Raw genomic sequence first — 57,671 nt, forward strand, 5'->3', positions numbered from 1 at the left:
GTTGCATCAACTAAGTGGGGAACTAAAAAGTATGTTGACATGGAGAAATTAAAAGAGTTAAAAACTTTAAAGCTCATGGCTTGATCGTGTGAGGAGAGCTCTTCTCAAGTTCTCATTTGTGCGAAACTTTAAGGACACTATCTAACAATGAGCCCATACACAAAACGGTTCCGCAGTGTTTTAGAACGGACTGAACTCATTCAAAAAAGCTCTTAACAAAAAAAATAAATCCGGAAAACTCAACCGACAAACAAATTTTTTAGGATAAATAAAGACAAAATTCTTCAAAGTTTCCTACAAAAAAGAACCAAAAAAAGAATTTCGATCTAAAACATCACGGATAGCTCGTAAAGATAGAATTCGAACTGTATTCAAAAAATGATATATTCAGAACGAAACACTCAAAAAAGACTCTTACGATTTTTTCTAAAACGTAAAATTTATTCTTTTAAATTGAGCTCTTCGACGATTTCCAAAAGAATTTTTGTTTTTTCCATGGGATCGGGATCGACCAAAATTTCTTGTTTTTTGGAAAATTCGAAGTTGAGAATGGAAGCGATGAAATCGATGGGAAAAGGATGAGTCATGAGTTCGTTCATTCTCAAAATAAGATCCTCTCCCGCGCCTTCCGAAAGAAGAATCCTTTTGGTCATAAAAAGAAGTCTTTCGAATGTTTTTCTAAAATCTTCGTCTTTTAAATATTCAAAATCAGGTTCTATCTTTTCGATTCGAGCGACTCGGAAGGGTTCTACCGTTTCATAGTCTATTAGCTTTGCGATTCCTTTGCCTTCGAGAAGAATATTGGATCTTCCGTCCGGAAGGGGATCTCTTCGGATGATCTTTCCCCAACCGAAAACGGTTTCAATTTCCGGATGTTTGGAAGGAGTTCTTGATTTGGCTGGAAGAATGGGGGCTACAGCCAATTCTTCACCGGACTCCATACAATAATCCAACATCAACCTGTACCGAGGCTCAAAAATATGCAATGGTAAGTAAGTCCCAGGGAATAGAATGATTTCCGGCAAAGGAAAGATAGGGACAGTAGTTGTTGACACGGGAAGGATACTATAGCGGCTTAGAGAGAAACCGTAAATCAAAATCCAAAGGCTTGGTAGAATTTGTATTATTTGGACCGAAATCGTCTTCAAACTTCCACAGAAAAACTAAAAGACTTAAGAATCATCGTAATCGGTGATTTTATTTTGGATGAGTATCTCATCGGAGAAGTAAATCGAATTTCTCCGGAAGCTCCCGTTCCCGTCGTCTGGGTAAGGAAAGAAAAGATTACTCTAGGAGGGGCCGGAAACGTAGTCAAAAATTTATCGAGCTTAGGAGTGAAATCCATCGTCCTCGGAAGAGCCGGAAAAGACGAAAAAGCCAAGAGTCTCCTCGAACTTCTTTCCAGCGAAAACACCGATTGGGAAAAAAACTTTCTTCTTCAATCGGAAGAAGTTCCGACTATTCTCAAGACTAGAGTTATAGCCGGACATCAACAAGTTTGTAGGATCGACAAAGAAGAATTAAAACCGATCACAAAAAAAGAAGAAGACCTCCTCATCCAGGCGTTCTTAGAAAGAATCGATTCTTCCGACGCGGTAATTTTATCCGATTACGATAAGGGAACTCTTACCCCGAGACTGATCCAAGAAATTTCCAAAATCTGCGTGGATAAAAAAAAGATCGTTACCGTCGACCCTCAAGTAAGTCATTTTTTTCTCTACAAAGGAGTGAGCATTCTTACTCCCAATCACCATGAAGCTGGAAAGGCGATCGGAAGAAAACTGGAGACGGATTCCGAAATTCTCCAAGCTGCAAAAGAAATCACGGAAAAACTTTCCTGTCCTTCTCTCATGATTACAAGAGGAGAAAAAGGGATGAGTTTGTATCTGAGTTCTCAAAAAGAAATCTTTCATATTCCTACGGTAGCAAGAGAAGTTTTTGACGTAACCGGAGCGGGGGACACTGTGATCAGCGCTTACACAGCTTATCACGCGGCGGGACTCAATCAGTTGGACGCAAGCGTCGTTTCCAACGCCGCCGCGGGAGTCGTCGTAGGAAAACTCGGAGCCGAAACCGTAACCCCGGAAGAATTGAATTCTTCCCTTCAATCCATGGGAACTCTTTCGGGATAGAATATGGATCTGAAAAATCATATCATTCCCTGGGAAAAAGCTGCCTCCTTTTCCGATCAGATTCGAAATTCTAAAAGAATCGTTTTTACAAACGGTTGTTTTGACCTAGTCCACAGGGGACATATCACTTATCTTTCTCAAGCGAAGGAACTCGGGGACTTTCTCTGGATCGGACTCAACGGCGATCTTTCGGTAAAAAGGCTCAAAGGGGATCACAGACCGGTCGTCACCGAAGAGGATCGTGCGATTCTTCTGGGAAACCTTCGATTTGTGGACGCGGTGACGATCTTCACGCAAGATACTCCGTTGGAGCTATTACGCCTGGTTCGACCTGCGATTCACGTCAAAGGCGGAGATTATAAAGTGGAAGATTTACCGGAAACCCCTTTGGTCCGAGAATTCGGAGGAGAAGTCAAGATCTTGCCTTTTGTGCCCGGAAAATCCACTTCACTTTTGATAGAGAAAATCCTGAAACTCTAAAACGTCTTCTTCTCATTTTTTTAGAGACAGAATTCCGAGAAATTCCTGTTTGAATTTCTGGAAACTCCCAAAACTCTGTTCTGAAAGGCGGGAATGGAAGTTGTCGAAGACTAAGTTTATCTTTGTAACCGGAGGGGTGAGTTCTTCACTCGGAAAAGGGGTCACCGTAGCGGCTCTGGGATGTCTTTTGGAAAGCAGGGGATATACCGTCTCTCTCCAAAAAATGGATCCTTACATCAACATCGATCCGGGAACTATGAGTCCGTATCAACACGGGGAAGTCTACGTCACCGCGGACGGAGCCGAGACGGATTTGGACCTTGGTTATTACGAACGATTTACTCATTCCAAACTCACGCGTAAGAATTCGGTTTCCACCGGACAAATTTATAATACCGTTATTCAAAGAGAAAGAAAAGGGGACTACCTCGGTCGAACAGTTCAGGTGGTTCCGCATATCACGAACGAAATCAGAAATCGGATGTATATCGTCGCCCGAGAAGAAAACCCGGATTTTATCATCGTCGAAATCGGAGGAACGGTCGGCGACATCGAATCCATTCCATTCTTAGAAGCGATCCGTCAGATGCGTTACGAACACGGAAGTTCCAACGTTCTCTTTGTACATCTCACGTTAGTTCCGACGATCACCGCCGCCGGAGAAGCAAAGACAAAACCAACGCAACATTCCGTAAAAGAATTGCTGGGCTTAGGAATCCAACCGGACATTCTCGTTTGCCGCGTATCTCAACCGATGACAAAGGAAATGAAAAATAAACTTTCCCTTTTTTGCAACGTAAAGGAAGAGAACGTCATTTCCGCGAGTGATATCTCCACTTCTATATACGAAATTCCTAAAATGTATAAGGAAGAAAAACTCGACGAGGTCGTTTTGAAAACGATGGGCCTCGAACTCAGAACTTCCAAGTTCGACGAATGGGATTCGATGGTGAAAGGACTTCTCGCCACAAAACAAACCGTTCAAGTCGCGGTGGTGGGAAAATACATTTCTTTGCAGGACGCCTATCGTTCCATCTACGAAAGTCTTTCTCACGGAGGAATCGCTCACGAAACGAAAGTCGAATTCGTAAAAATCGATCCCGAAAATCTAGATAAGGAAAACGTAATAGAAGCTCTCAAAAACGTACACGGTATTCTGGTTCCCGGCGGCTTTGGGGATCGTGGAATCGAAGGTAAAATTCTCGCGATCCAATACGCAAGAACGCAAGGAATTCCTTTTTTCGGAATCTGTCTCGGAATGCAGTGTGCGGTCGTGGAATACGGAAGAAACGTTCTCGGTCTCAAAGACGCAAACTCCACAGAAATCAGACCGGACACCGAAAACCCTGTGATTTCTCTTTTAGAAGAACAAAACGATATCGAACAGATGGGTGGAACGATGAGACTCGGTTCTTATCCCTGTAAAATCAAAAAGGGGACGCTTGCCTTTTCGGAATACAAATCGGAACTCATACACGAACGTCACAGACATCGGTTTGAATTTACAAATCGATACAAACAACAATATGAGGAAAACGGAATGGTCCTTTCCGGTTCCTCTCCGGACGACAATCTTGTAGAGATCGTCGAAATTCCAAAACACAAATGGTTTATCGGGGTTCAGTTCCATCCGGAATTCCAGTCCAAACCGACGGCGCCTCATCCTTTATTCGCTGGATTTATCGGCGCCGCCGTGAAATACTCAAAGAAAGGATAATCATGAAAGACAATACCTGCACGCAAAGAGAATTCCTAAACGGAGCCAAGATCGGAGGAGATCAGCCTTTCTTTTTGATCTCGGGCCCTTGTGTGATGGAAAACCGCGATCTTCTCGATCGGGTCTGCGCAGAGATGATAGAAATCTGCGGCGAATTAAAAATTCCTTATATTTTCAAAAGCAGCTTTGACAAAGCCAACCGTTCTTCCGTAAATTCTTACAGGGGTCCCGGACTTGCGGAAGGCATTAAGAATTTAGAATATATCAAAAACAAATACAACGTCCCGGTTCTTACGGATATCCACGAGACCCATCAAATCGGACCTTTGAAAGACGTATTGGACATCTATCAGATCCCCGCGTTTCTGTGCAGACAAACCGATCTAATCGCCGAATCAGCGAAAACCGGAAAATGGGTGAACGTCAAAAAAGGACAATTCTTAGCTCCCGCCGACACCCGTCATATCGCCGTGAAAATGAAAGAATCCGGAAACGACAAAGTTCTCGTAACAGAAAGAGGAACGAGCTTTGGTTATGGAAATCTCGTTTTCGACGGAAGGGCCGTACCGATCATTCATGGATTCGATATTCCCGTGATTTTCGACGCGACACATTCCGCACAACTTCCGGGTGCGGCCGGAAACAGCACCGGCGGACAAAGGGAATTCATCCCGAGCATTCTTCGTTCCGCTGTTTCCTTAGGAATCGAAGGCATCTTTATGGAAGTGCATCCGGATCCGGACAAGGCGCTTTCCGACGCTACGACTCAATATCCTCTTTCTCAGATCAAAAACCTCTTAAAGGAAATGATCGCGCTGGATCGTTACGTTAAAAAAGAAATCCTATCCTCCGCAAATCATTCGTAATCGGATTTTTCATGGAACACAAAGCGGAAAGTCGAAATCGGGTTTTATTCTTTCTGATTTCATTCGGGCTTTTCGCCGGTCAGTTTGCGGACTGTAAAAAAACGAATTATGAAAGAGTGGAGAAGGAAAGAGAAACCGGAGCTTCGATTTCCATTCGTAACTTCAAACGAGAAGCCTACGACCAAGACGGAAAACTCCAATGGGAACTCAGGGCGCAGGAATCTTACGTCTATGTGAATGAAAACAAAACGATCTTTTACAATATCGATTTTGATCAGTTCGAAAACGGAAAATTCAAATCCAAACTCCTCGGCGAAAAAGGGGAGATCAACCATAAGACAAGACTTATGAAACTCGAGGGGAAAATTTTTCTTCGAACGGACGATAACAAAATCCTCACCGCAAAACAGATCGAATACAATATGGACACGAAGAAGTTGGAATCCAATTCCGAGGTGACCGTAAGCGCCGACGGAACCACGATTCACGGTGTCGGATTACGCGCCGATAAGGATCTGAACAAGTTTACGATTCTAAAACCTTCCGCGATCACACAAGGCGGAACGAACCCGCTCAAAGCGGCCGGCTCGAAATGATTCGAAAGGTTCCGCTTTTGATTCTATTTTGTTTTGCGTTTTCCCAAAATCATGGAAACGTAAAACCTCCTCTTTTGGTGGGAAGCGAAACGGCGGATCGGAAGTTCGTAAGTATTCCCGAAAACGTGGAAAAGAAAAATAACGCGCCGAGTTTTCCCACGCTCTGGGGCGGCTCCGCTCTGACGCAAGAAGACAAGACCGTTTCCGGTCTCAAGATCACCGCCTTCATCTTGGAAGGCGGGGCCTGGATCCAACACAAAAAAGTCAAACTCTCTGCGAATCAGATCGAAATCTACGGAAAGGACGCCTTTAAAGGATTTTTAAAAGGAGGAGTTTTTATCCAAGATGGAGACAACGGTGTCACGTTACGCGCCGGTTCGGGAGAATACGATAAGCTCGAAGAAAAGATTTACATCAAGGATCGTCCCAGACTCTTTCATACCGATAAGAGCGGAACCAAGACGGTGATTTCCGCGACCTTTATCGAAAGAAACCTTGCGAAGAAAACCACACTCCTTAAAGAAAACGTAATCATCGCTCATCCTCAAATCACGATTCTTTGTAAAGAAGCGGTCTTTGAAGAGGACGAAGACAAGATCACAACGGATCCGAATCCGATTCTCATCGCGAAGGACCGATATCTCACCGGAGATCAACTTACGTTTTATACGAATGAAAACCGCGTCGAACTTACCGGTGAAAGCATCCTCTTTCAGAATTATACGGACACCGAAAAGGTAGAGAAACAGAATTCGAAAGAAAAACAACAGCCGACCGAAGAAAACGCAAAAAAGGAAGTTAGACGAATCGCGATTCTCAAAGGCGATCGTTTAATCAGCGATAAAGACGAAACCGGAGAGAACAGAGTCGGTCTTTACGGAAACGCCACCATCTATCGACATACCATGAAAATGAACGCTGAAAAAATGATCAGCTATGGCAAAAATTCCACGAAAGTGGAAGCCAGAAATCAGATCACGATGTTTGATCGAGAAAACCGATTGATCCTCTCCGGGAATGTCCTTGACTACTTCAAAAACGAACAGTACATTCATTTGACCGATTCCGGAAAAATCGATTTTCTCGATAAAAAAACGGACGCGATCACGAGCACGATGACCGCAATCGAGTTTGAACGATTTATGGATAAGAATGAAACCGTAATTCGAGGAAATGTTCTAATAGAAGGTAAGGATTCTTCCGCAACGGGAGAATACGCCACATATTTTGAAAAAGAGGAAAAAGTGTATCTTGAGGGAAATCCAACGTTGAAAAAAAACGGCAGAGATATTCATGCAGGAAGAATCATATTCTTTCCTAGAGAAGGCCGAGCCCTTTTGACAGATGGAATCGTTCCCGGAAAGTAAATTACGATTATGAGTAAAACCTTCCGAATGGAAAACCTGGTCAAGGTCTACAACAAAAGAAAGGTTGTGGATGGAGCCAGCTTCGATATCAAAAAAGGAGAAGTGGTAGGATTGCTCGGTCCCAACGGAGCCGGCAAAACCACTTCTTTCTATATGTCCGTGGGATTTGTCAGACCGGACTCGGGTAAAGTTTATATCGACGGACAAGACGTAACCGATTCTCCCATGCATATTCGCGCGAGATCCGGGGTGGGTTATCTCGCGCAAGAAGCGTCCATCTTTCGCAAACTCACCGTCGCCGAAAACTTGGAAGCCATCCTCGAAACGATGAACCTTTCCCGCGCCGAAATCGTCCGAAGAAGGGACGAACTTCTCATCGAATTACAGATCATGCGCGTCGCCAATCAGAAAGGTTATACTCTTTCCGGAGGAGAAAGAAGGCGTTGTGAAATCGCAAGAGCCCTCGTAACCAATCCCGACTTTATCCTGTTAGACGAGCCCTTCGCAGGTGTGGATCCGATCGCGGTAAAGGACATTCAAACGGTGATTCAATCCTTAAAAGACAGAGGTCTCGGAATTCTGATCACAGATCACAACGTGAGAGAAACCTTGAAGATCACGGACCGCGCCTATATCATGTACAGCGGAAGAATTTTGATCTCCGGTTCCACGCACGATCTTGTCAACGATCCGGAAACGAGAAGAATTTATCTGGGTGAGGATTTTACGCTGTGAATCTCAGTCACTCACTAGTTCAGAAACAAACCCAGAAACTGGTGATGACCCAGGACCTAAGACAGTCCATAGAACTTTTACCCTTATCCACGCTCGAACTTTCCGATCGTATCAGCTCCGAACTCGTGGAAAATCCCATGCTCGAGGAAGAATACGCTTCTGAAAGAAATCGAACTCCCGATCTTTACAGCAGAGACGATCTCAAGCGTAAGGAAAAAAATGATTTCCTAAAGAATTCGGATATCACCTGGCAGGATAATTTTTCCATCGATCGCGCGGGTTCCGGCGGAACGGATGCGAGCGACCGAAATCAAAAATACATAGAATCTTCCCCCGAAAAAAGTTCCCTTTCCGAACACCTTCTCTGGCAGTTGCGACTTTCCAATTTAAAACCGGACGAGATCTCCATCGGAGAAATTCTGATCTCGATGCTCGACGATCACGGATTTATCTCCGTTCCCATCAAGGACCTTTGTGCGGATATGAAGCTGAACGAAAAAAAAGTGCGAAAGATTCTTGGACAGATTCACAGACTGGACCCGATCGGAATCGGCGCAAAGGACGTTCAGGAAACTCTTCTGATCCAGGCAAAAATCCTCAAACCCGAAGATACAAAACTTCACACTCTGATCGCAGATCATATCAAGGATTTGGAAAAACTCGATTACAAGACGATTTCCAAAAAGATGGAACTATCCCTAGAAGCGGTGGAAAGCCTCGCTTCCGAGATCAAAAAGCTGGAACCGTATCCGGCCACGTTATACACCCCGAACAAACCGGATTATGTGATTCCTGACGTCGTAGTCCGGGAAGTCGACGGAGAATTCGATATTTATATCAACGACGAATGGATCCCACGACTTAAAATCAATAAAGAATATAAGAATATTCTAAAAAACGCAAAAGACTCCGACAAGGAATACATAACTACGAAACTCGGCTCCGCGGAATGGCTGATTCGATCCGTCAACCAGAGAAGACAAACGTTATTCAAGGTCACATCGGCGATCATAGAAATGCAGACCGAATTCTTCCGTAAAGGAATTCAATTCATCAAACCTTTAACTCTAAAAGACATCGCAGAAAGACTGGACATGCACGAATCCACGGTTTCGAGAATCACCTCCAACAAATACGTGCAGACTTCCCGAGGAATCTTAGAGTTGAAATGGTTTTTCTCCTCCGGGGTTCGTTCCGCCGAAGGCGGAATCGAATCTTCCAAGAAGATCCACGATCTCATTCGAAATCTGGTAAAAGAAGAACAACCCGAAAATCCTTTGTCCGATCAGGAAATTGTGGAAGAAATTCAGAAACAGGGAATCGAGATCGCGAGAAGAACGGTCGCCAAATACAGAAAGATCCTCAAAATTCTTCCTTCGAGTCAGAGAAAAAAAGTAAAGTCCTTGGAGTCCAGATAATTCTATGTCCATGCCGGGAATCAACGTTTCCAACATTCTCAACGAACACGAAGAATTGGGGCTTCGTCTTTTGGCGGGAGAAAAGGGTCTCACCAATCGGATCAACATGTCCGAGATCAATCGTCCCGGTCTTTCCCTCACCGGTTTTTACGAAAGTTTCGCGCACGATCGGATTCAAATTTTCGGAAAAGGAGAATGGGCTTACATCACTTCCCGATCCCCGGAAGACTTAAAACAAATCGCCGCGGATTTTTTCAGCTTTCATCTCAACTGTATCATCTTTACTCATGGAAATCCTCCACCTCCGATCTTTCAGGAAAACTGCGAAAGACTCGGAATTCCTCTTATGATCTCGGACGTTTCGACTCATAAATTCATCACACTCATTTCCGGAATCTTAGATCGAAGCCTCGCGCCAAGAACGATGAGACACGGTGTTTTGATTGAAGTGTTCGGAATCGGAATTCTTCTTTCCGGAAAAAGTGGAGTCGGCAAAAGCGAAACCGCCCTCGAACTCATCGAAAGGGGACATCGTCTGGTCGCGGACGATATGGTCGAAATCAGAAGGCTTTCCGAAAGTTATCTGATCGGAACCTGTTCCGATCTTTTGCGTCATCACATGGAAATCCGCGGATTAGGAATTTTGAATATTAAAGATATCTTCGGAATCGGATCCGTAAGAGATCACAAACTCATCGAACTCATCATTCATCTGGAAGAATGGACCGAGGACAAGGACTTTGATAGAACCGGTCTGGAAAATCCGACCGAAGAATTGCTCGGAGTACAGATCCCGCTCATCCGGGTTCCGGTTCGTCCGGGAAGAAACATTCCGATCATCGTCGAAACCGCGGCGATGAACCAACGTCTGCGTAAATTGGGCAAAAACGCCGCGCAAGAATTCAATCAAAAATTAAGTCAATATTTACAGCAGGGTAAAGTTGAAAGAAATTCTCCTCAAAATCAATGAGAACGGAACCGGTATGCACGCAAGACCGGCGTCCGTGTTTGTAAACTGTGCTTCCAAATTTCCTTGTGAAATCACGGTTGTCAAAGACGACGTGGAAGTAAACGGAAAGAGCATCATGGGACTGATGATGCTCGCTCTCGCGCCGGGAAACGAATTTACGATTCAGGTGCGGGGCGATAAAGAAGACGAAGCCCTGGAGGCTTTGACGAATATCGTAAAAAACGATTTTGCCTGATCCTTTTCTCTTTTCGCAATGAACGACGAAACCAGATATTATCTAAGAGATTTACTCATCTTAGGTCTGATCATTCTTCTTTCCGTAATTCTTGCCGAAGCCATTCAATTTTCCGGCAGCGGTGTCCGAAACGACGATATCGGATTTTTAGATCGAATCGTAGTTTATATTTTCTTTTTTATTCCTCTCTTTTCTCTTTCGCTTCTCGTTTCTTACTTTTATAGAAACAAAAGAAATTTGGAAACAGGGAGACTCAAAAGTTCGATCCGTTACAGACTGACCCTTTCCTTTATTTTCGTCGCCTTACTTCCTTCCGTGCCGATCCTCTTTCTTTCCTCGAACATCACCGGAAAAATCTACGAAAGATTCTATGGAATCGATATCGAAGAGGCCCTTTCTTCCGGCGAATCCCTTATCCGAAACGAAGAAGAGGCGAAAAAGAAAATTCTAATAGAAAAAACGAGACTTTTGGAAAGTTTTTTAAGAATCCATCCGCTCAACCTCGAAACGTTAGTCGCCGGCGCCTCCAAACTCAACCTGATTCAGAGCGACGAATTCTACGTGGGTATCTACGAAAACGAAAAATCTATATTAGAAAATCGCGGTTTAAAATATAAACCCTACGAAAAAGATTTTAAATCTTTCTCCAAATCCTCGCTTTGGACGGAATTTACGAGTTATCGAAACGATTATTGTATGTATTATCTGAGGGTTCCCTTTCCGATCGGAAAACGGATTCTTCAGACCGGAATTCGGATCCACAAAGGTGAGGAGAAAATCGTCTATTCACTCATTTCCACCCGCAGAAATTACGATCGCGCGGATTTGGCGAAAGAAAAACTTCCGTATCGAATTCGTTTGATATTCAGCATTATCACCGTTTCGATTTTTTTACTCGCGATCTATTTTTCTCTTCTTTTCGCGAGAAGAATTTCAAGACCCATCATAGAACTCGCAAACGCCACTCAAAAAATTTCGATGGGCGACACGGACATCAGCTTGGACATCCGCGAAACCGGTGAGATCGGCGCTTTGATCGATTCTTTCAATCAGATGGTTCAGGATCTCAAATCCAAAAACGCGGAACTCATGCAAAGCCAAAGAATCGCCGCGTGGAAGGAAGTCGCGCAAAGAATGGCGCACGAAATCAAAAATCCTCTGACTCCGATTCAACTTTCAGCGGAAAGGATTCGTAGAAAGATGAAATCCGAAAATTGGGAGCAGTTTCACGAGGTCGTGGAAAACGGAACGGATACGATCATCAAACAGGTTCGGGTTTTGGAACATCTCGTAAACGAATTCTCCGACTTCGCCCGTATGCCCGCGCCGAAACTCATCAACCAAAATTTGGAACCGATCATCTTAGAAGCGGTGAAACTTTTCGAACACACTCCTCAACTCAAAATCGAAACAAGAATGGCAAAATCTTTTCCGCAACTTTTTTTGGATCAAAAGATCATCCTTCGAGTTTTGACTAATCTGATTAAAAATTCCATAGAAGCGATCGAAAGAAAAAGAGACAAGGAAGAACTTCCGGATTACCCAGGTTCCATTCTAATTTCCGTTTCGATCAGCAGAAAGATTATGCGAAGGGTGGCGATCATTTCAATCGAAGACAACGGTATTGGAATTTCATCAGAACTGAAACAAAAAGTATTCGAACCTTATTATTCCACAAAAAACAACAACACATCGGGAATCGGTCTTGCGATCGTTCAAAAAAGTGTGATTGACCATAACGGGCATATCTCGATAGATTCTTCCAGTATGGGCGGTTGTCGTTTCCAAATCGAACTTCCGGTTTCCTAAAACGCAATGAAAATATTTATCGCCGACGACGAACCTGAAATCAGAAAATCACTGAAGGAAATTTTGGAAGACGAAGGCTTCGAAGTCGAAACGTTTTCCACGGGAAAAGCGCTGCTCAAACAGCTCAAAGGCGACCGACCTTCGCTTATCCTTCTCGACGTTTGGCTCGGAAAAGAAGACGGAATCGTAGTCTTGGACGAATGCAAAAAACTCTATCCGACTCTACCAATCCTTATGATCTCCGGTCATGGAACGATTGAAATCGCCGTCGCTGCCACTAAAAAAGGAGCTGTGGATTTTTTGGAAAAACCTCTTTCCATCGAAAAAGTTCTTCAGGCGATCGAGAACGTCGTTCAACCGGAGGAAAAAAATCAAAACGTTGAAATCAAATTAGAATATGATGAAATACTAGGAAACTCTCCCGCGATTCAAAAAGTGAAATTTGCGATCGCACAGGCGGCTTCCACGAACGCCCGCGTTTTTATCTACGGAGAAAACGGAACCGGGAAGGAGCTAGTAGCCAAAACTATATTCAAAAATTCTAAACGAAAGGATCAACCCTTCGTGGAGATGAACTGCGCCGCCATTCCGGAAGAATTGATCGAATCGGAACTGTTCGGTTTCACAAAAGGAGCCTTTACTGGAGCGACCGATTCCAGGATAGGAAAGTTCGAAGCCGCGAACGGGGGCACTTTATTCTTAGATGAGATCTGCGACATGTCTCTTTCGACCCAGGCAAAAGTATTAAGAATTCTGCAAGAACAACGTTTCGAAAAATTAGGAAGCACCGAAACGATCACCGTTGACGTTCGAATCATCGCAGCCACCAATATCCCGGTGGAAGAGGCGATCCGAGACGGTAAATTCAGGGAAGACCTTTATTATCGTTTGAACGTGATCCCGATCACGATTCCCCCTTTACGGGAAAGAACTTCGGACATTCCTTTGTTAGTCGATTATTACATCTCAAAAACTTTGGAAGAGAACAACCTTCCTCCTAAAAAAATCGAATCGGAAGCGGTGTCGATCCTTCAAAATCACTTTTGGCCCGGGAACATACGGGAACTCAAAAACATCATGGAACGACTTTGTATTATGACCGTAGGAGCGACAATCACCGCAAGCGACGCAAGGGACGCACTCAAAGGTTTTAAAACCGCAAACGAAATGGTGGAACTCGGCGATTTCAGAAAGGCTAAAGAAGAATTCGAAAGACAGTATATTATAAAAACATTACAGACCAACGAGGGGAACGTTACTAGAACCTCGCGAGTTTTAGGAATCGAACGTTCCCATTTATACAGAAAGATGAAGTCGCTTAACATTTCTTCGGATCAGTACACCGATGGATAAACAAATTCTTACAAGCCTGGGAAGAATTTTAGGCGATCTGCGCTTTTTGATCCAAAAAAAACAGGTTCCAATCCTTCAGTTCGCCGGTGAAAAACCGCCGGAAACAACCGAACTGGTTTGGAAAGAGGACTGGAATCCCGGAGAAGTCCAAAACGATCTCCGACTGGAAGCCGAAGGAATTCAAGTAAGACGACCGGCTCGGGCCGCGGAAAGAAACTTCACTTGCAAACTCTGCACGGACCGAATCAGCGCGGTGCGGAATTTCCTCGTAAAAGGAAGAAAACCCGTATTAGTACTTCATTATACTGGAGAAATCGCGCCCGGAAGACCTTCCTTTTCCAAAACTTCGCCGGATCAGATTTTTAGAACCAAGGACGCGGAAGAATTATTCGGAAGAATGATCCTAAAACAATTCGGTTTTAGTCATCGGGAATTCTATTATCAGGAATACCCCGCTTGTATCTTTGCTCATTCCAAATCGAACGCACAGTACTGGAAACTCAGAACCGAAAAATGCGAAACTCAAGTTAAGGAAACGATCGAATCCGAAAAAATCAAAGGAATCATACTTTTAGGAACTAGCGCGATCGCGGTTTATGGAAAGGAAAAAGCCCTCGAGATGATGGGAAGAACGTTAGACTTCATTCCGGGAATCCCGATGGTAGTATTACGTTCTCCGGAAGCGATTTCCGCGATTGAAACCAAACGTAAGAATTTTTCCGGTTCAAAGGAATCTTTTGAGTTTGAGACGATCAAAAAAGAAGAAATTTCCATCAAAGAAAGTATTCTTTCCCAACTCGCGCTCTTTCAGAGCAAACTCAAGGACGTACTTTGATCTATTACGCGGAGGTCGCGTTTGATCTTCCGATCGAGGAAGACACATTTACTTACGAGGTTCCTCCCGGAACAAAAGTCGGAGTTCGTGTTCACGCAAAACTGCGTAGCCGGGAAGAAGAAGGTATCATAGTTTCCGTCCATCAAAACGAACCGGACTATAAGGTTCTACCGGTGGACAAAATCATCGATAAAACTCCGATCCTACTCCAAGAGCAGATCGACTTAGCATATTGGATGAAGGATCAATACATCGCTTCCTTGGGAGAATGTATCTATAAGATGATTCCCGCGGGAAGAAGACAGGTCAAACTCGAAAGTTTCCCTTCGGACGCGGAAGGAAAACCGGTAAAACTGAACGAAGAACAAGATGTCGCTTATCAAAATATCGTCTCGACTTTCGATCAAACCGCCGTTCATCTTCTCTTCGGAATAACCGGTTCCGGAAAAACGGAAGTTTACATTCATCTGATACGAAAGATTTTGGAAAGTTCGGATCGATCCGTGATCCTTCTCGTTCCGGAGATCAGCTTAACCTTTCATATCATTCGAAAATTAGAAATTATCTTTCCCGGCCAACTCGCGGTCTTACATTCCGCCCTCAAGGTTTCCGAAAAATTCAAGGCCTACAACGAACTTTTGACCGGCAAAAAAAGAATCGCGGTGGGCACGAGGAGCGCGGTCTTTGCTCCTGTTTCCAACGTGGGCCTCATCATCATAGACGAGGATCACGATTCTTCCTTTAAGGAACATTCCAGTCCGAGATACCACGCAAGACAAGTGGCGATGCAGAGGTGCAAAACGAACAACGCAGTTCTCGTATTGGGGACCGCAACGCCTTCCCTGGAGATTTATCATCTCGCAAAGGAGGGAAAAATCCATCTGCATACTCTCACCAAACGCCCCGAAGGTGTGGTGCCTCCGACCGTTCGTATCGTGGAAAATCAAAAAGAATCCAACGTCCTGAGTTCGGAACTTTCCTTCGCGATCAAACAGAGATTGGATAAAAAAGAGCAGGTCATTCTTCTTTTGAATCGAAGAGGTTACAGCCCTCTGATCTATTCTCCGGCGACTTCTTCGTATGTCCCTTGCCCGAACTGTACTACCAATCTTTGCTATCACAAAAAAGGAACCGCAATCTGTCATCTTTGCGGTCATACGGAAACGTTAGATTCTCTTGAAAAAAGAATGGGGGAAACCTTAACTCTCAAAGGAACGGGAACCCAAAAGTTGGAAGAGAATCTTCTCGAAGCGTTTCCTCAAACCCGAGTGGAGCGGCTCGATCAGGATTCGATTCAGGATCGAAGTTTGTTAAACGAAGTCATATCCCGCCTTCTAGGAGGAGAAATAGACATTCTAACCGGAACACAGATGATCGCAAAGGGTCTGGATGCGTCCCAAGTCACGTTAGTCGGCGTTTTAAACGCTGGGATCGGCCTCGGCCTTCCGGATTTCAGGGCGAATGAAAGAGTCTTTTCTCTTTTGACACAAGTCGCAGGAAGGGCGGGGAGATCGAAACTCAAAGGCGAGGTCCTCATTGAAACCAACGCTCCCGACCATCCGGTCATTCAGATGGCGATGACCCAAGACTATATTCAATTTTATGAATGGGAAATTCCTGTCCGAAAAGAGTTGTTCTATCCGCCATTCTCAAGATTGATTCGAATCGTTTCGAGATCCAAAGAGGAAGCCGTTTCTCTGGAAACGATCGAACTCGTTTTTAACGCGCTCAAAAAATTCTTCCCTTCCAAGGACACCGTAATGCTCGGTCCCGCTCCTTGTCCTTTTTACAGAATCGATTCCAATTTTCGAAACCATATCATCCTCAAAACGTCTTCGATTCAATATTGGAGAGAAATCATAAAAAAAGAAGTTCGTCCTCTCAAACTCTCCAAAAAAGTTTATCTTGAAATCGACTTCGATCCCTTAGATTTGGTGTAATATGAAAATCGGATACTTTGGAACCCCGGAACATTCCGCAAAACTTCTGAAAGCGCTCGTCGATTCAAAGCTCGTAGAAGTCCTTTTTGTAGTCACCAATCCCGATCGACCGAAAGGAAGAAGCAGAACTCCGGAACACGGTCCTGTCAAAAAGATCGCCCTCGGACACGGACTTCCGGTGTTTCAATATGAATCCATCAAAAAAGAAAAAGACAAAGCCCTTTCCGATTTCGGTTCTTTTCCAGCCGATCTCTATATCGTATTTGCTTACGGATCGATTCTTCCTTCCGAGGTTTTTAGACATCCGCCTCTCCGATCGATCAACTTGCACGGCTCCCTTCTTCCGGATCTTCGAGGAGCGTCTCCGTTGCAGACCGCACTTTGGAAGGGTTATACAAAATCCGGAATCACGATCCAATACATCACGGAGAAGATGGACGAAGGGGATATTATCGCTTCGCAAGAGGTGGAAGTGACTCCCGAAGACGATACCGGAACTTTGATGGATAAGATTACGCAAGCAGGAATCGCGACAATCCTTGACTTACTTCGGAAATTCGACGGCAAATCTTTTTCCGCGACACCGCAGGATTCTTCCAAAGCGACTTACTGCGGAAAGATCAAAGCCGAAGATAGAATTCTGGATTGGTCTTTGAATGCGGAAGATCTTCACAACCGAATCCGAGCGCTCTTTCCGGACGCGGTGGCGACGACTCAGTTCCGAGAGAAACGGATGAATATTCTGAAGTCCAAGCTCAGCGAACTTACGCCGGAACTTCCCGCTTCGCCTGGCAAATTGAAACGATTGGACAAAAAAGGCCTTCTTACGCAGTGTGGTGATGGTAGATTTTTGGAAATTCTGGAATTGCAACCGGAAAACAAGAACAGGATGTCCTCATCCGATTTTCTCAACGGTTTCAGAATCCAAGAAGGGGAAACATTCGGGTGAATCAGGAACAAATCAAAGAGAAATACCTTCCGATCGGAGGATATATCTTATTCTTAGCGGCGGGTCTTCTATTATTTTTCAGCGCCGCATTCTTAGTCGTCTTCGTAAGAACCAAAAGTACAGCAAAGGTAATCGTTCCCGATCTGGTCGGAAAATCTTATCCTGAAGTTCACAACGAACTCAATCGTCTTCAGTTGAAGGTGCGTCTGGAAAACAAACGTTATCCGGACAAGACTGACGGAATCATTCTGTATCAATCCATTCGTCCGGGAAGGGAGATCGAAGCCGGAAGTAAGATCGTTCTTGCGGTCAACACTGGCGTGGATCGACTTCTGGTTCCCGATGTTCGCGGACAATCCATCGATTCCGCAAGAGCCAATCTTCAAAAAGTTCTCGCGGGAGAAACTTACGTAGAATTACAAATCGGCGGGATTACTTATATCGAACCGCAAGCCGATCAGCTACCAAACACCGTGATTGATCAAATCCCGGAGCCAGGGAAGAATACGACTTCTCGGGAAAAAGTATTCTTACTCGTGACCAAGGCGCCTTCTAAAACCAAAGAAGAATTTTCACCGACTTCCTTTCAAGGTGCGTCCTTTCCGCTCGTTCAGAAAAGCTTAACCCGTTCCGGAATCAAGAGTAGGGTGGAAGAAATCATCAATACAAGAGTTCGCACCGAAAACGGGCTCATTCAATCCGCAAGAATGGAAGGAGACGAGATTCGTTTCAAAGTATTCTACTTTGAACCCGAGCTCGCGGTGGAAAGCGGATACGAACTTTTTTCCTACGAAGTAGATGACAACGGAGACTACAAAGCCGTTCTCAAACCGGAGAATCAGGACGTAGCCGACGTTCTCACACTTCCCGTGGCTCTCAAAGACGGAGAAAAGTTTCAGACCGTATTTTATAGAAAGGGAAGCGTGAAGTTGACCCTTCTGGACGCAACCGATTCCAAAGTAAAATCCAAATCCTACGAGAGTGAACTTTGAAAATTTCCGCATCCATCTTAGCGACCAAACTTACCGAACTCGGCAAAACCGTTCCCGATTACGATCCTTCCGCTATCGATTTGATGCACATGGATGTGATGGACGGGAACTTTGTTCCTCAGATCAGCTTCGGAGAAGCTCTGAGCAAAGAAGTGAAGGCTCTGACTTCCATTCCTTTGGACGTTCACTTGATGGTTTCCAAACCGGAGAACCACGTTTCCAAATATTACGAACTCAATCCTTATTGTATCACCTTCCATATCGAGACGACGGATTTTCCGGTACGACTCGCTCAGGAAATCAAATCCCATGGAACCAAGGTGGGAGTTTCCCTCAATCCGGGAACTCCGGTTTCTTCTCTGGAAAACGTTCTTCCGTATATCGATCTGATTCTTTTGATGACCGTGGAACCCGGATTTTACGGACAAAAGTTTATCGTAAACGGAATGGAGAAAATCCGCAAAGCAAAAGAACTCATCGGATCCAGACAGATCGAACTGGAAGTAGACGGCGGGGTCAACGACACGAACATACAAGAGTTAAAGAAGAATGGGGTCGATATCGTGGTCGTGGGTGCGGGACTTTATAAGACCGGAAACCCGGTGGATAACGCAAAACATCTCAAATCCTTAGCGAAACCTTGAACCTGCTTTTTGTCGGATCATTTCTTGACAGAGGGACATATTGTCCAATATTGGTAAAAATCATGCATTCTTTTTTTGTACATTCTTTTGTACGGAAAAAATGATAAAAGGAAAACGATCCCTTGGTAAAGCTTAGATTACAAAGAACTGGAACCAAACACGACCCTCATTATAGAATTGTTGCCGCTGACAGCAGAGCGCCTAGAGACGGAAAATTCGTAGACATCGTTGGTCACTACCATCCAGCACAAATCAAAGAACAGACTACCTTCCATAAGGAAAAAATTCTTACCTGGCTGAAAAACGGAGCTCAACCTACAGGAACCGTTTTGAACCTGTTTAAAAACGCAGGTATTTGGGCTGAATACAAAACCACCCTGAAGAAGTAATGGAAGAATTGCTGAAGTACATCGTTGCTTCTCTCGTTGAATTTCCCGAAGAAATCGTAATTCGGGAAATCGAAGGAGAAGAACAAAACATCATCGAACTTCGAGTTTCCCCGAAAGACGTGGGAAAAGTAATCGGTAAGAACGGTCGTATTGCAAAATCCCTGCGCGCGATTCTTACTGCGGCTTCCGTAAAAGCAGGAAAAAACTTCTCGCTCGAAATCATTGACTGAAGGCTGGATTTCACTCGGCCAACTCGGAAAACCCTTTGGAATCAAAGGGTTTCTTCGTTTTAACGTGAGAGAAACCGTTCTCACCGAATTCAAACTTCCAATCCAACTAAAACTTCGAAAACCGGATCCGAACTTTCCGGAAAAAGAGATTACCGTACTTGAGTTGCAACCGCATACCGGCAAATTCATCGTACGGATCGAAGGAATCGATTCTCCCGAAGCGGCGGAAAGACTGACGGGAGGAATTCTTCTTTTACCCGCTCATTTACTTCCCAAGATCCAAACCAAGGACGAATTTTACATCTCCGATTTGATAGGATTAGAAGCCGTGGACCAATCCGGAAATAAATTGAATTGGACCCTTCGAGAAGTTTTGGAAAACCCGGCGCATCCGATTCTTGCATTTACACAAAAGGAAGGACCGGAAATCCTAATTCCCTTTATCCATATCTATGTCGGAGAAGTTGACTTAGAAAAAAAAACCGTCGCTCTGATTCATCCGGAGGTATGGAATGAAGTTTAATTTCATCACACTTTTTCCGGATAAAATCCGTTCTTATTTTTCAGAAGGGCTTCAGCAAAAAGCGATCGAAGCCGGAGTATTTTCAGTTAACTTAGTACAACTCCGGGATTTCGCCGGAAACAAACACAACCGTGTGGACGATACGATCTACGGAGGCGGTCCGGGGATGCTCCTTCGAGTTAAGCCGATTCACAAGGCTTTGGAATCTCTTGGAGAAGACAAAGGCACGGTGATTCTTACATCTCCTTCCGGGATTCCATTCCATCAGGGCATTGCTACCAAGTTAAAGGAAGCCGGAAAACCTCTGACCTTCATTTCCGGATACTACGAAGGCGTGGATCATCGTGTTGCAGAACATCTGGTTGACATGGAAATGTCCCTTGGAAATTATGTATTATCTGCCGGGGATTTGGCCAGCATTTGTATAGCGGATGCGGTGTCCAGACTTCTGCCGGGTTTTTTAGGAGCAGGGGAAAGCCTGTTGGATGAGTCTCACAACCATCCCGATATTTTAGAATATCCGCAATTTACAAAACCCTCGGAATACAATGGATGGAAAGTTCCTGACGTCCTGCTCAGCGGCAACCACGCTTCCATTTTAGCGTGGAGGGAACAAAATAGAAAGAAGATCGACCCCGATCAAGAGAGGAAATTATGAATCAACTTTTAAGAGAAGTATTAACTCCGGACGCTGAAAGAAAACAAAACTTCGCAGTAGGCGATACCGTTAAAGTACATTATAAAATTGTTGAGTCCGGAAAAGAAAGAGTTCAGGTTTACGAAGGCGTCGTAATTTCCATAGCGAACGAAGCGAACGGAAAAACTTTCACCGTCCGTAGAGTTTCTTACGATATCGGCGTAGAAAGAATTTTCCCTCTTTTTTCCCCAAGAATCGCAAAGATCGAACTGATCCGCAAAGGTAAAGTGAGAAGAGCGAAACTTTACTACCTCAGAAACCTCGCTGGAAAAGCGGCTCGTATCAAAGAACTCAAGGGTGGTAAAACTCTCGTGAGTGAAGATAGAAAAAGACAAATTCAAGAAGATTCTGCTGCCGCTGCCAAAGCTGCGGCTCCTGCTGCAGAATAATCCCTGTTTGCTGGAAACTAAAACCAAGTTTGAACCGGAAGAACTCCGGTTCTATTCAGAGTCCATTCCCTGTGGAATCGACGAAGCAGGAAGAGGTCCTTATGCAGGGCCTCTTTCTGTTGCTTTAGCCTCTTTTTCAAAAAACACGTTGGAACAAATTCTGGAAGGTAAAATTCTCCAGGGACTGACGGATTCTAAAAAACTATCCGAGAAAAAACGGGAGGCCTTGTATCCCGAAATTCTCAAACACGCTCAAATTTCCTACCGAACATTCTTAAGTCCTCAGTACATCGATCGGGCAGGAATCAATCGAGCCGTTTTAGAGGGGATTCGAAAATGCGCCAAATTGGCGATTCGAGTTTCCAATTCCACTCATCCGCTTCAACTTTTGATCGACGGCAACTATAACTTCAATCGATATCCGGAATGGAGCTTTTTAAAGAACCGATCGGTTTTTTATACGAAAGGGGACCTAAGAATCGTAAGCATAGCAGCGGCTTCGATCCTCGCAAAAGTAAGCCGAGATCGATATATGGTCTCCATTTCCAAAAAATACCCTCGTTACCAATTTGAACAACACAAAGGATACGGAACAAAACTTCATGAGGAACTGATTGTTCGCCACGGTCTTTCCGATATTCATAGAAGAAGTTTCACCGGAAAATTCTTAGAATCTTAAAAATTGTTTCTTTATTTTGAAATTATTTTTTGACAAAGGATAGAAAACCCGGCGGGAACCTCGTACCAGGTCCGTATAATGGTTAGCTCCTTTCACGTTCCAGAAGAGGACGGATTCTTATGAAACTTTCCGCGGATGTTTCCGCTGGGAATCTGCGTCTCGATTTGGGAAGAAATTCGGAACTCGGTAAATCCGAATTTCAGAACTTGTCTTTGAATCCCAGGGTCAAAGCCTTGGTTTTGGAGATTTTTCCGGGAGGGGCTTGGATTTCTTTAGCGGGGAAAAGAATCAAAACAAGTTCCGATTCAACCCCCATGTTTGTGGGAGAAATTCTTACGTTAGCCGCTAAGTCGGGGAAAAGGGGCGTCGAACTGAAAATCATCGAAAGAGAATTGTCCACCATCGATAGTCCGCTCTCAAAACTCCAAGGAATCGGAATGAGCGTTCGGGATTTATCTGAGAAAATGTACTTACAAAATCCGTCCGATAACTCAGTGGAAACTTCGCTCCTCCGAGTTTTAAAATCATACTATCCATTTATAGAATGGACTCCGGAATTACCGCATTTCCGTTGGGAGTTTCCCGAAGGAAATGCCGAAGGAACCTTGGACGTAAGACAAGAGATGAAAAAATTTCTGTTCCGCATTCAAACCGAAAAGACGGGAAAGACACTCGTTTTATTCCTTTGGAAAGAAAGAGCTGGTGAAGACCTACAAATCAACGCTACTTTTGATAATTTTAAAATGTACTTGCACGCTTGCCAAAACAAAGAAAAATTTAAGCGAATTTTGAATGAGTCTTCTGTGAGCTTTCAAGGATACAATATTGCTTATAAAGCTTCGCTCACTCGGAAGGAATGGAATGCGTAAATGATCAGCGTGGCACTTAAATTCATACCTAAAAAGGACGACGCTCCCGTAATCATCGCGTCGGCTTCCGGCCTTCTCGGTGATGCCATTCATAAGATCGCGAAAAGAAATTTGGTTCCGATCGTGGAAAATCCGATTCTCGCCGAAACACTTTCCGAACTTCCCGTCGGTCAGGAAATTCCGGAAAATTTATACAGAGCGGTGGGCGCAATTTTTTCTATGATCTTAGAATTGGATTCTAGTTCGGGAAAAAGGAAAATTTAAAATGAAAAAGTTTGCCGTCTCTGAACTCAAACCCGGGATGAGGTTTACAAAACCTGTTTATCTCGATAAGGAAAATCTATTCATTACCTCCAACACTCCGGTTACCGATAGCGATCTCGATCGTTTGAATAAGTTCGGAATTCAGGAAGTGATGACCGCGGGAGAATTGCTTCAAATCGGCAATTCTATGGATTCGGATCTTTTGGAAACGAGCATCGACGATATCATCGTAAATACGATCGTGGACGACGATCTGCAACCTCTCAAAGCCATCTACGATAACCTCAACCGAATCAAAGTTTCGTTTAGCAATCTTTACAGGGAGACTACGCAAATTCTTCAGGATGTTTTTAAAAAAACGTTAGAAGAAAAACCTCTGGAAGTCACTCCCGTAAGAGAAATTGCGGAAAAACTGACCGACTTTGTTCGCTCCAATCAAAATATTTCTTACTTAATTCTTTCAAACAATCCGAGCGGATATTATCTCTACAATCAGATCGCGAACGCGACTTTCTATTCTCTCATCATGGGAAAATTGCTCGAATATTCCAGACCGAAGATGATCGATCTCGGAATCTCCTGTTTGCTCGCAGATATCGGTATGTGCAAGGTTCCCGCGACCGTTTCGGAAAAAAACGAACAGCTTACCGACGAAGAATTCAAAACGATCATGAAACACACAATTTTGGGTTACCAGATTCTTTCACAAAGAATGAAACTCAAAAACAACCTCGCCATCGTCGCCCTTCAGCACCACGAGAGATACGACGGAAACGGCTACCCTCAAAAATTGGCTTCCACTGCGATCGAAGAGCAGGCGAGAATTTACGCGATTGCGGATAACTTTTCGGCTTTGGTCACCAATCGTCCTCATCGAAAAAAGATTCTCCCTCACGAGGCGATCAAATCGATGATCAGCATGGATGTCGGCAAGTTCGATCTAAAACTCGTTCGTTCCCTTCTCAATCATCTTTCCCTTTATCCAGTGGGTTCCTGCGTGGAACTTTCGGACAAACGAATCGGAGTGGTCTTGGGCCCAAATCCCGACAAACCGATCCGACCTTGTATTCGTATTATAAAAGATGAATATGGTGAGATGGTTCGAAATCTCATCCTCGTGGACCTTCTTCGCGACACGAATCTTTTTATTTCCAGGCCCTTGGACTTGCAGGAAATCACAGCCTGATTTTTTTCTTTGCAAGACTTCCGAAAACAAAAAGGAATCGAAGGTGAAAATCTTGCCTGTGATTTCCTGATTTCGATCGGACACGAAATTCTCAGGCGAAATTTTCGATTTTCGCGCGCAGAAATCGACATAATCTCCCGCAAAGGAGAAGAGCTTCATTTTATCGAAGTCAAAAACTGGAAAGGATTCGAGATTTTCGATCCTCGCATCTCCTTAAACCAAGGAAAACAAAATAGAATGAGAAGAGCTGCGGAAGGTTTTATGGCAGCAAATCTTCCCTTTCAAAACCATTTTGTCTCATTCGATCTTGTCTTCATAAACTCAAAAAAGGGATGTGAATATTATCCTGGACTCTTTTGAAATAGTTCGTTAAGGTACTTCCAACAACCACCGAATTCTTAAATTGTCTGCGGGTTCTCAAGGAAGAGAGCCTTAAATCGTTACAAGGAAGTAACTATGAAGAGCATCCCGATTTTAGGAAATCTGGCCGAATCAGATGATTTCGGACCGGATCCGGTCATTCTCCGCAAAAGGGGAATGCCGGTAAAAAAGCGAAAATTTGAAGATTACAAAAAGAAACTGGAGGATCCGAGCTATATCGATTTTGCAATCGATAAGATCGCGATGGAAATCTCCCATTTTCTTTCCAAATGAACCATGAACTTCTCGCTTAACGGGAATTAAGCGACGGCCCTGTTTTCTCCGTAATTTCCGGCGTTCTGGAAATTCAGGGCCTCTAGAAGGTGCCTTTCCTCCACGGTATCACTTGCTTCCAAATCCGCGATCGTCCTTGCAACTTTTCTGATTTGATTGAACTTCCGAATGCTGAGTCTTCGCAATCGAATTTGATTTTCGAGTATGTCCTCACAGGCTTCATTGAATCTAAGAATCTGATTCACCGATTCTCCGCGAAGTTGTCCGTTGAAATAAATCCCTTTCTCTTGGTACCTTCGATTTTGGATTTCCGCCGCTTCGTAGATTCGGTCCCTCGTTTCCTGGAGATCGATTTGAATCCTCTTTCTGTCCTTTTCTTTGGATGGGAAGATTTGCACTTCCAGATCCACTCGATCACGAAACGGTCCGGAATAGGGGGATTGGTATTTTTTAATCCTCTGCGCATTACACCCACAGGAACCTTTTTCCACTCCGTAGAATCCGCAGGGACAGGGATTGGTTGCGGCCACGAGCAAAAAATGAGCGGGATAGGTTACGCTTCCGGTGATTCTAGAAACCGTTATACTGCCTTCTTCCATCGGTTCTCGAAGCGCTTGTAATACGCCTGATTTATATTCCGAGAGTTCGTCTAAAAAGAGAACCCCTCGATTTGCTAAGGTGACTTCTCCCATTCTTAGATCTCGAGCTCCCCCGACTAAGGAGATATCCGAGGTAGTGTGGTGGGGCGCTCGGTAAGGTCTTTCCGCATACAATTGTTTGAGCGGAGATTGAGCCGATTGGATTCTTAAAATATCCAGAGCCTCCGATTCCACGGGAGGGGAAAGAAGAAGGCCCAACATCCTTGCCAAAAGACTTTTTCCAGTTCCCGGCGGCCCCGTCAAAAGAATGTGGTGCCAACCCGCCGCCGCAATTTGTATCGCACGGAACGCAACCATCTGATCTTGATACAACTCAAATGTCTTCCCGATCCCCGGAACGTTTACTTGTATCGTGGATTTGATTTCCGGATTTTTCCGATTCTCCAATACGTCTTCTAATTCTTTCAAATGAGAAATTCCGTAGACATCGAACTTTTTTAAGAGCGCGGCTTCTTCCTTGTTTTGAAAGGGAAGAATCACTGTATCATATTTCTCCGCGGAAATTCCGGAAAGAATCGGAAGAACCCCCTTCAAAGGTTTGAGACAACCGTCTAATCCCAATTCTCCGAGAAGTAAGGTCCTCTTTAATTTTCCGGAAGGAAAGATTTGTCCCGTGAGCGCAAGAATTCCACAGGCAATCGAAAGATCCAATAAGGTTCCTTCCTTTTTTCTGCCGGCCGGAGCCAAGTTTACAAGAATGTTTTGAAACGGACAAGAATAGCCGCTGTTCTCCAAAGCGATTCGAACCCTTTCGGAAGACTCTCGTATCGATTGGGCGGCCAAACCCGTAATCATAAATCTCGGTAATCCCCGTTTCAAATTGATTTCCACAAAAACCGGAAATGCTTCCAAACCTTCTAAATTTGCCCCCGTCAAAGAAATCCAAGAGTTTTTCATTCTTTCCCTCCGGAATGTACGGTTCCCGTCTTGGTCTCGCCAAAGTTCTTTTGTTTCTTTTTTTTACTCGATTCATCCGTAAAACACAGGAAAGGGAAAGGTATCGATTCCAAACTTAGAGCGGGCGCGTTAGAAGAATTAGATAGAAAAGCGGATTCCTGGAAAAATTAAAGAGAATTGAGGAGGATTCTAAAAAAACTAGTTTCAAATACCTTCCCCCTCTGTAATTTTGCACTGAAATGTTTCGTATCACGGTTTTCCTGCTTTCAGGGATCATTTTTTTTCTTGCAGGCTGTGGAAACCGACTGATTCGCAAAGATGTCGTTGCTCAAATTAACGAACACTACGCGGATAAGACTTATTACTTGGTTCAAGACAAAAAGGTTTCCAACACGGAAACCTTTAAGAAAGGGATGCTCGTTAAGATCTACGTCGAATCGACACCTTCGATGGTAAAGATCAAATGTTATCCTGCGGATCACAAAAGAGAATACGCCATCGGAAGGATGATCATCTATCAATTGAACGATGAATACAGCGGAAAGAAGATTACGATAGAGGATCTGGATAAACTGATAGCAAATGAACTCGTGGAATATAAAAAGAAAAAATAGAACCTCCCGAAGAGGCGGTTCAAGATCGGCGGCACGCTTGTCCGATACTAAAAAGGTGAACGGAAAGTTATTTTTGATCCCCCTTATCTCCTCTTTGGTTCTATCTTCTTCTTTGGGAGCGGATCCATTGAAGAATTACGACGCGGAAATTTCCGAATACACCAATAAGGATTCCTCTTTTTTTACGGACAAAGAAGAACGTAAAATAAAACAACTGTTCTCTCAATCTCCGGAAAACTGGCAAGAAGAGAAGTATTCTCTCAATTATCACAAAGACAAATCGAATCTGGAACTTCCTAGCTTTATCAGCGTCAATCGAATCATCTCCTCAAAAATCGTAAGCCACAGCGGCGTGGTTTATAAGAATTACGTCGTAAAACCGAAGGACACACTTTCTAAGATCGCTCGAATCATGAAAACTTCGGTTCAGAAAGTGAGTTCCGCAAACGGACTCAAGAAAAACTCGACACTTCAAGTCGGTCAAAATATTTCTATTCCGGTCCAAGTTCGAAACGCGAGCCGGGAAAAAGTCGAGTTCCGCAAAGTATTTGTTTCTCCGGTCGTAAACGCAAAAATGACTTCCCGTTTTGGAAGAAGAAAGGACCCGTTTCATACCGGTTCCGGCGGTTATCACAGCGGAGTAGACTTCGGAGGGGCGCAAGGTTCCCCGATTTTAGCTTCTGCTGACGGAGTAGTTTCCTTTACCGGAGTAAACGGCGGATATGGAAACACGGTTATCATCGATCACGAGAACGGTTACAAAACGATGTATGCTCATTGTGCAAAAATTACGATCGAGCAGGGAACGAGAGTGAGCGCGGGAACGGTCATAGGGGCCGTTGGCAGAACCGGATCGGCTACGGGACCTCATTTGCATTTTGAAGTTTTCTTAAACGGAAATCGGATCAATCCGGAAGCCGCTTTGAGAAAGACGTTGAAGATTGTGACTCCTTTAGACCCCGGTAAGTTTGCCAGACTCTAACATCCTTTCGAATCGGATGTTACTCAAATCTCTGAAAGAAATTTACTGATCGGATGTTATGAACGCGATTTTTTTAGAACTCAGGAAGAACACATTTTACACGCTTATTCCTGTGATCCTTTTTTTTTCGTATTCACTTTCGTATCTTCTGCGTGCAGTGATCCTCGCATTCTTAAATCCTAGCGTTCAAACCACAACCTCCAATCTCACGTCGGTTCGAAAAATCGGGCCTGAAACCAATCGAGCCTTGTCTTCTTACGAGGAAATGGTCCAAGGAAATCTCATTCGCGGCGTCATCCCAAGGGCGGGCGAAGTCGCGACGGAAGGAGAACTTTCCACCGCCCCCCCGGATACGGGAGAAGGCGAAGAGATGAGAATCACCGGAACGTTGAGCGGTCATTGGTCTTTTGCGCGAGTGACCATCGTTGAAAAAGGAAAACCGGACGCTCAGGAATTTGCGACCGGTGAAACCGTCGCAGGTTATAAAATTCGCTCCATAGCGCTGAACTACGTCGTTTTAGAAAAAGGGGGAGTTTCTTTAAAAGTAGAAATCGGTCAGACTCCGGGAGAAGCGAGGGCAAAACTCGGTCAGGACGCGGCTCCCAAAGGAGATCCCGGTCAAACCTCTTCCGCGGACACGATACGCAAGGTTCTTTCAAGACAAGACGTCAACCGAAAGCTAAAAGATCCTGCAGCGTTGTATAAAAACGCAAGATTTGGTCCGGCCTTGATCAACGGTAAGATCGCGGGTTACAAAATCTACAGCGTCGCTCCGGATCATATTTTTTACGCCTTGGGCGCGAGAAACGGAGACACGATCAAACGAGTCAACGGAATGCCTTTGACCGAAACCGAAAAAATGTTGGAAATCTGGGGATCCGTAAAAACTGCCGATAAGATTACGGTAGATGTGGAAAGAGGTAGCCAGATTCTCACCTACGAATTTATTATCAGAAACTAAAAAAAAATGCCCGGAACAACCAATCAATTTCCAATTTTTAGAATTTTTTCCATTCTTATGCTCCTGCTTTTGGTGTGGGACCGACCCGTTTTCCCTCAGAATAAAAAGAAAATTTCCGTAAAAACCAAATCGGCGAATTCTCCGGAAGAGCCTGCGGAAAGAACTTTCTACGCCAATTGGAGAGATACCGAGCTCAATGATTTCTTAAAGGGAATGAGCGCAATCCTTAGAAAAAACATTCTTCTTGATGAAAGTTTAAAGGGTAAAAAAATCACGATCATTTCTCAAAAAGAAATTCCGATCAAAAACGCATTCATCTTTATGAAATCGGTTTTGGAATCACTCGGCTTCGGGGTCGTTGAAGAACCGGATCTGATTTCCATCGTTAAGATCAAGGACGCGCTTGCGCGATCTCCGATCGTCCGCGTTGGGAAAGAATTGATTCCGGAAACCGAAGTCGGAGATTTTAGAAACATCACACAGATCATTCCTGTGGAAAACGTAAAACCGGAAGAATTGGAACCGATTCTAAAACGTCTGACTTCACCCAATACCGACGTGATCGTTTATAAGAATACGAACACGATCGTTCTTTCGGGCTCCGCCGCAGATATCAACAAACTCTTACTCTTAGTCAACGAGCTCGATCAAAAGCTGGAAGATGCGACGCCGGGCGCGGTCTCTTCCGCAGGCGACGTTCATATCTATACTTTGGAACACAGTGAAGCGGAAAAGATCGCGGCGACCTTGGTCAAGTTGGACAATCCAGTCGTTCAGACCGAAGAGCTGAGTCCGGAGAAAAAAGCGCAGGGACAGGTTCCTGGAAAAGTGGATAAGATCAAAGCGGTCGGCCACAAGGAATCCAATTCCGTAATCGTAACGGCGACTAACTCGGAATGGACCGAAATCAGAAAGATCATCAAGGTTTTGGATTCTGCGAGAAAACAGGTTCTTTTAGAAGTGCTGATCGTAGAGTTGACTTCCAGCGATCTCAACGACTTCGGTATCGACTGGAGATACAAAAGCGAAGCATACGGTCAGTTCAACACCGGTCTTTCCAAAGAAGGAAATATCATCAACTCGAACGGGCAGGTGAATCCGAACATCAACACCTTGAGCGGTTTCTCTTTGGGTTTTTTAAAAGCGGGTTCGGAGCAGATCATCGGTATTTTGAGCGCGAACCAAGGCAACGAAAACTTCAACGTCTTGTCGGCTCCACAAGTTTTGACCGTGGACAATCAGGAAGCGGAGATCAGCGTAGGACAGGACGTTCCGGTAAGAACCCAGAGTAGAAACGCCGGAACGGGCGGGGCAAACGCAGTTACCGTAGACAACTATGAATACCGTCCTACCGGGATCAAACTCAAGTTCACGCCTCACGTAAACAAAAACAACAAGATCACGTTAGAACTCTTTCAAGAAATCAAGAACATCGCGGAGATTGCGCTCGCGGGTGGGAACCCGACTTTCAATCGTCGCGAGATTAAAACCTCGGTAACGATCGAGAATACACAATCGATCGTAATCGGCGGTTTGATTTCTACGGACAAACAAAAAAGAATCATCAAAATTCCTCTTCTCGGTGATATTCCGTACATGGGACATTTGTTCAAAAGAACCACCGAAAAACTAAAGAAGACAAACCTTATGGTGTTTATCACCCCGCACATTCTTGATAGCAGGGAAAACGCGGATAAGATGACGGTGAAGAAAAAAATGCAGCAAGAAAGATACGAACTCGAAAGGGAAAGAATTCTCAACAAAGAAAAAGAAATCAAAGAAAGAGGGGACTAAGTTGAAAACTCTCGGAGATATCCTAATCGAAGAGGGGATCATATCCGAAAAAGATCTGGAAGATTCCCTGAAGGTTCAGAAAAAGAATAACCTTCCCCTCAGTCATATCATTCAAAAAAAAGGAATCGCCGGAGAATCCGATATTCTTCGCGCGCTTTCCAAACTCTATCACTTGGAATTTCGGGAGAAATTGGAATTCTCCGGAATGGAGGAAGTCTTTCAACAGATTCCTCTCAAACTCATCCAGAGAAGTAGAATCGTTCCGTTTCAACTTTCCAAAAAGACGATACGCATCGCGGTGTCGGATCCTTCCGATCTGCATCCGATGGACGACGCGCGTAACTTTCTGAAAGGTTATAACGTAGAATTCGTTCTTGCTCCCGAGCCGGAAATCATGCGGATCATTCATTCGCAATTCGATACAACTTCCTCCGCGGCAAAGGAAATGCTCAACGAGATGGAAGGAAGTTTTTCCGAACTCGCGGAAGCCTTTGAAAACGATTCTCTCGACTTAAGCGACGACGCGCCGATCATCAAGATGGTCAACGTAATTCTTTCCCAGGCCGTAAACGAAAGAGCCTCGGATATCCACATCGAACCCTACGAAAAATCCTTAGTCGTTCGTTATCGTGTGGATGGTATTTTGCATAACGTTCTCAGCCCTCCCAAATCGTATCACGCGGGAATCTCTTCGAGAATCAAGATCATGTCGAACTTGAACATCGCCGAAAACAGACTTCCACAAGACGGTAGAATCAAACTCAGGCTGACCGGTAAGGACATCGATATTCGGGTTTCCACGATCCCTTGTCAGTTCGGGGAAAGAATCGTGATGAGGCTTTTGAACAAAACGGATCAGAAGTATTCTTTGGATACGATGGGATTCTATCCGGAACTCGTAAAAACGATCCGGTCCTTGATCATCGAACCGCACGGAATCATCCTTGTTACAGGTCCTACGGGTTCGGGTAAGTCGACGACTCTTTACTCCGCGCTTAGCGAACTCAACACCGAAGAGCGAAACATCATCACTTGCGAAGATCCGGTCGAATATCAGTTCGAAGGAATTTCACAGATGCAGATGCAGGAGAAAATCGGACTTACGTTCGCGACCGGTCTTCGAGCCATTCTCCGTCAGGATCCGGACGTCATCATGGTGGGGGAGATCCGGGACGAGGAAACGGCTAGGATCGCGATCCAAGCGTCTCTGACCGGTCACTTGGTGTTTTCCACGCTTCACACAAACGACGCAGCGAGCGCCGCGACAAGACTTGTGGATATGGGAATCGAACCTTATCTGATCACTTCGACAGTTCTCGGATTTATGGCGCAAAGACTTGTGCGAGTGATCTGCACTCATTGTAAGGAAACGTATAAACCGACCGCATCCGAACTCGAGTCGATCGGAATTTCGAAGAAGACTCTTAAAAACGGAACTCTACACAGAGGGAAAGGCTGTTCTCATTGTATGGGGACAGGTTTTAAAGGAAGAACCGGGATCTACGAACTTTTATTGGTGGATTCTCATATCAAAACGGCTATTCTTCATGGAAGCGACGCCGGCAAATTGAATGAGATTGCGAGAGAACACAATTTCAAAACCTTAAAAGATTACGGAATCAGAAAGGTAATCGACGGCGTTACGACGATCGACGAAGTACTCAGAGTCACCTAAACAAAATGGCAATTTATTCTTACGTAGCATTCAATAAAAAAGGGAAAGAAGAAAAGGGAATCATAGACGCGGCTTCCCTTCAAGCGGCCCGTTCCAAATTAAAGAACAAGGGTCTCTACGTTCGAAACATCTCGGAGGATTCCGAAAAAAAAGATAGAGAGCTATTCCCTTTCTTAGCGAAGTATTTTTATAGAATTCCCCGCAAGGAAGTCGGACTGTTTTCAAGACAACTTGCCACGCTTCTCGGAGCGGGAATTCCTCTCGATAAATCTCTCGCGAGCATCGTCGAACAAACGGACAATCAGAATTTTAGAAAGGTTCTTACGGGAATGCAGGCGAACATCACCGAAGGTTCTTCGCTTTCCGAAGCGATGAAAAAACACCCGGACGTTTTCCCGAGCCAGTTTCCTTCTCTCGTAGCGGTCGGCGAAAAAACCGGCGACTACGAAGCGACTCTGACTCGGCTCGCTGAATTGGAAGAAAAATCCAGCGAACTCAAAGCCAAAGTACAAGTCGCGATGGTGTATCCCTTCATCATGGGTTCTCTTTCCATCTTCGTTACGATCTTTTTATTGACCGTGGTCATCCCTCAGATTCAAGAATTGTTTTTGCAGTTCGACGCAAAACTTCCTTTGATCACTCGGATCGTAATCGGAGTATCGGATATTCTCATCGGGTTTTGGTGGCTTCTGCTCGCGTTGGGTTTTGGCGGAATCGTGGGTTTTATCTATTACAAAAACACTCCAAACGGAAAAAAGAATTGGGACGAATTCATCCTCAAGGTTCCGATTTTGGGCTCTCTGGCTCGTAAGGTTTTGGTCAGCAGTTTTGCGCGAAACATCGGAATTCTTCTGAGCAACCGTGTACCGTTGATCACGACTCTTTCGATCGTGGAACGGATCGTGGATCATTCCATTTTTGGTGAAGAGATCAAAAATGCGGTCGATCGAATCAAAGAAGGGGAAAAACTTTCGGCTTCGTTCAGCGGATCGGTGATTCTTCCGCAGATGGTGATCGGTATGATCGCCGCGGGGGAAGTTTCGGACCGCGTTCCGGAGATGATGAACAAACTCGCCGATATTTACGATACCGAAGTGGATACCGCGATTAAAACGATGACACAATCCATGGAACCGCTCATGATTGTGGTAATGGGTCTTCTCATTGGAACGATTATGGCTTCGATCATGGTCCCAATGTACAACTTGACGCAGCAACTTCAAAATATATAATTTAGAATAAGGAGAATTCAATTGAATCTGTCCAAATTAAAAAGAAAATACAGAAAAGGTCTCACACTGATAGAACTCGCTGTTGTCGTGATCATCTTAGGAGCGCTCATCGCTCTCGTTTATTCCAACTTTCGCCCGGGTGAAATCAGCGACGACACCGCGGCTCTGAAACTTAAGAAAGACGCGTACGAATTGCAATCCCATCTGGAACGTTACGCGCAGAGATACGGCTCTTATCCGAGCGACGAACAAGGATTGGAAGCTCTCGTCGAAAAGCCGACTACGGGAGACGTTCCCGAAGATTGGAAACCGATCCTGAGTAAAAAAGGCGCGATCAACGATCCTTGGGGAACTTCTTATAAGTTAAAAAGAGATTCGGGAGGAGACGTTCAAATCTTCACTTTAGGTAAAGATAAAAAAGAAGGCGGAGAAGGCAAAAATGCTGACTTCAATATTCTCAACGAAGACGATTATCCTTCCGATTTCCGCAGAAAATAAAATTCCTTCGCCTTTCCGGTTATGAAAATTAGAAATATCCGGAAAGGATTTACCCTGATCGAGTTGATCGTGGTCATCGCGATCCTCGCCGGGTTGATCAGTATTCTTGCAACTACCGCCGCCAACTTCATTGTTCCCTCGGGTTCGGACGCGGCGCAAACCCTCAAACAAGCCGCCGAGTTTTGTTATCGTAAATCGATTCTTACAAACACCACTATGGTTTTAGAATTGGATATAGAGAACGATACATATACCGTCAAAAAACTGGTCAGAGACGAGGGCGGACTCAAAGAAGTTTTGGTTTTTAAACCGCAAAATCTTCCTTATAATTCCGAAATTATCGATATCACGGACATCAGAGGTTTTCGATATACGAAAGGAATCGTCAAGGTTCCATTTACTTATCTCGGCATCGCCGCGGACTACAGCGTTCACTTGGGAAACGATCCTTCGATCTATCGGACTTTGATCATCTACAGATACGGAGGAAAGGTTTCCGTTTTGGAAGGAGAACAATTTCACACTTCTTCCAATCTTGCAACCGATAAGAATTGGAAAGAACAACAGGATGAAAACGAACAGCAACAACCTTAAATTCTTTTCCCGACGGATCCAAAATTCTTTTCGAAAGGGTTTTAATCTCATCGAAGTTTCCATTGCGCTCGCGTTAGCCGGAATCGCGATGACTTATACTTACATGGTCATCTCAAACGGAATCAAACAACAAAGGCTCGCCGCGGTAATGTCAAACGCGGTTCACCTCGCAAAAATCAAAATGGCTCAAATCGATTCGGTTTCGGTTCTTCAATCCGATAACACAACGGGAGAAATCCCCGGTTATCCCGGTTACAGTTTTAAAACTCAGATCGGAGAAGAAGACATGGATCTTCTCAAACTCGCCGGCAAGGAAGGAAAAAAACCGGAAGATCTCTTGGGGGGAAGAGATTCGGAGATGAACAAACTCATCATGCGCAGATCCGGACAGGCCAACCAGGGAGCGTCCACCGCGGGCATCATCCGGGTTTTTAGAATCAAGGTTACGATCAATTATCCGACCGGAAGCGGAACGGAATCTTATACCGCAGAAACTTTCAAATCGGCGCAATATTAAGAAAACAGAATGAAGACTCGAAAAGACAGATCCGGACGGCAAGGTTTCACTTTGATCGAAATTTCGATCGTCGTGATGATTTTGGGGGTGATCTTTACCGGGATTTTTTCCACGTATTATACGGCTCTGAAAATTTCCAGAGAATCGTCTTCTCCGGGAGGAGCTTCCAAAAGAGATATTCTTTTGGCGATGGAAAACGTGAGAAGTACGATTTCAATGGCGTATTTTCATCAAACGCAAAGAAGATTGATCTTCGTCGGAAAAAACGACGGCCGAGGAATCGACCGCAAGGATCGTTTGGACTTTGCCGCGACCCATCCCAATTCGGAAGAAACATCCATGCCGGAGGTAAGAGAAGTCGGATTCTATCTCAAACCAATGCAAGAGACTCCGGATTACTATTATCTCATTCGAAGGGAAGACGAAATGGTGGATCGTTATCCGAAATCGGGCGGAACGGAATATACCCTCTTAAGTCACGTCAAAAGTTTTCAATTAAAGTATTCCAGAACCGGCGCCAAATGGGAAGACGAATGGGATTCTAAACTCACCAAGGTTTTACCGAGACTCATAAGAATCGAAATGATCGTAAATTCCGGCAAAAAGGAGGTCCGCTATGAAACTCTCGCGTTTCCGGGAATTCTTTTTAAATAATATTAGAATTTTTTTATACTTTAACAATATCGAAAAAACGGAACATGTCATCGGTTTTCGCACTCGAATGGGGTTCCGAAAATCCAGAGAAGGATTTATGGTCGTAATCCTGGTGATGGCGATCGGAACCGCTTCCTTTTATACGGCGACCGAATTCGGCGAAAAAGCGTTAGGCGAACGAAGAATCGCGCAGGCGGACGCGGACGGTTTTCGCGCTCTGCTTCTCGCAAAAGCCGGCTTCCAAGGCGCGTTAGGCGCTCTTAAGAAAATTCCGGAAGAATATCTTTATAAAAGCGGGATCGCGCTCAACCCGCCTCCGCTTCCTATGGGCGGAGGAACGATCTACTATAAGATCAGTTCCGAAGACGGAAAGATCAATCTCAATTCGCTCCTCAATCCGGACGACAACCAACAGAATCTTCGGTCCGTGGAAATGGTTTCTCGTCTTTTTGATAAACTCGGAATCAAAAGGGAAAAAATATTTCCTATTTTCGATTGGATGGATACGGACTTACAGGAGACCGGAGGAGGGGCCGAGGACGGATACTATTCTTCCCTAAAACCTCCCCGTAAAAATAAGAATTCGTTTATGTATTCGGTTTCGGAGCTCGTTTCCGTAAAAGGATTCGATCGAGAACTCGTCTACGGGTCCTTAAAACCGGCGGATTACGAGGAAAAATATTCGAACGCGTTTCAGTCCGAAGAGGAAAAAGCCCTGATCGGAGACAGCGATTTCGTTCTGGCGAATAATATCACCGCCTACATTCCGTCCGGGCAAAACTCGGACGATAGAATCAACTTGAACGCCGCGCCTTATTTTGTTTTGATGTCTTTATCCGATTTTATGACCAAACAGGCCGCGATGCGAATTCTCAAATTCAAATTGGAGCAGGGCGGTTTTATCAAAGAACTGAAGGACATCGAGAAATTCCAGGAATTTCAGATTCCCACCGCGGGAGGACTCACTCTCTATAAGGAACTCGCCGGGGAAGGAACGGATGTTTCCGGCGGAAGGGTCAAGACCAAGGGCGAAATTTTTAGAATCGTGGCGGTGGGCCAAGTCGGGAAGACGATTCGCAGAATCACCGGTATTTTCGACCTTACCAACAGCACAATGCTCTATTATATGGAAGACTAAAAGTTAGATGTTTATTTACGATCAATTTCTTGCAATCGACTACGGAACGAGCACGATCAAAGGAGTTCTCTTCCAAAAAGTTCTCGGTAAACTGAGCATCCTTCGCTCGGAAATCATGAGCATTTCTCACGGAGAAGAGGAAGAATATCGCCACAACATTCTTCGTTTTATCAACTCATATTTTCCCGGCGAAACGAGCATCGTGCTCAATCTTCCTCTGGATCGTTTATTCGTAAGAGAACTGCACATTCCGCTTACGACCGTCAAAGCGATTCGAGAAGTGATCCCTTTCGAAGTGGAAAATCGAATTCCTTTTCCCATGGAGACGGTCGAGGTCACGGGAAGTATATGGAGAATCGATCAGGAAAAATCCGATGTGATCGCGTACTGCGCCCACCATTCGGAACTCGACTTCATCACGTTTCCGTTCCTGGATACGAATATCGTCTTCCGAGGTTTGTTCGTCGATTCCGTGAGTTTGTCAACGGTCGTCACTGAGCACACCAACAAAGAAATCACTTATAAAAATTGCGCCCAAGCCGATATCGGGGGAAGAGTTACGATTTTAAACATTCTCTCCGAAGGAAAGGTGGCTCATACAAGATATATTTCCATGGGTGGAGACACTCTTACGGAACAAATCGCATCCGATCTCAAAATTCCTTTTGAAAAGGCGGAGGCAATCAAACTCTCCCTTCAATTCGAGCCGTTTTCGGGAGAAGACGACGGTTTAAATCTGTTCGCAAAAGAATTCAAACTCAAAGTCGCCGATATTAAAAAATCCTTTCAGAGCGTTTCTAAGTTCGCGGAGAAACTTTCTTCCGAAATCCACAGAAGTATCGTCTCCATGAACGAAACGGAAAGACCGGAAGTATTGTATCTTTCCGGCGGAGGGAGTAAAATTCGAGGAATCGAATCCGTCTTCGGAGAATCTCTCGGATTGATTACGAGAAGATACGATTTTCTTTCCTTGGACGGAGATACTTTCTCCACCTGTTTCGGAATGGGTTACCATTTCGGATTAGCAAAAAAAGATAAAATCGATTTCATCAATACTCCTCACGTAAAACGGATCAATAAAAATATTCTAAACTTCGATCAGTTTCTTCCGCACTTGATCTTTTCCGGAGTTTCGCTCTTTATCCTCATCACGGTTTTTTTCGTGGGAATCGTCATCGACAAAAGGAAATTGAGCGCGAGCGAAAAGCTTCTTGCGGAAAAATTTCAAAGGGGTTTCGGAAGATCCGCGCCCGAAGACGTTGATATTTTGGAATACGCGGCTAAACTCAAAAACGACGAAAAAAAGAAGACCGAAATCTACAGACTCTATCTGAGCAAACCGAGCATTCTTGATATTCTTTTCGAACTTTCGATGAACTTTCCAGCTTCGGATATGCAGCCTTTCCAACTGGATCAATTCGACTACGATCAGGATCAGGTGAAGATAGGCGGAAGGGTAAACGAGTTCAGCGAGATCGGAGTCGTACAAAGATCTTTGGAGAAGTCCCCCATGTTCAAGGATATTGAAGTAACCAACAAAAGGATGATGCAAGGGATTAAAACCTATAAGGTATCCTTTACGATTACGATGAAGGTAGTGAATAAGCCCGTCGGCGCGGAGGAATCTTTTTAAGATCGTTATGCTCGAAAAATTAGAACCCAGAGAAAGACTGATCGTACTCGGCGGGATCGGAGCGATCCTATTATTGATCGTATTCTTAGCGATTCAAAAGATCGTAAATATCCGTCAGGGTTTGACCGAAAGAGTACAGGATTCGAGAACCGCTCCCGTAAAACTCGACAAAATCATCCAGGAATACAACGACTTTCGTTCCCTCGATTCTTCCGGAGGAGATTCGGACGTCAGTGCGATCTACGCAAAACTCGACGAAATTTTCGTAAGATACGGCTTGAAAGAAAAAATTTCTACGATGAAAGATTCTTACGCGATCGAAGATAAAAAATACAAACGGACCACGATCGACATCAACTTTAGATCGGTCACGCTCGACAATGTATTTCGACTCGTTTACGACATAGAAAAGAACAAGATGATCAACGCGAGAGTGGAGTATCTCAACTTTAGAAAACCGTTCCAGGGGAAGGAAGTTTATGACGTAAACCTGAAACTGTCGAGCTACAGTCGAGAAGGCAACAAACGATGAAAAAAGAAGAAGAATTTCAGGAAGAAACGGCCCTCACGCCGGAGGAGGAAGAATTCTTAACTCTGGAACTTCAAGAAGAGGAAGAAGAGTCCGCTCCTCGATTTACGCTCAAACAAAAAATCTACCTGATCGGAACCGGAGTTTTCTCCTTTCTATTTTTTACGATTCTCCTTTTTCCCCTCGACGAAATCGTTCGCAGTTCTTTGAATTCTTCTTCTACAAAAACCGGAACGATCATCAATTTTCGGGATCTTAGCATTTCCATCCTTGGAAATGTGACTCTCGACACTTTGGAAATCACAACTCCTTCCAATCTTAAAATCAAATCGGAAGAGACGGTTTTAAAAACCTCTCTGCTCGGACTTATGAAACGCAAGTTCGACGGTAAGTTCAAACTCGTTTCTCTGAAGATAGATACGGAAAACGGACCATTTGCAAAAATCCCAAAAATCGAAGGTCAAGGTAAATTTGAAAATTTGGATTTAGGAATTTCAAGAATGGCCGGAGATCTGGATATAGAAATTCCGGCCGGTTCTTCCGGAATGATCATGGAACTTCCCGAAATCCCGTTACTCGGCGAGCTCAAAAACGTTACGATCAAGAAATTTCTGACTAAGATAAACCTTCAAGGCGGGAATCTTATCTTCAAAGATTTTACCTTGGACACTTCGATTGCCCGTTTTGATATCACTGGAAATATCCGCTTGTCCGAAAATATTCAATTTTCCCAACTCAATCTTAAGATCTGTTTAGAATTGGATCGGAACTTTGCCTTGGAAAGACAGGATATCGAAGATATGCTGACCGTTTTGAGCAAACAGAGCAACGAGAAGTGCATTCCTTTGATGGGAACGATCGGCAAACCGGAGGCAAAAATTCCGGGTTTGTCGGGCCCTCCGGCAACTCCCTAGTTTTTTCGGAACGTATAAAAGTCCGATCCTAAGTTCAAAACGGATTTTATAATTTTTAAGAATTTTAATCCGTAGATTTGTTATTTCAACGTTATGGTAAACGTTGCTCTTAAAAGAATTTTTCCCTTTCTTCTATTTCTTTTTTTCTTTTTATTCTGCGATTCCCGTCCTCGAACGCCCCCTTCCAAAGAACAGTGGAACGAATTTAGAAAAATTCCCGAAAACCATCGGAAAATTTTAACCTTTGAAAAATTTCTTCGGCTGAATCAAGTGTTGAACGTGGTTCCCGCTGAACAACTTCTGAGACAAGGAACCGATTGGAGACAGGCTGAGAGTCCGCCGTTTTCAATTCCTCCTCGAGATTTATGGCCGAACATTCTACCAACTTTGCGGGTGATTCGGGATTTGATTCTTCCCGAGATCGGCCCGGTGACGGTGGTCTCCGGTTTTCGAGACGCAGAATATAACGTCAAAGCGGGCGGCGCGAAATCCAGCCGACATCTGCTTTTTTCCGCCGTCGATCTGGTTCCGAATCGCGAAATCGACCGTATTGAATTGCACAATCGCCTTTTAAACCTTTGGCAGAAAAAAGGACCGGAGAAGAAGATCGGCCTTGGGTTGTATTCTCGAAACCGTTTTCATATCGACACAAACGGTTTTCGTAAGTGGGAGAAATAATTTTTTGAATTCGAACCAATCGATTCTTGAAACCCAAAGATTCGAAATAAAAAAAGGTCCGAGTGAAAAACCCACCCGAACCTTTTTCCAAAGCCATGCCTTACGCTGTAATTACGGCGTTGATTAGAAATCTTGAATCAAGAACATCCTGTGGTAGATCCGCAGGACATACATTTCAGACAAGACCCGTTCCTCACCATTTCAAAAGACCCACATTCCGAACAAGAATCACCGGTATAACCTTTGATTTTCGCGAGTTTGACTTCTTCAAGAAGTGCAATTCCAGTCGGAGCCGGGGTTCTTTCTTTTGAAATCATCTGAGAATAAGAAATGGTTTCCACTTCCTTTTTAGGAGGGGCTTCCGCAACCGCGGTATTGTGAACGACGGTTTCTTTTTCACGAACGTTTGATTCTGCGGTAGCTCTTTTCGAACCGATTTCGTCTCCTCTCAAATCTTCCGGAGCCACTTGTCCGAGATCGTATCTTCCGAGATAGGTGATCGCCAATTCTCTGAAGATATAATCGATTACGGAAGTACTCATCTTGATGTGTTTGTTTCCGGAAACGATTCCGTTCGGTTCGAATTTGAAGAAAGTGAACGCGTCCACGTATTCTTCCAATGGAACTCCGTGTTGCAGACCTAAAGAAACGGAAATCGCAAACGCGTTCATCAAACTTCTAAACGCCGCTCCTTCCTTGTGCATATCGATGAAGATTTCCCCGATCTGACCGTCTTCGTATTCGCCGGTTCTCAAATAAACCTTATGACCGCCTACGATCGCTTTCTGAGTATAGCCCGCTCTTCTGCTCGGAAGTTTTCTTCTGTGAGAGATATACTTCGTAATTACTTTCTCTGCGATCTGAACCGGATCTCTGGAGATCATCGCTTCTCTAACCTCGTCTTGTTCTTCGATTTCGATTCCATTCAGGAGTTCCAATACGGAATTGAGAGGTTGAGAAAGTTTCGATCCGTCTCTGTAAAGAGCGTTCGCCTTGATCATCATCTTCCAGGAAAGGAAGTATGCGTTTTTCACATCCTCAACCACCGCGTCTTCGGGAAGGTTGATCGTCTTGGAGATTGCGCCGCTGATAAACGGTTGAGCCGCCGCCATCGTGCGGATATGAGATTCGTAGGAAAGAAATCTTTTTCCGTATTTGCCGCATTTGTTCGCACAATCGAAAACCGGATAGTCTTTCTCTTTTAAGAAAGGGGCGTTCTCGATCGTCATCGTTCCGCAAACGTAGTCGTTTGCCTTGTTGATTTCTTCTTTGGAAAAACCTAAGTATTCCAAAAGGGAGAATCCGGGAACGTCGAAAATTTCTTTTGCGATTCCGAGGTTTCTGATAAGGAAGTCTTCCCCTAAATTGAATTTATTGAACGCAAAATTGATATCAAAGGCGAGAGGAAGCGACGCTTCCACCTTTTCTAAAATCTCGTTCGTAAAACCTTTTTCTTTCAGAGCTTGTGTATTGACTACCGGAGCTCCGTTGAGGGTAGCGTGACCTTTGCAATAGTTCACGATCGCTTCGATTTCGGAAGGAGAATAACCCAATTTTTTCAAACCATAAGGAACGGATTGATTGATGATTTTGAAATAACCGCCGCCAGCGAGCTTTTTGAATTTCACCAACGCGAAGTCGGGCTCGATGCCTGTCGTATCACAATCCATCACGAGACCGATCGTTCCCGTAGGAGCGATTACCGTGACTTGTGCGTTTCTATAACCGTATTTTTCGCCCAGGGAAAGAGCGAGGTCGGAATCTTCTTGCGCCGCTTTCAACATATAAGAAGGGCAGAACGCAGGGTTGATTCCCACAGGAGTGATCGTCAAACCTTCGTAATCTCCGGAAGGAGCGTTATAAGCGGCTCTTCTGTGGTTGCGAATCACACGAAGCATGTGTTTTTTATTCTTCGCATATCCCGCAAAAGGACCTTGCTCTTTTGCCATCTCCGCAGAAGTAGCATAGGCGGTCATGTGCATGATGGAGGAAATCGCTCCGGTGATCGCCATCGCCTCTTGGGAATCGTAAGGAATTCCCAAAATCATCAAAATGGAACCTAGGTTTGCGTAACCGAGACCGACAGTCCGGAACTTATAAGAAAGTTCCGCGATTTCCTTCGACGGAAATTGCGCCATCGTAATTGAGATTTCAAGAATGATCGTCCAGAGTTTGCAAAGATATCGGAAACCCTCCACGTCAAAATTTAAGGTTTCCAAATCCACAAACTTTTGCAAGTTCGCAGAAGCAAGATTGCAGGCCGTATTGTCGAGGAACATATATTCGGAGCAGGGGTTCGACGCGTTGATCGGACCGTCTTCCGGACAAGTATGCCATTCGTTGATGGTAGTATGATACTGAGTTCCGGGGTCCGCACTCGCCCAAGCCGCATAGGAAATTTTTTCCCAGAGTTCTCTGGCTCTGAGAGTTTCCGAAGCCTTCGGTTTGCGTCCTTCCGCTTTGGCTCTTTCTTTTTCAGTTCTAAAATAGAGATTCCAGGGTTGGTCTTGTTCTACCGCAGTCATGAACTCGTTCGTAAGACGAACCGAGTTATTGCTGTTCTGACCGGAAACGGTATTGTAAGCGTCCGATTGCCAATCGGTCGTAAGTTCTTCAAAAAGAATCTCTTTGTAACCTTGTTTGGCAAGATCGATCACACGTTTGATGTAGTTATCGGGAATTAAAACTTTCTTTGCTTCTATGATCGTTTTTTTGAGAGAAGAATTTTTCTTAGGATCAAAACGATCTTCTCCTTCCATTTCGTAACAAGCGGAAATGATCGCGTTGAGATGACGGTTATTGAGCATAGATCCCGTCACAAGGGAAGCTACTTTCTTTTCTTCCGTAACTTTCCAATCCACAAAACTTTCGATATCCGGATGATCCACGTCGAGACAAACCATTTTCGCGGCACGACGAGTTGTACCGCCCGACTTGATCGCTCCTGCAGCGCGGTCTCCGATTTTTAGAAAACTCATCAGACCGGAACTCTTTCCTCCACCGGAAAGAGGTTCGTTTTCTCCTCTTAGATTGGAGAAGTTGGTCCCAGTTCCGGAACCGTATTTGAAAAGACGAGCTTCACGGACCCAAAGATCCATAATTCCGCCATCGTTTACGAGATCGTCGTCCACACTTTGAATAAAACAAGCGTGAGGTTGGGGGTGCTCATACGCGGAAGCGGATTTGACGAGCTTTCCCGTAGAAGGATCCACATAGTAATGACCTTGCGATTTACCATCAATTCCGTAGGCCCAGTTCAAACCTGTATTGAACCATTGAGGAGAATTGGGAGCCGCCATCTGAGTAGCGAGCATATAAACGGTTTCCTCATAGAAAACCTTTGCACTTTCTTCGTCGGAGAAATATTTATATTTGTATCCCCAATAGGTCCAGCATCCGGCGAGCCGGTTGAATACTTCAAGAGCGCTTGTTTCACCGCCAAAACGATCTTCCGGTTTTAGGGATTCCAATTTTTCTGTATCTGGAACCGATTTTTGAAGCCATTCAGGAATCCCTTCCTCTTGCACCTTTTTCAGATATTTAGGAATTCCTTTTCTTCGAAAGTATTTCTGCGCGAGGATATCGACTGCGACCTGGGACCAACCTTCGGGAACGCTGATATCGTTTGCTTCGAAAACTTTGGATCCGTCAGGGTTGCTGATCTTGGAATTGCGTTTCGCCCAACGAATTGTAGACGATTCTCCACTTTTGGGGGCCGTAAAATGGCGGTTTAACTTCATAAATTTGCTCTCAGACTCCGTAAGACTAGTAAGAAGGGATTATGTCACTCTAAGAAAAAGGAAAAATGACCCAAAGCCTTTTTTGGCTCTCCTTTCTCCGAAGTTTCAAAATTTTTCCTACAAAAAGTTGTAAAAACACGTTCCAATGCGACAAATTAAGGTTGCGTGCTTACCCCTTTTTGAAAATATAGGCCTAACTACCGAGGATACTCCCCTTTAGCTCAGTCGGTAGAGCAAGTGACTGTTAATCACTGGGTCGCTGGTTCGAGCCCAGCAGGGGGAGCCACCTTCTTATCTCTTCAGCCTAAATTCACTTTTCTCCCTTCTTTGGTTCTTTTTAGACGAGGTTCCAATACTTTGGTTCCTAAAAAACTTCTCTTTTGTTTAGTATTTTTACAAAAAAAGACCTTTCACCGTCCTTTCCTTCGAAAAAAAAAGACAGTTTCATAAATGGAGCTTCGCCGGTCGGAAAATTCTTTCCATTTTTGAAAAGAATCGGATTTTTCCTGATGGAGATAGATTTTCTCTAAAAAAACTACCACTTCGCTTGAGAACAACATTGAACAGTGAGGGAGTTGAGAATAGGATGAAAAAGAATCGAACCTCTTTCTCATAAATAGGAACAAAAGTACTTTCAGGAATGTTTCCTACTTACAAAAAAATCAATTCTTAGAATATTCTAAATCTATTTTATACCAAAAGGTAAGATTCTTCTTAATTTATTTTTATAAGAATCGATAGTCTTTATAAAAATAAACCGGTCATTGAGAAAATGAATAGACTTTCAAATTCAGCAACAACCGGCTCTTGCTTGCCTTAGGATGGATTTTTAGCCGGCTTCAAAGATTTTAAGAATCGGAAAATCGCCTTCAATTCGGAGTCGCTCATGTTTTTGTAAGACTCCCAAGGCATGTGACTGTGCGAAATCGACTTCCCTTGCCGAAAACGAGCTAAGAATTGTTTTTCATTCCATTGAGTGATTCTTCCTTCCGAATGAGGAGTTAAATTGGGCGGAGTCAAGGGTTCTTTCGATGGATCCGAATCTTCCATAGGAGTTCCTCCCGCAAACGGTTCTCCGATATATTCTCCGATCATACTTCTTTTAGTATGACAACCGTTGCAGTTTGCGACGCTGTTCGCAAGGTAATCTCCGTAAGCGATCGTCTCGCTTGGTTCGATCGATTTTAAAACCTCGCCATTAGGACCGACCGGTTTTACTACGAACGCTTTTAAAACTTTCCCGATCCAAGTCAATTCGTGCGCGGGCACTTGATTTTTTTCAGGCTTCATACTACGCAGAAAAGAAATGATCGCTGTTAGATCTTCGTCACTCGTGTTGTGAAAGGGCATAAAATCCAAAAGGACCGTATGATCCGGGCGAACCCCATATCGAAGAGCCCGAGCAATTTCCGAGTCGGAAAAACGGCCGATTCCGGTTTCGGAATCCGGAGTGATGTTTGGAGAATAAAAAGTTCCTACGGGAAGCGCGAATTCTCTTCCCCCGGACAGAACGGGGCGTACTGACGAAGCGGAATTGGACTGATGGCATTCAGAACAATGTGCCGCTCCGTAAGCGAGGCGTTCGCCTCGCGCGATTATCGCAGGATCCTTGGAAGCCTTTATATCAGGATAGGGAGCTTCGTATTTTAGATTTTGTCGAAATACGGTTCCAAGCGCAAGCGCAGCGATCAGAAACAAAAAAATAATTCCAGTCCACTTCAAAAATTTTAACATCTCGTTTCCTCATTCTTTATTGAATCAATTTCATTTAAGGATCTTTTTGTTTGAACAATCCTCAAATTTCTAATCCATAAAGACAAAGGAAGACTCAGACTTTGCGTGTTTTACTCGTTTCTTGAATATCCTATCCTCATTTCAAAGCTCCATCCTATAATTCGATTCTCGTTATAAAAATCGTTTCTCGATTTCGATAAGGCCTATTCTAATAATAGAATATTTGACTATCGTTATACTCTTTCCTTAGAACCGAAAATTTTGCGAGCCACAAAACTAAGAAAAAAGGAAACAAGAGATGCGATCAACATTCCGTAGCCGATAAAAACAAAGGTCAGTTTAATCGCGGTGATTCGGCCCGTAAAGGTCGCAAGAGAATAGGGGACGATCGGCCAAGAAGAGAGGAAATAGAACATGAGTGAATTTTCTATCCAATCAAAAACGAGAAATCCAAAGGGCAATACGTTGAAGGAGACGGGTAATTTAAAACGAATCGCGGTCCTTGTATAAAAGGAAGCGATCATAAAACAAACTGCGATGGGAAGAAACATATCCAGAACGTCCTGCCAAAAATACAAATTCCTTCCGACCTCGCCGTAAAATTGAAAGACATCCACCAATTCTTGCGGTGAGAAAAAGGGACGGAAATCCATCTTCAAAGGAAGTTTTTGGCCCGCAGCCACGGGAATCAACTGTTCTAAAAATTGCATCGATGCGGAAATGAGAATGGAAGCAAGCGTATAAAAAAAGATCTTCCAACCGGAAGAATGTTTTTCTATAAATCCGCTAAAAGAAGACAAAAATCTAAAGTTCATAACACCTCTTTCGATCAATGCAGCTTTGATCGAGTAATGCAAAGAACTATAGATTTATTTATAGGTCAAGAAGTTTGAATTTCCCCTTAAAATGGAACGTTAGGCGTTCTTCAAAACAAGTCTTCGTCGGAATCAGAAGTTGCAGCTTTGGTCCCGGCGGAAGTTTTAGCGTCTTCTCGAAATCCAGCCTTATTCGTTTTTTTGGATTCATCTTTCGTAAGCGCCTCGATCTTTCCTTCCGCGGTATCCAGAATTCCCTGGCATATTTTTTTAAGCTCCATTCCCCGTTCATAGGCCTTGAGAGATTCTTCCAAACTGAAATCTTGCCGCTCCAGCTTTTCTGCGATCTGTTCCAGTTCCAAAAGCGCCTCTTCGAATGAAATTTTAGATTTTGATTCAGCCATTTTATTTTCCCTTTCGAATCACCTGCATCGTTCCGCCTGCAAGCAATACTTGTAATTCTTCTTCCGGCTTTGTTTGTTCCGGAGAACTGATAATCTTTCCTTTTGTGTTTCTTACGATGGAATAGCCGCGTTTCATCGTGGAGGCGGGAGAAAGATCTTCCACCTTGGAAGTCAGAAATTCCGCTCTTTGTTTTTTATGAGATAAAATATTCAATATTCGAGGGGTCAAAGCCGTATAACGTTCAATTCTTACTTTGGCTAGATCCATTTTGTTTCGAACCGCTTTCTGTAGTCGAACCCCGATTTCGTCCACCCTCTGACTTCTCGCGTTCAGAAGCTGCATTGGCTCTTTGAATATAAATTTCCCGGATAACAGACGTAAACGGTCCTTACTCGAGGAGACCCTCGAGTTCAAAGAAGTTTTGAGCCTTCCTTCCAGCTGTGAAAGAAATTGCAAAATGTCTTCCTCTTTCGGAACCGCGTGTTCCGCAGCCGCAGTCGGAGTCGGAGTGGCGAAGTCGGCGGCAAAGTCGCTTAACAAAACGTCGGTTTGATGACCTACCGCCGAAATGATCGGAACCCTGGAGTTCGCGTAGGCCCTAACCACCTTTTCATCGTTAAACGCCATGAGATCCTCGAAACTTCCGCCGCCTCGTCCCGCGATGATGACGTCCACGTTCCATTCGGGACGATTCAATTCTTCGATCGCGCCTACGATCGAGTTCGGGGCGTCTTCTCCCTGAACTACACAAGGCGCGATGAGAATGTTGATTCCCGGAAAACGGGAACGAGCCACTTTGATGATGTCTTCGATCGCCGCACCGGAAGGCGAGGTCGCGATTCCAAGCGTTTTTGGAAACGCGGGAATTCTCCTTTTTTTCTCCGGATCGAAGATTCCCTCAGCGGAAAGTTTTTGTTTGAGTCTTTCTATCTGAAGTAGAATGTCTCCCTGACCCAATTCTTCCACTCTCGTTACGTTGAGGTTATAAGAACCTCCTGCTTCGTAGAGAGTAATCGTTCCGTAAACTTGGATTTCTTTTCCGTCGCTTAGGGGTTTGCCCGAATAATTCTTATTGGAATAATTAAAAAAAGTGCAACGAACGAGGGAAGCCGCGTCCTTGAGTGAAAAGTAAATATGTCCGGAATTGGCCTTGCTGTAATTCGAAATTTCCCCTCGGACCCAGATATTTTTAAGATCCTTGGACCCGGTGATCAGATTTTTGATGATCCTCGTTACTTCCGTTACGGAAAGAGGTTTGGAATCTTCCAATCGGTTAACGATGCCCCTTGTTCAAAATCAATTCTCTGCGATACAATCTCCAAAAATCCCAAAGAATGACGACTAACGTGACCGCAACGGGCCCGACTACGAGTCCCATAATTCCGAATTCTTTGATTCCTCCGATCAGGGAAAGAAAGATGAGGAGCGGATGAACCTGAAGTTTTTTATCGAGCATTCTCGGTTTTACGAAATTCTCAAGCGCCAAATAGAAAAAGAGTCCGCTTCCCATAAAAAAGATCGCCATCATCGGATTGTTTTCCAAAAACAAAATATAAAGTCCGATCGGAAGCCAAACGACGGAAGTTCCCACGACGGGAATGATCGAAAAGAAGGCGGCCAAACTCGCATACAGGAAAGGACTCGAAATTCCGGCGATCAAAAGAAGAACGTAAACGGCGGCTCCTTGTAGTATGGAAATGATAAGATTTCCTCGGATAACCGTCTGAACCGCAGAAGTAACCTTTCTTCCGACTTGCTCTTCCAACTGTCTGGAAAACGGAAGATTGTCCAAGATGAATCGTTCTACTTTTTTTCCGTCTTGATAGAGAAAGAAAAGAACCAAAAGGGCAAAGAAAAGATTTATCAGAATTCCAGTGGGCAATTCTATGTTTCCCAAGATAAAAGAGGAAGCGTTGCTGAGAATTCCGTAGATGCTGTCTAAATTCAAAATGTCCACGTAGTTTTCGGCGAATTCTCCGTAGATTTCGGGAACTTTTACCCAGAAAAATTCGTTGTCCGTGACAAAATCCGTGAGCATCGCGAAGTTCATCAAGGTTTCGATCATTTTGTCTTCGCTTAACGAAATTCTTAATTTGAATAGAATTGAAAGGGCTTCTTGAATCAGCGTGCGGATCACAAAATAAGAAGGGATGAGAACGAGCATGGAAACGAGAGTGATCATGATCCAAGGCACGAGCCATTGGAATCTTTCCCCGAGATATCCTTTGAGAAGTTTGTATTGTCTTCTTGTCGCGAGATAAAGAATCAACGCCATCAGGGAAGAATAGAGATAAGGACGAAATACGAGGAAGAATACTCCGATCGCAAAGAGAAAGAGGACGGAGAAAAAAATGACAAACGTGTATTTGCCGGGTTCCGGGTTCGGTGAAATGACGGGTTCGATCATTTTTTAACCGCCCGATTTTTTGTAGAAAAGTTTGATTCTACTTCCGTTGTCCACGGCTTCGATCTGAATCGTAACCACTTTTTTATTCTGACTCTCGGCCATAATCACGGTTTTTTGATCCGAAATTTCCTCTTGTAGAACTTTCCAATAGAGGGATTTAAAAATGGAAGAATAATAAACTTCCATTTGTTTTTTCCTAAACGCGTGCGTGAATACGAGGAAGGATTCTTTTGTATCGAAATAACCCCGTTCCGATTTTAACTCCGTAGAATAGATCAAATCGGATCCTTCCGGGACAAACTCCACCGGAAGAGATCTCGGATTTCGAACCGGATTGTACTGAAGGGTCAATTTGTTATAACGATACAATTCTGTCTTGGAATCCGAGGAAAAGACCGAGCTCGGCGCCGTTAAAGCGCAGAAAAGAAAAAAGACTAAAAAATAGAAACGAGTAGGGTTCACTTTTTTTACTTGAACCTTATCCGCCATCACTGACAATTCTTTTATTCATCGTTCATGACTTTTCAGGAAACACTGATTCAAATTCTCACCCGATTTTCGGAAACCGATCCCGTATTCGTCTGGCTCTTCTTCGCTTTTTCCAATTTTGCTGAAAACGTTTTTCCGCCTTGGCCGGGCGATACGATCACCGTCTTTGGCGGTTTTTTGGTCGCAAGAAATTTAGAATCCTTCGGCTGGTTCTCGCTCCTTTCGAGCACTTTGTTCGGGAATCTTTTAGGAGCCTGGGTCATGTACCGATTCGGAAACGTCTTTTTACATTGGGTGAAAAAGAAAGAATTTCCGCTCAAAGATTCTCTCTACGACGAAGAATCGATCGAAAGAACCCTAACTTGGTTTCATAGAAACGCGATCGCGGTCGTTTTGTTCAGCCGGTTTTCCGCGGGAATTCGTTTCTTCGTTTCGATCGTAGCCGGTATGGTAAAGATGAATCATTTGGTTTTTTTTGGTTGTTTTACCGCCGCCGTCATTCTCTGGTGCGGGCTTCTCATTTTTTCAGGCTTCTATCTCGGCTCTCATTGGGAGGCCGTTTTGGGCTTTTTAGAAATTTATAATAGAATCATCTTCGGTTTGATGATCCTATTTGCGATTTTATTCTTCTGGTATCGAAGAATAAAAAAAACGGCGGATCAGAATTCTTAAGTAAGGAAGATCAGAGGTAGGATGAAAAACCGGATTGAATTTCATTTTCTAAACTTTGATCTTTAAAATTCGGGAAGAAAAAATTCACCTGAAAATTCGATTTCGAAGCGGGCTTTAAGTCCGTTTTCATCTTTTTTTAAGAAAAATTTTTTCCCGGAACGACAGCCAACGTTTCCGTAGGGGAGAAATCTCCGATTCCAATCAAATGTAGGAACTCTTACTTTTTTAGAATGATCGTAAAGCGATTCTCGATCTCGCTAAAAAGGAAAACGTCCTTTAGTTTGTAGGAACTCATACGAAATATTAGAATTTCCTAAAACGAAATCCCTCCCTTTTCCACGAGGTTTTTTCAGATCGCCGTCCGCTCTATCAGAAAATTCTTATGTGATTTCTTCCCGGTCCAGCGCTCTTTTGAGCCCTTCTATGATCAGATCTTTTTCATCCTGATAATCGCCGGGAAGCGTAAGATTCTGGATCCATTCCATAAGCGCCGGAGGATCGATCACCTTTCCTTCCATCCATTCCCCGGCCATATCGGCAACGACTCGAAAAACAGCGGAAGTATCCAAGATCCCGTTGTCCTGTAAAACTACGGCAAAACCCGGAGCGCCTTCGGTAAGAATGTACGGATGAACCTCCTTTTGTTTGAAAGGATCGATTCCGGCGGGAAGCGCGCTTTGTACATTCCAGTGCATTTCTTCTTCATCGGGACCGTGTGTGGTTTTGTTGATGAGAACGAGGGAGACGGAATTTAGATCGCCGTGGATCTTGCGATTTTCGGCTCCGAGTTCGGCGATCGTTTTGGCGGCGTCCCTCGTGATCGCGTCTCTTCCTAAAAAATTCAGACGATATAAATAATCTTCCAATTCTTTTCCGGACATCTTTCCGGAAAGAATGTACTGATACAAAAGAAAGATCAGGTAATCGCTTTCGGTATTGTCCCCGATCAGAATTTCTTTGGACCGAGTCGGAAGATACAAACGATCCCGGAGAAGAATCGTGAGCTTATAACTCATCTGATCGAATAAGCTCTGAAACGAAGCTCCCGCAAACTTCCGGATTCTTTCCATCGATCCCAATATTCCGTCCGTGATAAATTTTGTAGGATGTGTGACGGAATCCCAAAATTTTTCCACGATTCCTTTGATCGTTCCTTCCAAATACTTGAGGTGCAAAGATTCGGTTTCGATCGAATGACTTCGAATCGTGGACAAAAGGGTTCTTCTAAAAAAATGAGGACTGGCGGAGATAAAACAAAGCGGAGAATCTTCGGTAGCAAGACGGATTTCTCTGTAAAGCGCGGGCATTCCGGGCAGCGGCAGTTTTTGCTGCGGTGTTTCGAATAACGTGGAAAGTTTTCCTTTGTTGGAATGAATATCAGTGGCAAGATACGTCTGATCGATATCGGAAGTAGTAACGTATCCGGTATAATCCTCGGAAAGAATTCTTAATTTTCCCTTTCCGATCAAGGAACTTCCCGAAATTTCGCTCTTTCCTTTTTGATTGAGATACGCGATGTCTTTCGTAAATTGTCTGTAGGAATCCAATCTTTTAAAAAGAATTCGGAAGGAATATTTTCCAGGGGGAAGAGGTTTCGTAAATTCGTGAAAGAAAAATCCTCCGTCGTCCCCTTTGATCTCCGGGGATTGGTGCACAAGATTTTCCGTTTCGTCCCAAATCTCCGCGACCAGGATCGGTTTTCGAACCGGTTCTAAACCGTAATCCAAAAAAGGCGTGATTTCCTTGTCCTGTCCCTCGAACAAACCGGTCAAAAGATCCCAGCGGGAATCATCCCGCATTTCTTCCGTGATCCCCGCGTCCACAACCTGACCCCGAATGTAATACCGATTTTCTCGTCCGAGAGTTCCCCCGCAGATCGCGATTCTTTTTTTATCGACTAACTTTGCCGTTTCCGGTTTGGAATCTGGTTCTTCGCTCACTGTTCTTGAGTCCGCCTCTGATATTGATAGATGGGATGGATGGAAAATTGTACCGAATCGCCCAGAGAGTGAAAGCATAAAAAATGAAATTCTTTGTTTTCTGTACCCCCGATCGAAAAAACACTGGTACGTAAGAAGTGAAGTTCGGATCGTATGAAAAAGAATTCCTCCAAATCCGGCTATTCCGGAGCGAAAACGATCTATATCCGAAAGCTGAGGTTTGAGGAAGCCCAGGAAAAACTCGAAAGAGAAATCCAAGAAGCCTTTTTGGCCGGGGAAACGTTCGTAGAAATCATACACGGAATCGGGGAAGGAATTCTCAAAAAATTAACGGTCGATACGATTCGTTCCCATGATTTTTTGAAGGAAGTGGACTATTCTCTCTATGGAATCTCCAATCCGGGATCCACATTGGTCGAAGTATTAGGACCCGATAAGGACACTCTCAAAAGGTATCTCAAATGACAAAAAACAAACTGGAGATTTTAGACGTAACGTTGAGAGACGGAGAGCAGACCAGAGGGGTTAGCTTTTCCACATCCGAAAAACTGAATATCGCAAAATTCTTATTACAAAAATTGAATGTAAATCGGGTGGAAATCGCCTCCGCCAGGGTTTCCAAAGGGGAATTCGAAACCGTCCAAAAAATCATAGAATGGGCCGAATCCGAAAAACTCACCGATAGAATCGAACTTCTCGGATTCGTGGACGGGAATAAAACCGTGGATTGGATCCGAGACAGCGGAGCGAAGGTTTTGAACCTTTTGACAAAAGGTTCGCTACATCACTTAGAAAAACAGTTAAACAAAACTCCGAAAGAATTTTTTACGGAGATTTCCTTTGTGATCGAGTATGCGCGAAAGAACGGACTCAGGGTCAACGTCTATCTCGAAGATTGGTCCAACGGTTTTAGAAACAGTCCCGATTACGTTTTGTCTCTTGTCGAACATCTGAGTAAGGAAAACATCGAAAGAATATTTCTTCCCGATACGTTAGGCGTTCTTTCTCCTTCGGAAACGTTCCACGGAGTGGACGCTCTCGTTCAAAAACATCCGAATCTTCATTTCGAATTTCACGGCCACAACGACTACGACCTTTCCGTCGCCAACAGCCTGGAAGCGATCCGCGCCGGAGCAAAGGGCCTGCACGCATCGATCAACGGACTCGGCGAAAGAGCCGGAAATACTCCTTTAGAAGCCTTGATCACCGCGATCCACGATAAGTCGGAAGCAAAGACGCAAGTCAACGAACTCGCGATCACGGAAGCAAGTCGACTCGTGGAAGTTTTCAGTGGAAAAAGAATCTCCGCGAACAGGCCGATCGTGGGCGAAGACGTCTTCACACAAACTGCGGGAGTTCACGCCGACGGGGACAAAAAAGGAAATCTCTACGCGAATCCGATCCTACCGGAGCGTTTCGGACGAAAAAGAAGCTACGCGTTAGGCAAACTCGCCGGAAAAGCGAGCATTTCCGAAAACGTAAAACAGTTGGGAATGGTTTTAAGCGACGTGATTCTTCAGAAAGTTCTGGAACGGGTGATCGAACTCGGGGACCAGAACAAACTCGTCACACCGGAAGATCTTCCGTTTATCATCGCGGACGTTTCCGGAAGAACCGGAGATAAAGTAATCGCTATCAAATCTTGTAATATACATTCCGGGATCGGAATCCGGCCTCACGCTCAGATCGAAATCGAATACCAAGGAAAGGTTCACAAGGAAATTTCCGAAGGCGACGGCGGTTACGACGCATTTATGAACGCGCTTACAAAAATCACGAATCGACTCGGGATCACAATCCCCAAACTGATCGACTACGAGGTAAGAATTCCTCCGGGAGGAAAGACGGACGCGTTAGTCGAAACGATGATCACCTGGAACAAATCCCAGGATTTAGAGGAAGATCAGACGTTCAAGACGATGGGAGTTCATCCGGATCAGACGATCGCGGCCGTTCACGCGACGGAAAAAATGCTCAACCAAATTCTGCAGCCATGGCAAACCTGAAACTCTTACTCGTGGGAATCGGAAATCCCGGTCAAAAATACGCGAATCACCGGCATAACATCGGTTTTGTGATTCTGGATTCTTTTTTAAATTCTTCCTCCGGAAGTTATCAGGAAAATTCGAAGTATTCCCTCGCTCGAACCGACGAAGACGGGATCACGCTCTTTTATCTCAAACCTCTGGAATTCATGAATCTTTCCGGAAAAGCGGTTTCGGAAATCGCAAAGAAGAATGGAATTCCCCCCGAGAATATTCTCGTCATCCACGACGAAATCGATTTCGAATTCGGAAAACTCAAACTGAAAGGCGGGGGTGGTCATGCCGGTCACAACGGACTTCGTGATATCGTAGAAAAACTGGGTTCCAACTCATTCTTTCGTCTCCGTTTCGGAGTCGGGAAACCTTCCGAATCCTCCGAGGTTCCGAATTATGTACTTTCCAATTTTAAACCCGAAGAAAGGGAAAAAATTCCGGAACTCGTCAAAGCCTCTTTGCAAAAAATCTCGGACTGGATCCGAGAAAGGAAAAACGGATTTCAGAAACTCTCCGATACTAAGTAGGACAGGTGCGGTCTTGTATTCTTCTTTTTCAAAGAGAAAGAAGACCCGCCCGTTTTTTCGATCGTTTTGAAGTTGGAAATCTTTGGGAGCCGTTCATTCTCCGAGGTTAAAAAAACAAAAGGATCGAACTCAATTTAAAACGGAGTATTCCATTGGGCGATTATCCATTTCGACTTCCTCAGTTTTCATCCGCTTCTCAAAACTTAGCGGCGGAGAAATTCATTACGTATCTTAGAATCGAAAAAAATTATTCTCAAAATACGCTCAATGCCTACAGCATCGATCTGAAATTCTTTTTCGATTTTTGTGAAAAGGAGCAGTTGGATATCCTACAAATCGAACCGGTGGACATTCGATCTTACTTCGCCTATCTCGCAAAAAATCACGGGTTGGATCGAAGATCCCAAAGCAGAAAATTATCCTCTCTCAGAACCTTTTACAAAGTATTGCTCCGAGAAGATCTGGTTCCTTCCAATCCCGCCGTGCAGATAAGCTTTCCGAGGGTCAGAAGAGAAATTCCCAAAAATTTTCGGATCGGAGAAACGGAAGAAATCCTGAGTTTCGAAGCCGAACGAACGTCGGAAATTTTGGACATTCGCGACCGAGCGATGATCGAAGTATTGTATTCTTCCGGACTTCGAGTTTTCGAATTGGTGAACGCGAAACTTTCGGCGCTTTCCAAAGATCTTACCATCCTCAAGGTTCTCGGAAAGGGTCAAAAGGAAAGATTTGTATATTTTGGAAAGGAAGCCGTACAATCTCTTGAAAAATATTTGGAATACAGAACTCATTTTTTTCCCGAGACCGAGGAAATTTTTCTAAATCAAAAAGGAAAGAAACTGACGACCCGGGGCGTACGTTATATTTTGAATGAAAGAAGAAAAAAGATGGGATGGGAAAAGACCATCACTCCGCATAAATTCAGACACACGTTCGCAACCGATCTTTTGGACGCGGGAGCGGATATCAGAGCGGTGCAGGAATTGCTCGGGCATTCTTCGCTTTCCACAACTCAGATTTATCTGAGCGTGAGTAAGGAAAAAATCAAAGAGGTTTATAGAAAAGCTCATCCCCATGCCAGAAAATAAAATTCGTTCCACTACCATTCTTTGTGTCCGTAAAAACGGAAAAGTCGCCATCGGAGGAGACGGTCAGGTTTCCATGGGAAACACCGTCATGAAACAATCCGCAAAAAAAGTCAGAAGACTTTACGACGGAAAAATTCTTTCGGGGTTTGCGGGATCCGCCGCGGACGCGTTCACACTTTTCGAACTCTTTGAAAAAAAAGTGCAGGAATTCGGAGGAAGTCTTTCCAGAAGCGCGGTAGAACTCGCAAGAGAATGGAGAATGGATCGTATGCTCCGAAGACTCGAAGCCCTTTTGATCGTAGCCGATAAGGACGAATCGTTTTTGATTTCCGGAACGGGAGACGTGATTTCTCCGGACGAAGGTGTGATCGCGATCGGATCCGGAGGAAATTACGCGTTAGCCGCCGCTCGCGCGCTTTATGATCATACGGACCTCTCCGCGAAAGAAATCGTGGAATCTTCCATGAAAATCGCGGCCGATATTTGTATCTACACCAACGATCACATCACCATTGAAGAAATTCTCTAAAGAATAAATATATGACAGATTCTCACAAAGACCAGGAACTCATCCTTTCAGCCGAAGAAGAACTCACGCCTCGACAGATCGTGACCAAGTTGGACGAACATATCATCGGACAAAAAAACGCCAAAAAAGCGGTGGCGGTCGCGCTTCGAAACAGAACCCGCCGCAAAAAATTAGATCCTGAAATGCAGGAAGAAATTTATCCCAAGAACATCATCATGATCGGGCCGACCGGCGTCGGTAAAACGGAAATCGCAAGAAGACTCTCCAAACTCTGCGGCGCGCCCTTTCTCAAAGTGGAAGCCACAAAATATACGGAAGTAGGCTACGTCGGAAGAGACGTGGAATCCATGATCCGGGATCTTGCGGTCATTTCCATGAATCTTGTAAAACAGGAATTCA

General features: G+C 44.3%; 59 protein-coding genes, 1 tRNA gene and 1 pseudogene (1 of these 61 running past the window's edge). 51 read left to right on the forward strand and 10 right to left on the reverse strand.

The genetic code is table 11. The features are described 5' to 3' along the window. Window positions 1-440 precede the first annotated feature (440 nt). On the reverse strand, window positions 441-1,064 hold the full coding sequence (locus CH376_RS09340; protein ID WP_100787349.1) for an LON peptidase substrate-binding domain-containing protein: 624 nt from the start codon (window positions 1,062-1,064) through the stop codon (window positions 441-443). Between the two features lie 54 nt (window positions 1,065-1,118). Between CH376_RS09340 and rfaE1 the strand changes: the two genes are divergently transcribed. The 28 genes from rfaE1 (at window position 1,119) to CH376_RS09480 (ending at window position 24,918) form a co-directional block, all read left to right on the forward strand. Next, on the forward strand, window positions 1,119-2,132 hold the full coding sequence (gene rfaE1, locus CH376_RS09345; protein ID WP_100787282.1) for a D-glycero-beta-D-manno-heptose-7-phosphate kinase: 1,014 nt from the start codon (window positions 1,119-1,121) through the stop codon (window positions 2,130-2,132). Window positions 2,133-2,135: 3 nt separating this feature from the next. Beyond that, a complete protein-coding gene (gene rfaE2 / locus CH376_RS09350; RefSeq protein ID WP_100787283.1) occupies window positions 2,136-2,612 on the forward strand; it encodes a D-glycero-beta-D-manno-heptose 1-phosphate adenylyltransferase in 477 nt (158 codons plus the stop codon). Window positions 2,613-2,712: 100 nt separating this feature from the next. Beyond that, window positions 2,713-4,329: a CTP synthase gene (locus tag CH376_RS09355; RefSeq protein WP_100787284.1), complete on the forward strand. Its 1,617-nt coding sequence runs from the start codon at window positions 2,713-2,715 to the stop codon at window positions 4,327-4,329. A gap of 2 nt (window positions 4,330-4,331) precedes the next feature. Beyond that, window positions 4,332-5,195, forward strand: a complete 864-nt coding sequence (gene kdsA / locus CH376_RS09360) for a 3-deoxy-8-phosphooctulonate synthase (protein WP_100787285.1) — start codon at window positions 4,332-4,334, stop codon at window positions 5,193-5,195. An 11-nt stretch (window positions 5,196-5,206) separates the two neighbouring features. After that, window positions 5,207-5,791, forward strand: coding sequence for an LPS export ABC transporter periplasmic protein LptC (gene lptC / locus CH376_RS09365; RefSeq protein WP_100787286.1), 585 nt, complete (start codon window positions 5,207-5,209; stop codon window positions 5,789-5,791). Beyond that, the gene (locus tag CH376_RS09370) at window positions 5,788-7,158 is read left to right on the forward strand and encodes an LptA/OstA family protein (RefSeq protein ID WP_100787287.1); all 1,371 of its coding nucleotides are present in this window, start codon (window positions 5,788-5,790) and stop codon (window positions 7,156-7,158) included. Before lptC ends, CH376_RS09370 begins: the two co-directional genes overlap by 4 nt. 9 nt (window positions 7,159-7,167) lie before the next feature. Next, window positions 7,168-7,893, forward strand: a complete 726-nt coding sequence (lptB, locus tag CH376_RS09375; protein WP_165781816.1) for an LPS export ABC transporter ATP-binding protein — start codon at window positions 7,168-7,170, stop codon at window positions 7,891-7,893. Beyond that, a complete protein-coding gene (gene rpoN, locus CH376_RS09380; protein ID WP_100787288.1) occupies window positions 7,890-9,311 on the forward strand; it encodes an RNA polymerase factor sigma-54 in 1,422 nt (473 codons plus the stop codon). The genes lptB and rpoN overlap by 4 nt, the downstream gene beginning before the upstream one ends. Window positions 9,312-9,315: 4 nt before the next feature. Next, a complete protein-coding gene (gene hprK, locus CH376_RS09385; RefSeq protein ID WP_100787289.1) occupies window positions 9,316-10,281 on the forward strand; it encodes an HPr(Ser) kinase/phosphatase in 966 nt (321 codons plus the stop codon). Then, the gene (locus CH376_RS09390; RefSeq protein ID WP_100787290.1) at window positions 10,253-10,516 is read left to right on the forward strand and encodes an HPr family phosphocarrier protein; all 264 of its coding nucleotides are present in this window, start codon (window positions 10,253-10,255) and stop codon (window positions 10,514-10,516) included. Before hprK ends, CH376_RS09390 begins: the two co-directional genes overlap by 29 nt. 18 nt (window positions 10,517-10,534) lie before the next feature. Then, window positions 10,535-12,325 (forward strand): LIC_11548 family sensor histidine kinase, encoded by a 1,791-nt coding sequence (locus CH376_RS09395; protein ID WP_100787291.1) that lies wholly within the window; start codon window positions 10,535-10,537, stop codon window positions 12,323-12,325. Window positions 12,326-12,331: 6 nt separating this feature from the next. Next, the gene (locus CH376_RS09400) at window positions 12,332-13,678 is read left to right on the forward strand and encodes a sigma-54-dependent transcriptional regulator (protein WP_100787292.1); all 1,347 of its coding nucleotides are present in this window, start codon (window positions 12,332-12,334) and stop codon (window positions 13,676-13,678) included. Then, window positions 13,671-14,513, forward strand: a complete 843-nt coding sequence (locus tag CH376_RS09405) for a hypothetical protein (RefSeq protein ID WP_100787293.1) — start codon at window positions 13,671-13,673, stop codon at window positions 14,511-14,513. The genes CH376_RS09400 and CH376_RS09405 overlap by 8 nt, the downstream gene beginning before the upstream one ends. Beyond that, entirely contained in the window at window positions 14,510-16,453 is a 1,944-nt protein-coding gene (gene priA / locus CH376_RS09410; protein WP_100787294.1) for a replication restart helicase PriA, read from the forward strand. Before CH376_RS09405 ends, priA begins: the two co-directional genes overlap by 4 nt. Window position 16,454: 1 nt before the next feature. Further along, a complete protein-coding gene (fmt, locus tag CH376_RS09415; protein ID WP_100787295.1) occupies window positions 16,455-17,402 on the forward strand; it encodes a methionyl-tRNA formyltransferase in 948 nt (315 codons plus the stop codon). Further along, window positions 17,399-18,394: a PASTA domain-containing protein gene (locus CH376_RS09420; protein WP_100787296.1), complete on the forward strand. Its 996-nt coding sequence runs from the start codon at window positions 17,399-17,401 to the stop codon at window positions 18,392-18,394. The genes fmt and CH376_RS09420 overlap by 4 nt, the downstream gene beginning before the upstream one ends. Beyond that, the gene (gene rpe / locus CH376_RS09425; RefSeq protein WP_100787297.1) at window positions 18,391-19,038 is read left to right on the forward strand and encodes a ribulose-phosphate 3-epimerase; all 648 of its coding nucleotides are present in this window, start codon (window positions 18,391-18,393) and stop codon (window positions 19,036-19,038) included. The genes CH376_RS09420 and rpe overlap by 4 nt, the downstream gene beginning before the upstream one ends. Before the next feature lie 122 nt (window positions 19,039-19,160). After that, the gene (gene rpsP / locus CH376_RS09430) at window positions 19,161-19,427 is read left to right on the forward strand and encodes a 30S ribosomal protein S16 (RefSeq protein ID WP_100787298.1); all 267 of its coding nucleotides are present in this window, start codon (window positions 19,161-19,163) and stop codon (window positions 19,425-19,427) included. Further along, a complete protein-coding gene (locus CH376_RS09435) occupies window positions 19,427-19,657 on the forward strand; it encodes a KH domain-containing protein (RefSeq protein WP_000391865.1) in 231 nt (76 codons plus the stop codon). Before rpsP ends, CH376_RS09435 begins: the two co-directional genes overlap by 1 nt. After that, a complete protein-coding gene (gene rimM, locus CH376_RS09440; protein WP_100787299.1) occupies window positions 19,650-20,180 on the forward strand; it encodes a ribosome maturation factor RimM in 531 nt (176 codons plus the stop codon). Before CH376_RS09435 ends, rimM begins: the two co-directional genes overlap by 8 nt. Beyond that, window positions 20,170-20,838: a tRNA (guanosine(37)-N1)-methyltransferase TrmD gene (gene trmD, locus CH376_RS09445; RefSeq protein ID WP_100787300.1), complete on the forward strand. Its 669-nt coding sequence runs from the start codon at window positions 20,170-20,172 to the stop codon at window positions 20,836-20,838. The genes rimM and trmD overlap by 11 nt, the downstream gene beginning before the upstream one ends. Continuing rightward, window positions 20,835-21,266 carry a 50S ribosomal protein L19 gene (rplS, locus tag CH376_RS09450; protein ID WP_100787301.1) on the forward strand — a complete coding sequence of 144 codons (432 nt, stop codon included), beginning with the start codon at window positions 20,835-20,837 and terminating at the stop codon, window positions 21,264-21,266. Before trmD ends, rplS begins: the two co-directional genes overlap by 4 nt. Window positions 21,267-21,273: 7 nt before the next feature. Continuing rightward, window positions 21,274-21,945 (forward strand): ribonuclease HII, encoded by a 672-nt coding sequence (locus tag CH376_RS09455; protein ID WP_100787302.1) that lies wholly within the window; start codon window positions 21,274-21,276, stop codon window positions 21,943-21,945. 119 nt (window positions 21,946-22,064) lie between these two features. After that, window positions 22,065-22,814 (forward strand): hypothetical protein, encoded by a 750-nt coding sequence (locus CH376_RS09460; RefSeq protein WP_100787303.1) that lies wholly within the window; start codon window positions 22,065-22,067, stop codon window positions 22,812-22,814. Further along, complete coding sequence (locus CH376_RS09465; RefSeq protein WP_100787304.1) at window positions 22,815-23,078, forward strand: EscU/YscU/HrcU family type III secretion system export apparatus switch protein; 264 nt, start codon at window positions 22,815-22,817, stop codon at window positions 23,076-23,078. A gap of 1 nt (window position 23,079) precedes the next feature. Beyond that, the gene (locus CH376_RS09470) at window positions 23,080-24,264 is read left to right on the forward strand and encodes an HD-GYP domain-containing protein (protein WP_100787305.1); all 1,185 of its coding nucleotides are present in this window, start codon (window positions 23,080-23,082) and stop codon (window positions 24,262-24,264) included. Between the two features lie 9 nt (window positions 24,265-24,273). After that, the gene (locus CH376_RS09475) at window positions 24,274-24,624 is read left to right on the forward strand and encodes a YraN family protein (RefSeq protein ID WP_100787306.1); all 351 of its coding nucleotides are present in this window, start codon (window positions 24,274-24,276) and stop codon (window positions 24,622-24,624) included. 96 nt (window positions 24,625-24,720) lie between these two features. Continuing rightward, the gene (locus CH376_RS09480) at window positions 24,721-24,918 is read left to right on the forward strand and encodes a hypothetical protein (protein WP_100787307.1); all 198 of its coding nucleotides are present in this window, start codon (window positions 24,721-24,723) and stop codon (window positions 24,916-24,918) included. A 26-nt stretch (window positions 24,919-24,944) separates the two neighbouring features. On the opposite strand, the gene CH376_RS09485 is transcribed toward CH376_RS09480, so the two are convergent. Continuing rightward, window positions 24,945-26,474, reverse strand: a complete 1,530-nt coding sequence (locus tag CH376_RS09485; RefSeq protein WP_100787308.1) for a YifB family Mg chelatase-like AAA ATPase — start codon at window positions 26,472-26,474, stop codon at window positions 24,945-24,947. A 239-nt stretch (window positions 26,475-26,713) separates the two neighbouring features. Between CH376_RS09485 and CH376_RS09490 the strand changes: the two genes are divergently transcribed. From CH376_RS09490 to CH376_RS09560, 15 genes and pseudogenes are all read left to right on the forward strand, one after another. Continuing rightward, the gene (locus tag CH376_RS09490) at window positions 26,714-27,088 is read left to right on the forward strand and encodes a type II secretion system-associated lipoprotein (RefSeq protein WP_100787309.1); all 375 of its coding nucleotides are present in this window, start codon (window positions 26,714-26,716) and stop codon (window positions 27,086-27,088) included. After that, window positions 27,057-28,070 carry a M23 family metallopeptidase gene (locus CH376_RS09495; protein ID WP_100787310.1) on the forward strand — a complete coding sequence of 338 codons (1,014 nt, stop codon included), beginning with the start codon at window positions 27,057-27,059 and terminating at the stop codon, window positions 28,068-28,070. Before CH376_RS09490 ends, CH376_RS09495 begins: the two co-directional genes overlap by 32 nt. Window positions 28,071-28,128: 58 nt before the next feature. Continuing rightward, window positions 28,129-29,031: a general secretion pathway protein GspC gene (locus tag CH376_RS09500; RefSeq protein ID WP_100787311.1), complete on the forward strand. Its 903-nt coding sequence runs from the start codon at window positions 28,129-28,131 to the stop codon at window positions 29,029-29,031. A 6-nt stretch (window positions 29,032-29,037) separates the two neighbouring features. After that, window positions 29,038-30,825 (forward strand): type II secretion system secretin GspD, encoded by a 1,788-nt coding sequence (gene gspD, locus CH376_RS09505; protein WP_100787312.1) that lies wholly within the window; start codon window positions 29,038-29,040, stop codon window positions 30,823-30,825. A gap of 1 nt (window position 30,826) precedes the next feature. Further along, the gene (gene gspE, locus CH376_RS09510; RefSeq protein WP_100787313.1) at window positions 30,827-32,500 is read left to right on the forward strand and encodes a type II secretion system ATPase GspE; all 1,674 of its coding nucleotides are present in this window, start codon (window positions 30,827-30,829) and stop codon (window positions 32,498-32,500) included. Between the two features lie 5 nt (window positions 32,501-32,505). Next, window positions 32,506-33,732, forward strand: coding sequence for a type II secretion system F family protein (locus tag CH376_RS09515; RefSeq protein WP_100787314.1), 1,227 nt, complete (start codon window positions 32,506-32,508; stop codon window positions 33,730-33,732). 21 nt (window positions 33,733-33,753) lie between these two features. Next, window positions 33,754-34,230, forward strand: a complete 477-nt coding sequence (gspG, locus tag CH376_RS09520; RefSeq protein WP_100787315.1) for a type II secretion system major pseudopilin GspG — start codon at window positions 33,754-33,756, stop codon at window positions 34,228-34,230. Window positions 34,231-34,251: 21 nt separating this feature from the next. After that, complete coding sequence (locus tag CH376_RS09525; protein ID WP_100787316.1) at window positions 34,252-34,824, forward strand: pilus assembly FimT family protein; 573 nt, start codon at window positions 34,252-34,254, stop codon at window positions 34,822-34,824. Next, a complete protein-coding gene (locus CH376_RS09530) occupies window positions 34,799-35,341 on the forward strand; it encodes a type II secretion system protein (RefSeq protein ID WP_100787317.1) in 543 nt (180 codons plus the stop codon). The genes CH376_RS09525 and CH376_RS09530 overlap by 26 nt, the downstream gene beginning before the upstream one ends. Before the next feature lie 9 nt (window positions 35,342-35,350). Beyond that, on the forward strand, window positions 35,351-35,995 hold the full coding sequence (locus CH376_RS09535; protein ID WP_100787318.1) for a type II secretion system protein GspJ: 645 nt from the start codon (window positions 35,351-35,353) through the stop codon (window positions 35,993-35,995). Window positions 35,996-36,071: 76 nt separating this feature from the next. Next, a pseudogene (locus tag CH376_RS09540) lies at window positions 36,072-37,133 on the forward strand (type II secretion system minor pseudopilin); the annotation flags it as partial. 7 nt (window positions 37,134-37,140) lie between these two features. After that, a complete protein-coding gene (pilM, locus tag CH376_RS09545) occupies window positions 37,141-38,766 on the forward strand; it encodes a cell division protein FtsA (protein WP_100787320.1) in 1,626 nt (541 codons plus the stop codon). A gap of 7 nt (window positions 38,767-38,773) precedes the next feature. Further along, window positions 38,774-39,298, forward strand: a complete 525-nt coding sequence (locus tag CH376_RS09550; protein WP_100787321.1) for a hypothetical protein — start codon at window positions 38,774-38,776, stop codon at window positions 39,296-39,298. Further along, entirely contained in the window at window positions 39,295-40,209 is a 915-nt protein-coding gene (gene gspN, locus CH376_RS09555) for a type II secretion system protein GspN (RefSeq protein ID WP_100787322.1), read from the forward strand. Before CH376_RS09550 ends, gspN begins: the two co-directional genes overlap by 4 nt. Before the next feature lie 279 nt (window positions 40,210-40,488). Next, entirely contained in the window at window positions 40,489-40,887 is a 399-nt protein-coding gene (locus tag CH376_RS09560) for a D-Ala-D-Ala carboxypeptidase family metallohydrolase (protein WP_243394812.1), read from the forward strand. Window positions 40,888-41,024: 137 nt separating this feature from the next. Here the strand turns inward: CH376_RS09560 and CH376_RS09565 are convergent, their stop codons facing one another. Continuing rightward, entirely contained in the window at window positions 41,025-44,627 is a 3,603-nt protein-coding gene (locus CH376_RS09565) for a vitamin B12-dependent ribonucleotide reductase (protein WP_100787324.1), read from the reverse strand. A 210-nt stretch (window positions 44,628-44,837) separates the two neighbouring features. On the opposite strand from CH376_RS09565, the gene CH376_RS09570 reads away from it, so the two are divergent. Beyond that, window positions 44,838-44,913: transfer RNA gene (locus tag CH376_RS09570), tRNA-Asn, on the forward strand. A gap of 530 nt (window positions 44,914-45,443) precedes the next feature. Here the strand turns inward: CH376_RS09570 and CH376_RS09580 are convergent. The 6 genes from CH376_RS09580 to CH376_RS09605 all read right to left on the reverse strand — a co-directional run bounded on the left by CH376_RS09580 (window position 45,444) and on the right by CH376_RS09605 (window position 50,477). Further along, the gene (locus CH376_RS09580; protein ID WP_100787326.1) at window positions 45,444-46,361 is read right to left on the reverse strand and encodes a c-type cytochrome; all 918 of its coding nucleotides are present in this window, start codon (window positions 46,359-46,361) and stop codon (window positions 45,444-45,446) included. A gap of 233 nt (window positions 46,362-46,594) precedes the next feature. Next, a complete protein-coding gene (locus CH376_RS09585; RefSeq protein WP_100787327.1) occupies window positions 46,595-47,176 on the reverse strand; it encodes a hypothetical protein in 582 nt (193 codons plus the stop codon). 110 nt (window positions 47,177-47,286) lie between these two features. After that, the gene (locus tag CH376_RS09590) at window positions 47,287-47,580 is read right to left on the reverse strand and encodes an exodeoxyribonuclease VII small subunit (RefSeq protein ID WP_100787328.1); all 294 of its coding nucleotides are present in this window, start codon (window positions 47,578-47,580) and stop codon (window positions 47,287-47,289) included. Between the two features lies 1 nt (window position 47,581). Further along, window positions 47,582-48,850, reverse strand: coding sequence for an exodeoxyribonuclease VII large subunit (gene xseA, locus CH376_RS09595; protein WP_100787329.1), 1,269 nt, complete (start codon window positions 48,848-48,850; stop codon window positions 47,582-47,584). A 4-nt stretch (window positions 48,851-48,854) separates the two neighbouring features. After that, on the reverse strand, window positions 48,855-49,988 hold the full coding sequence (locus tag CH376_RS09600; protein ID WP_100787330.1) for an AI-2E family transporter: 1,134 nt from the start codon (window positions 49,986-49,988) through the stop codon (window positions 48,855-48,857). 3 nt (window positions 49,989-49,991) lie between these two features. Next, entirely contained in the window at window positions 49,992-50,477 is a 486-nt protein-coding gene (locus CH376_RS09605) for a hypothetical protein (protein WP_165781819.1), read from the reverse strand. 27 nt (window positions 50,478-50,504) lie between these two features. On the opposite strand from CH376_RS09605, the gene CH376_RS09610 reads away from it, so the two are divergent. Beyond that, window positions 50,505-51,149 (forward strand): DedA family protein, encoded by a 645-nt coding sequence (locus CH376_RS09610; RefSeq protein ID WP_100787332.1) that lies wholly within the window; start codon window positions 50,505-50,507, stop codon window positions 51,147-51,149. Window positions 51,150-51,529: 380 nt separating this feature from the next. Here the strand turns inward: CH376_RS09610 and CH376_RS09615 are convergent, their stop codons facing one another. Then, window positions 51,530-53,089 (reverse strand): phosphatase domain-containing protein, encoded by a 1,560-nt coding sequence (locus tag CH376_RS09615; protein WP_100787333.1) that lies wholly within the window; start codon window positions 53,087-53,089, stop codon window positions 51,530-51,532. Window positions 53,090-53,242: 153 nt separating this feature from the next. Here CH376_RS09615 and CH376_RS09620 point away from each other — a divergent pair, with 153 nt between their 5' ends. From CH376_RS09620 to hslU, 6 genes are all read left to right on the forward strand, one after another. After that, a complete protein-coding gene (locus tag CH376_RS09620) occupies window positions 53,243-53,554 on the forward strand; it encodes a Smr/MutS family protein (protein WP_100787334.1) in 312 nt (103 codons plus the stop codon). Further along, entirely contained in the window at window positions 53,551-55,095 is a 1,545-nt protein-coding gene (gene cimA, locus CH376_RS09625; RefSeq protein WP_100787335.1) for a (R)-citramalate synthase CimA, read from the forward strand. The genes CH376_RS09620 and cimA overlap by 4 nt, the downstream gene beginning before the upstream one ends. After that, window positions 55,083-55,655 carry an aminoacyl-tRNA hydrolase gene (gene pth / locus CH376_RS09630; RefSeq protein WP_100787336.1) on the forward strand — a complete coding sequence of 191 codons (573 nt, stop codon included), beginning with the start codon at window positions 55,083-55,085 and terminating at the stop codon, window positions 55,653-55,655. The genes cimA and pth overlap by 13 nt, the downstream gene beginning before the upstream one ends. A gap of 152 nt (window positions 55,656-55,807) precedes the next feature. Next, window positions 55,808-56,743 (forward strand): tyrosine recombinase XerC, encoded by a 936-nt coding sequence (xerC, locus tag CH376_RS09635; protein WP_100787337.1) that lies wholly within the window; start codon window positions 55,808-55,810, stop codon window positions 56,741-56,743. Beyond that, a complete protein-coding gene (gene hslV, locus CH376_RS09640) occupies window positions 56,730-57,272 on the forward strand; it encodes an ATP-dependent protease subunit HslV (RefSeq protein WP_100787338.1) in 543 nt (180 codons plus the stop codon). The genes xerC and hslV overlap by 14 nt, the downstream gene beginning before the upstream one ends. Window positions 57,273-57,283: 11 nt before the next feature. Next, on the forward strand, window positions 57,284-57,671 hold the 5' portion of the coding sequence (hslU, locus tag CH376_RS09645) for an ATP-dependent protease ATPase subunit HslU (protein ID WP_100787339.1). 1,049 nt of this gene lie beyond the right edge of the window; only the first 388 of its 1,437 coding nucleotides appear in the window; its start codon is at window positions 57,284-57,286; its stop codon lies beyond the right edge, outside the window.

This window comes from Leptospira adleri, assembly GCF_002811985.1.
GTDB classification, from domain to species: Bacteria; Spirochaetota; Leptospiria; order Leptospirales; family Leptospiraceae; genus Leptospira; species Leptospira adleri.

Bases quoted from the DNA above. Each gene is read 5' to 3' on its own strand.
- hslV (WP_100787338.1), top strand. From the start codon at position 56,730: ATGCCAGAAAATAAAATTCGTTCCACTACCATTCTTTGTGTCCGTAAA.
- CH376_RS09600 (WP_100787330.1), bottom strand. From the start codon at position 49,988: ATGATCGAACCCGTCATTTCACCGAACCCGGAACCCGGCAAATACACG.
- CH376_RS09500 (WP_100787311.1), top strand. From the start codon at position 28,129: ATGAACGCGATTTTTTTAGAACTCAGGAAGAACACATTTTACACGCTT.
- CH376_RS09465 (WP_100787304.1), top strand. From the start codon at position 22,815: ATGATCAGCGTGGCACTTAAATTCATACCTAAAAAGGACGACGCTCCC.
- CH376_RS09610 (WP_100787332.1), top strand. From the start codon at position 50,505: ATGACTTTTCAGGAAACACTGATTCAAATTCTCACCCGATTTTCGGAA.
- CH376_RS09490 (WP_100787309.1), top strand. From the start codon at position 26,714: ATGTTTCGTATCACGGTTTTCCTGCTTTCAGGGATCATTTTTTTTCTT.
- CH376_RS09525 (WP_100787316.1), top strand. From the start codon at position 34,252: ATGAAAATTAGAAATATCCGGAAAGGATTTACCCTGATCGAGTTGATC.
- cimA (WP_100787335.1), top strand. From the start codon at position 53,551: ATGACAAAAAACAAACTGGAGATTTTAGACGTAACGTTGAGAGACGGA.
- gspD (WP_100787312.1), top strand. From the start codon at position 29,038: ATGCCCGGAACAACCAATCAATTTCCAATTTTTAGAATTTTTTCCATT.
- CH376_RS09515 (WP_100787314.1), top strand. From the start codon at position 32,506: ATGGCAATTTATTCTTACGTAGCATTCAATAAAAAAGGGAAAGAAGAA.
- CH376_RS09435 (WP_000391865.1), top strand. From the start codon at position 19,427: ATGGAAGAATTGCTGAAGTACATCGTTGCTTCTCTCGTTGAATTTCCC.
- CH376_RS09480 (WP_100787307.1), top strand. From the start codon at position 24,721: ATGAAGAGCATCCCGATTTTAGGAAATCTGGCCGAATCAGATGATTTC.
- hprK (WP_100787289.1), top strand. From the start codon at position 9,316: ATGTCCATGCCGGGAATCAACGTTTCCAACATTCTCAACGAACACGAA.
- kdsA (WP_100787285.1), top strand. From the start codon at position 4,332: ATGAAAGACAATACCTGCACGCAAAGAGAATTCCTAAACGGAGCCAAG.
- CH376_RS09460 (WP_100787303.1), top strand. From the start codon at position 22,065: ATGAAACTTTCCGCGGATGTTTCCGCTGGGAATCTGCGTCTCGATTTG.
- CH376_RS09550 (WP_100787321.1), top strand. From the start codon at position 38,774: ATGCTCGAAAAATTAGAACCCAGAGAAAGACTGATCGTACTCGGCGGG.
- CH376_RS09605 (WP_165781819.1), bottom strand. From the start codon at position 50,477: ATGGCGGATAAGGTTCAAGTAAAAAAAGTGAACCCTACTCGTTTCTAT.
- CH376_RS09530 (WP_100787317.1), top strand. From the start codon at position 34,799: ATGAAAACGAACAGCAACAACCTTAAATTCTTTTCCCGACGGATCCAA.
- CH376_RS09400 (WP_100787292.1), top strand. From the start codon at position 12,332: ATGAAAATATTTATCGCCGACGACGAACCTGAAATCAGAAAATCACTG.
- CH376_RS09590 (WP_100787328.1), bottom strand. From the start codon at position 47,580: ATGGCTGAATCAAAATCTAAAATTTCATTCGAAGAGGCGCTTTTGGAA.
- CH376_RS09370 (WP_100787287.1), top strand. From the start codon at position 5,788: ATGATTCGAAAGGTTCCGCTTTTGATTCTATTTTGTTTTGCGTTTTCC.
- pilM (WP_100787320.1), top strand. From the start codon at position 37,141: ATGTTTATTTACGATCAATTTCTTGCAATCGACTACGGAACGAGCACG.
- CH376_RS09585 (WP_100787327.1), bottom strand. From the start codon at position 47,176: ATGAACTTTAGATTTTTGTCTTCTTTTAGCGGATTTATAGAAAAACAT.
- CH376_RS09535 (WP_100787318.1), top strand. From the start codon at position 35,351: ATGAAGACTCGAAAAGACAGATCCGGACGGCAAGGTTTCACTTTGATC.
- CH376_RS09485 (WP_100787308.1), bottom strand. From the start codon at position 26,474: ATGAAAAACTCTTGGATTTCTTTGACGGGGGCAAATTTAGAAGGTTTG.
- fmt (WP_100787295.1), top strand. From the start codon at position 16,455: ATGAAAATCGGATACTTTGGAACCCCGGAACATTCCGCAAAACTTCTG.
- rplS (WP_100787301.1), top strand. From the start codon at position 20,835: ATGAATCAACTTTTAAGAGAAGTATTAACTCCGGACGCTGAAAGAAAA.
- lptB (WP_165781816.1), top strand. From the start codon at position 7,168: ATGAGTAAAACCTTCCGAATGGAAAACCTGGTCAAGGTCTACAACAAA.
- CH376_RS09495 (WP_100787310.1), top strand. From the start codon at position 27,057: ATGAACTCGTGGAATATAAAAAGAAAAAATAGAACCTCCCGAAGAGGC.
- CH376_RS09580 (WP_100787326.1), bottom strand. From the start codon at position 46,361: ATGTTAAAATTTTTGAAGTGGACTGGAATTATTTTTTTGTTTCTGATC.
- CH376_RS09470 (WP_100787305.1), top strand. From the start codon at position 23,080: ATGAAAAAGTTTGCCGTCTCTGAACTCAAACCCGGGATGAGGTTTACA.
- gspN (WP_100787322.1), top strand. From the start codon at position 39,295: ATGAAAAAAGAAGAAGAATTTCAGGAAGAAACGGCCCTCACGCCGGAG.
- CH376_RS09395 (WP_100787291.1), top strand. From the start codon at position 10,535: ATGAACGACGAAACCAGATATTATCTAAGAGATTTACTCATCTTAGGT.
- lptC (WP_100787286.1), top strand. From the start codon at position 5,207: ATGGAACACAAAGCGGAAAGTCGAAATCGGGTTTTATTCTTTCTGATT.
- CH376_RS09405 (WP_100787293.1), top strand. From the start codon at position 13,671: ATGGATAAACAAATTCTTACAAGCCTGGGAAGAATTTTAGGCGATCTG.
- pth (WP_100787336.1), top strand. From the start codon at position 55,083: ATGGCAAACCTGAAACTCTTACTCGTGGGAATCGGAAATCCCGGTCAA.
- CH376_RS09620 (WP_100787334.1), top strand. From the start codon at position 53,243: ATGAAAAAGAATTCCTCCAAATCCGGCTATTCCGGAGCGAAAACGATC.
- trmD (WP_100787300.1), top strand. From the start codon at position 20,170: ATGAAGTTTAATTTCATCACACTTTTTCCGGATAAAATCCGTTCTTAT.
- rfaE2 (WP_100787283.1), top strand. From the start codon at position 2,136: ATGGATCTGAAAAATCATATCATTCCCTGGGAAAAAGCTGCCTCCTTT.
- CH376_RS09565 (WP_100787324.1), bottom strand. From the start codon at position 44,627: ATGAAGTTAAACCGCCATTTTACGGCCCCCAAAAGTGGAGAATCGTCT.